This is a genomic window from Pseudoalteromonas sp. MSK9-3 (assembly GCF_003590335.1).
Taxonomy (GTDB): domain Bacteria; phylum Pseudomonadota; class Gammaproteobacteria; order Enterobacterales; family Alteromonadaceae; genus Pseudoalteromonas.
This window is the reverse complement of the sequence record NZ_MIET01000025.1, coordinates 1-57,671: the sequence shown is the minus strand read 5'-3', so window position 1 is coordinate 57,671 and position 57,671 is coordinate 1. Positions and strand designations below refer to the sequence as shown.

The following is a 57,671-nucleotide window of genomic DNA, read 5'->3' as shown; positions in this document are numbered from 1 at the left end:
CACTTTTATTAGCGTTTCAATATCAATTTTAGCTGGTCTTGTGTCTGTTGATTTAAACCATCTTACAGTTGAAGTATTAGCTAGTTTTTTACGGTATGAAGTGGCTCGATTTAACAAAAGTTTTGAAATTGCCGTTTTTCTATATTCTCTAACTCCGCAAAACTCTCGTGAATGCCATTCAATACTTGGTGCTATCAGCTCTGTATGAGTAAATATTACGAAAGGAAATATAGGAATATTACACAATGATGTATTTTTTGACTTTAGATATTCTGCCAAACTAAAAACTGCGTCATTTACCTGTTTAAAAGGGCCTTTTAAACAGCTTTGACTACTGCGACCTAAATACCACAAACCTTGTTCGAACCTAGCATATCTATGTGCTTTCACTTCTATAGCAAAAATACATACTTCAGGAATGATAACTAAAAAATCTATTTCACCTAGAACTTGAGTTTTATGATGGGCTATATTTAGTGAATGTAAAACTGTCCACTCTTTGGTATCAGGGTCTTGTCTAAGCCTTTCAAATAAGTGTTTCTCCCCATCACTGGGGTTATCTATATCGATAACTCTCGGTATCATATTTGACATATGCTTTTATCCTACGACCAAGATTGAAGCTTTAATTTTGCCAACGTTAAAACTTGAGGGTAGAGTGTCTTGGTGTTGCAGGCGCTTACGTAGCTCTTTAGCTATAATTTCTCTAGAAACCTCTGATTTTTTATGTCCAATTGAAATACAGTTGCTTAGAATATCTTTAGCTAAATTAAAGAACGCTGGAAATTCAACTTCAGGGATATCAGCAAACTTTAACAATGCTTTGAAATCATCATCATCTTTCGGCCGAATTGTATCTTTCTTCTTCCAATTATTTATATTGTAGTCTTTGGCATGTTTTGCCCCCAACGAAGTCAATAACCTCGGTAATTCATATGGTTGGTAATATTCCCTTAACGGAACCTTCCATGATTCCATTTGCCTCCTAAGCTCCATATTTACGTCATCGTCTGACATTTCGGAGTGATCAATTTCATTGACTATATATTTACAGTCATCTAGCTCATCATCCTCTAAAAATGGCCTTAGCTTCAATACACCATACTGATCTACAGTTAAATATTTTCGATTAACTTCAATAAGCGCAACTTGCCCCGTGACACTTTTTATTTCCCTTGTAAAGATACTAGGTTGCATACGGCTAAGCTCATTAACTAAGTCTGATAAGCTATTTTCTTTCTTCTCTTCTCTTTTGTAATTGGGAGGGGATGGCAATAGCAATCTACGGTTTTGGATGCTTGGGTTATGCTTTTTAGATGTCCATAAACTTTCCCCGCCGACACCATCAAAAATATCATGCTTTACAACTGAAGGTGGTAAATTCTCCGGTTGGACTACTAGTGTGCTAGCGGAACACGGGTAAGCCAATAATTCTTTGAACCAGTAACTAGGAGCAATTATTACTAACGTGCAAGTGATGTAATGGTTTCTTAATTGCCTTGGGAAAACAAAACCGACCCTACTCTTATTCGCATCACAAATAAGTGAGCCTAAAAAATCTTGGTCATCAGGCTTTTTGCAAAGTATAACAATATCCCCATTGATGCTGTTGAGTATCTCGTTGAGACAGTTTTGCAGAACGACTTTGACTTCAATGTAACTTTTAACTAGCTGATATAGCCTCTTTGCAGCAACATAAAACGCACCTTTATCTGAGCCAAAGTGCTTTCTTTTCTCAAGAATCGATTTTAGCTCTTCTTCTTGTGGCTCCCTACCTCCCAAATAATCATTCAGTATGTTTTTGTACTTGCTGCACGTATGTTTCTGTATATCTGTTTCTGAGCTTTGATAAAGATAATTCAAAAGCTCTATATATTCTGTTATTGGTTCGTAAGAATAATTTAAATTGACCAGTTCCGATGATGTAAAAGTTGCAAAATTAGCTACTTGGTTCATCTAACCCTCCAAATTGATAAAGGGTTTGTTCCCGCAGTGATTTCAACAATGCTTTTTAGGTTTTGAGGTAATTCCTCAAATTGAAGAACTTCAGCTGATTCTGTTCTGATAAAAAGGCTTTCTATTTCAGACTTAAACTCGACAAATCTGCTATGTGCTGCTGATAGAAGCACGATATTATTATTATCAATACGATCTGGGACTGTATTTATCCAAACTCGGTTTTTATCGTGTTCAAGATCAACCTTACTTTCAGATGTGAACCTTATTGCACTTTTTAAATCAACTAGGCTATCAATGCCTAACAAGCTTTTTAGCATTGAACCTTCGATTTCTTCATAAATCGCTTCTTCAAAATTTCTGAATTGAGAAATAATAGTGGGAAAAAATGTACCGGAATGCATTTGAATGTTATCGACGACTACATTATTTCGATCTATCCAATCGGTACCCTCTTGATCTCTTGCTAACTTTGCTTTTTTGTCAAAGTCATCTAATCGATTGAACTGTTCACAAATTGGGTTATTGCCCCGTCTTAATGCAAACTTGTACCAAATGTCGCCGCCAATCTCGGTAGTTTCTTGAATTTTAACTTTACTATATTTGTTAGTACCGTCGATTGGATAATATAAATTTGTTCCAGCAGGGTAAGGGCTTGAAAGTTTTGTTTTTGCAAACTCACAGCATAATAAAGAGATTAGCTTCGGGTTTTTACATACCAATATTGCACATGAGAATTGTTGATGTTTAAAAATTGATTGAACTAACTCTTTTACCAACCCCACTTGTGGATGCACTTCTAACTCCTTATGAAATGCTATTAACATTATGATTTTTATACCACTTATGCTATAGGTTGTCACTATTAATCAGCTCAATTGTTGAATCTAATCAATGTTAGTTTTCGTAAATTGTTCTTATGTGTTTATGAGGGCAGGTTTTATGAATAGAGAATGCTCACAACTACTTGGTTAAATGCCGTCACTCGTTCACCTAAAGAGCGGGATCATTGATTGGAAGCCCACATAGGAATTCCGACAGTTATTTTATTTCACACTTGTCGTGAATAGCTGTGTACAAGGCACAGAGCTAGGACCCCCCCCCTGTGTCAGGATAGTTGTCGCCTCAGTTTTTCATAAAATAAAACAGGGAGCGGTAAGTTAGTTGTGAGTGAAGCATTATCCAGAAGACCATAAGCAAGCAGTCATTAGAAAGCTGGTTGAAAGTGGCTTATCATTAGGTCAATTCGCAAAGCAAGAAAGTATCAACTTATCTACTTTGTATTCATGGCGAGATAAGTATTTAAAAGTAGGGTCTAGTTTGACAGAGAGTAATAGTTTAGATGGTTGGTCACCAGAGCAGAAGTTCTCAATTGTTTTAGAAACAGCAGCATTGAGCGAAATTGAGTTAAGTGAGTATTGCCGTGAAAAAGGGCTTTACCCTGAGCAAGTTAAAGAATGGAGGCAAAGCTGTATTGAAGGTAATCAGACGCAAGCCCAGCAGCGTAAGCAATTAACCCAAGAGCGAAAAGCTGATCATAAGCGGATCAAAGAGCTAGAAAAAGAGCTTAAACGTAAAGATGCAGCCCTTGCTGAAACCGCGGCATTATTGGTGCTAAGAAAGAAGTTAAATACCTACTGGGGGGAAGACGAGGACAGTTAACCTCACACTCAGATAGACAGTATTACGCATCTTTGATTGATGATGCCGTGACCTCTGGCGCAAGAAAAGAGAGAGCCTGTGAAGAAATAGGTTTGTCTATACGGACGTTACAGCGTTGGCAAGAACAGGGTGAAATCATCCCTGATAAAAGGCCAACAGCGAAAAGACCAGAGCCGAAAAATAAGCTGACAGAGGAAGAGCAACAAGCAATATTAGATATCAGCAACCAAGAGGAATACGCCAATTTAGGGCCGAGCCAGATAGTGCCAATGCTGGCAGATAGCGGGCAGTATATCGCATCTGAATCAAGCTTTTATCGTGTGCTGAAAGCCAATGACCAATTGACTCATCGAGGTAAAGCAAAGCCTAAGAATAGCCGAGTTAAGCCTAGGGGGTATACGGCGACAGGGCCAAACCAAGTTTGGACTTGGGATATCAGCTACTGCCCTTCAACAGTAATTGGTCGCTTCTTCTACCTCTACATGATAATCGACATCTTCAGCCGTAAAATTGTGGGTTGGGAAGTTCATGATAGTGAGTCAGGAGAATATGCTGCGGAATTACTTGAACGTACACTCTGGGCTGAGAAATGCGTTAAACAAAATGTTGTATTGCACTCAGATAACGGTAGTCCGATGAAGTGCCTGACGATGCAGGCCAAGATGCTTGAAATGGGGATAATAGGCTCTCGTAGCCGTCCAGGTGTCAGCAATGATAATCCATATTCGGGATCTCTGTTTCGCACGATTAAATATAGCCACCGCTGGCCAAGTGAAGGTTTTAAGCACCTTGAAGATGCAAGAAGCTGGGTGAAAGGCTTCACGAATTGGTACAACAACACACACAGGCATAGTCGTATCAAGTTCGTGACACCCGGGCAACGTCATAGTGGGGAAGATAGAGCGATATTGGCAAAGCGCCGTGAGTTATATAAAAAAGCGCAAGAAAAGAATGCTAACCGCTGGTCAAAGCACACCAGAAATTGGGATGAAATCAGTGATGTGGAGTTGAATCCAGAGAACAAAAGAGAAGTAGCTTAACAGCTCAGGCGACAACTACCTTGAAAAACACCAACTTCGTCACACTGACGCTAGCCGTTTGCTAATGAATGGAGCGAGAACTACTTGGTTAGCTGAGCAAATGGGACATTCGGACACAGGTATGATCAACAAAGTTTATGGTAAATGGATTAAAGGCGATGAAGCCGATTACATGGACAACTTGGGAGCCAGCCTTGGTCAAACTTATTAAACTAGTAAGTCACTCCAAAAACTAAAAAGCTCAGACCTAAAAATCTGAGCTTTTTTATTATCTGCCTTATGACCCGAATATGTCCCGAAGAATTACCGAACCTCTGCAAACCTTATAAAGTAAGGACTTTCAACTTAAAACGGCATCTTCATACCAGGTGGTAGTTGCATACCGCCGGTTACGTCTGCCATTTTTTTCTCTGACGCTTCACCTACACGGCGAACTGCGTCGTTGACTGCAGCGGCAAGTAAATCTTCAATCATGTCTTTGTCGTCTTCCATTAGACTTTCGTCAATTTCAACACGACGTACATTGTGGCTACCTAGCATAGTGACTTTCACTAAGCCTGCGCCCGCTTCACCTGTTACTTCTAAATTTTTAATTTCGTCTTGGGCTTTTTGCATGCGCTCTTGCATTTGCTGCGCTTGCTTCATCATGTTACCCATTCCACCTTTAAACATAAATATACTCTCTTACATCAAATCAAAACTGGCTAAAAGATAAGGGCGATTGTAACTGATTACAACGCCTGAATCGTATTTTCATCAATAACCGCCGCAAATTCTTGTACGAACTGCACAACATTCGCGTCTTGGTTAATGACATCCACAGCTTGTTGATAACGCTGTGCATCTATTTTCTGTTGGATCAAAAATGGCGAATCAATAACGCCTGGGGCAAAATTAATATCGACCTGTACTTCATAGCCATAAATATCACTTAATGAAGCAATCAGCTTTTGCCGCAATATCGCGCTATCTAAATGCTGTTGTGAAGCATCAACATCTAATTTAATACCATTGTGTTCTTTATTAAAAATCGAATGTAACGCAAATTGTCGCATTCTACCACCCAGACCCATACGCTTAATTAAGTGCGCCCATTCGTCTTGTTGATGGGCAAAGCGAATGTCACTGATTGGGCTGCTAAAATCATCCGGTATCGTAACTTGTTCAACAACCTGAGTTGCCGGTTCCGCTTTTTTTACAGGTGAGATTTGTTCTAATAACTCTGGTGCTAAATTCTCAGTTTTTGATTTATGCTTTTGCGCAAACGGCACTTTTTTCTCGGGCTTAGCAAAAGTCTGCGCTGGCTTTACTTCCGGTATTTGTGGCGCACTATGCGCCGTCGACTTTTTTGGCTCATCACCTTTAGGCTGTAATAGCTGCCCAGCCCCTGAAATATTGCGATTTTGCAATATTTTCGCTATCGCTGAATTCGCATTTGCTTGCTTATGTTCAAGCGAACTTTCATCAACATTAGGTTGCTGAGCTACCTCATTGCCTGATGTACCAGCACTTGGAGGCTCGTTAAACCCTTGTTCAACCGCTTGACTCATTAACTCATTATATTCACTTGCACTGTTGTGCTCTGCATATTCTGTCTCTGGTGCGTGTGATGATACTTGCTCAGCTGTTCCAACAAAAGTCGCGTTGGGTACCTCTGCATTTATATGCGCACTTTGCGCTGTTTGCGTTTGAGGCTGCTCAGTCGGTTTATTCTGAGCCTGGTGTTGTATCTCAGCTTGAGGTGCACTGTGACGTGCTGATTCATCACCTCGCTGCTCGGGTTCTGCTGACTTCGTCGCAAGTTGTGGTTGAGACACTGGCTGTAATTGAGGCGCAGGCTGTACTGGTTTATTAAATAAAGCCCGTAAGTCACCTACTTTTGACTTCGCTGGGGCAGTCTCTGTAGCTTGGCGTGCAACAGGGTGAGACATGTCACTTTGCTCAAATGCCAATAAGCGCAACATCACCATTTCAAAGCCCAGCTTTTGCTCTGGAGCCCACTTTAAGTCTTTTTTACCATTGAGCAGCAATTGGTAAAATAACTGGATCTGTTGTGCGTTCGTTTGCTGCATTACAGCAATCACATCGTCTTCTTCAAATTGGCTAAACTGAACAGCTTGAGGGACTAATTGCGCGAGTTGTATCACATGGCATAAAGCGATTAAATCGTCTAATACACTAACAAAATTACCATTTTTCAGTGCTATATTTGCCACTTCTTCTAATACTAAGACGCCGTCTTCGCAGAGCACTGCCGATAACAGCAATAAAGCATGTCGGCTATCCATCAAGCCTAACATTTGCTGTACAGCTGCAACGTTCAGATCACCGTTTGTTTGTGCTATGGCTTGATCAGTTAAACTCAAACCATCGCGCATACTGCCGTCGGCCGCTTTTGCCAATATTTGTAGTGACTGAGTGTCAAAGTTTACACTCTCTTGCGGTAAAATATTTTCTAGCTGAGCTGTTATCTCACTTTGCGACAAAGCATTTAAATTAAATTGTAAACACCGCGATAGAATCGTCACTGGTAATTTTTGAGGATCGGTCGTGGCTAATAAAAACTTTACATGCTCTGGTGGTTCTTCAAGCGTTTTAAGCAACGCGTTAAAGCTGTGTTTAGACAACATATGCACTTCATCTATTAAATAGACTTTGTATCGACCTCTGGTGGGTGAATACTGTACGTTATCTAAAATTTCTCGGGTATCTTCTACTTTGGTGCGCGAAGCTGCATCAATTTCAATTAAATCGATAAACTTGCCAACCTCTATGTCTTGGCAACTGCTGCACTGCCCACAAGGCGTAGAAGTGATCCCTTGCTCGCAGTTTAAGCTTTTTGCAAAAATACGGGCGATGGTAGTTTTGCCAACGCCCCGAGTCCCAGTGAATAAATAAGCGTGGTGCAACCTTTGCTCATTTAATGCATTGACCAAAGCTTGCTTAACATGCTCTTGACCAACTAATTGATGAAAGGTTTGCGGACGCCATTTTCGAGCTAGGACCTGATAACTCATATTATTCGCCTTCGAACTCAACCAAGGTGAACACGTTAATGCCTAAACCTTTAACACGCTCTTCACCACCAAGGCCTGGTAATGAAATAACAAATGCACCATCAGTCGCTTTACCGCCTAAACGTTCAACTAGTTTTGCTGTGGCTTCAATCGTACCACCCGTTGCTAGCAAGTCATCAACGAGTAATACTTTATCACCTTCAACAATAGCATCAGTATGAAGCTCTAGTGTGTCTTCACCATATTCAAGTTGATAAGATTGGCTGATCACTTCTCGTGGTAATTTTCCTGGCTTACGCACCGGAATAAACGGAATACCCAATGCGTATGACAAAGGCGCACCAAAAATAAAACCACGAGACTCCGTCCCGATTATTTTTGTGAACCCTTGGTCTTTGTATTTTTCGATAAAGCAATCAATGGTTGCTTTAAGTGCTTCAGGGTTTGCGAGTAACGTTGTTACATCGCGGAACATAATACCTGGTTTAGGGTAATCAGGGATCGTTGCGATACTGTCTGCAATTAAAGACAAATTAGCTTTAGTCATAATTAGGAACTTTGTTAAATAAATTATCAAAGAAGTGATTATAACAAGAATGACCAAACATGAAATGCCAGTCGCTATGTTTATCAAAAACAAACCAAATAACTGGTCAAACAAGCAACAAAAAAGGTTGCAAATATGCAACCTTTTTCACAAGGGTGTCATTTACTTATGCGCTTAAGCTGATCCAACCTAAAATCGCATTTAAACAACCAACCACAGCAAACACCGCTAGAAATGCAAAAAAGTATGTTGCATTGAACGGATCTTTGAAATCACCTTCAGACATAGTAATTACCTTAATTATTAGCACGACAAAACGGGGCACATCATAATCTATCTGATATAGTCAATAAAGGTGTAAATGTCAGTTTTTTGAAGCAATAATTTTTAATTCAGCCATTGCATTCAAAGTTTGCTGTGCGCCAGCACTTAATTGCTCATAACTAAATTGAGGTAATTGTATCGCAACCTCTTCAACCAAGGTTGCCAATGTAATGCCTGGGTTTTGCTCTAACTGGTTAAGTAACAATGCCGTCATTGGATTAGATGAAATAAATGCCACTTCCTCATCAGTATCTCGGTATACGACAAAGTAATGCGGTTGTTCACTGGCATTAACAGGCATGAAATCCTGACTAATTTGATGCACCGGGAACATGTAACTTAAGTTTCGTGCGGTGTCGCGTAAATATAAAGGCTGTGATGCCCAGTCGGTAATGTCACAGTAATCATCTGTACTCTGATAAACTGCCACATCTAACTCGACCCATTCATAATGGGCCAACTCAAGCATAAACGCAGGGTCCTGCTCAGTTACATCATATGTATGCTGTAAAAAAGCTAAAAACTCTTTGCTAATATCTAAAAAGTAAGGGCTTTTGCAATCATGTAGGACAAAAAACTGCCTAACTATTGCTAACCAGCTGGCGTCTTCATAGAGACTTTTTAAAACTGGAAAGGCTGAGGCAACAAACCCTTCAATATTATTAAAAAATAACTCGTTATATATTTTAATTCTACGCTCAGACACATCGTCTGGCTTTGCATTGTGCTCTGGGTTACGAATATGCGCCATAAACGCCTGCTGTACTTCGATAAAAGACATTAAGCAACCCCTTTACTATTCAGTTGAGCAGCTTGTAGTGCATGAATATGGCTTAACTCTGCACTGAGTTCTGCAATATCAGGAATATTAAAATCCCTTTCTAGCAAAGTTGGAAAGACGCCATGATGCTGATATGTTTTGGCAAGCAGATCCCAAACAGGATCACAAACAGGTGCACCATGTGTATCAATTAATAAATCTTCAGCTTCGACAAAATGGCCTGCAACATGACCATATGCAATACGGTCGGTTGGCATTGCTTGCATAAATGCTAACGCGTCATAGTGATGGTTTATACTATTCACATAAATATTATTCACATCTAATAGTAAATCGCATTGTGCTTCTTCTAATACCGCCAAAGTAAATTCAAGCTCTGACATCTCTTGCCCTGGTGCGGCATAGTAAGACACATTCTCAACCGCAATCTTGCGCTCTAGAATATCTTGCACTCGTCGTATTCTATCAGCAACGTGACTAACCGCTTCTTCTGTGAATGGAATGGGCATCAGATCGTACATATAACCACTGCCAGAGCAGTAGCTCAAGTGCTCGCTGTACAATAAAATATTATGTTCATCGAAGAATTGTTTTAATTCTTTTACAAATGCCACATCAAGTGCATTTGGTGAGCCTAATGACAATGATAAGCCGTGGCAAATAAACTGATGCTGCCGGGTTAGCGCCTTAAACTGCTTGCCAAATTTCCCCCCCATTTTTAACCAATTTTCAGGGGCTACTTCAAAAAACTGAGAATGAGCTGGGGGCGACAATAAAAAATCGTCCAACATTTCTCGTCTTAACCCTAGGCCGACATTTCCTAATGGGGACTGCAACATCTCTTCTCCTCATTTGGGGTAGCCAGCGCTACCCCAACTCTCTGTGCTTAGTGTGAACCACCACACTTACCTTCTCCACATTTACCTTCTTTTTTACCTTTTGCGTCACCGCCGCATTTGCCTTCGCCGCACTTACCTTCTTTTTTGCCTTTTGCGTCACCGCCGCATTTGCCTTCGCCGCACTTACCTTCTTTTTTGCCTTTTGCGTCACCGCCGCACTTGCCTTCGCCGCACTTACCTTCTTTTTTACCTTTTGCGTCTCCGCCGCATTTGCCTTCGCCGCACTTACCTTCTTTTTTACCTTTTGCGTCGCCGCCACATTTGCCTTCGCCGCACTTACCTTCTTTTTTACCTTTAGCATCGCCACCACACTTACCTTCACCACACTTGCCTTCACCTGCATCTAACTGGTAGCCCGCAGTCATAGTTTCAAAGCCAAATGGATTAGCGCTCGCTTCAGGAGCAGCTAAGCCCGCAGTACCGACTACAACAGCGCCTAACGTTAATGCAATAGAATTTTTCTTAATAGTGTTCATGCTGGATTCTCTCTGTGAAATAAACGATTCATTGAATAGACCATATGCCCAAGTAAAATCTTTCACTAAAAAATCAAAAAAAGCAAATTTATGCTTAGAAAGTCTCGCATAGTCGTTTAAAATGGCGGCCCTTTTTGTTGTATGAAGTAACATGATGAAACTCGTTTTAGCCCCTATGGAAGGCGTTGTAGACTTTAAAATGCGCCAATTGTTGACCGATATTGGTGGCTTTGACTTATGTGTCACAGAGTTTATTCGCGTGGTCGATCTGACCTTTCCACGCCGTGTGTTTACACGCTATTGCCCTGAGCTATTAAACAAAGGTAAAACTCGTGCGGGTACACCCGTACGAATTCAGTTACTCGGTCAAGTGCCCCACGCTTTAGCAAGCAATGCTAGAAAAGCAATAATGTTAGGTTCTCACGGCATTGATTTAAACTTTGGCTGTCCAGCAAAAACCGTCAATAAAAGTAAAGGCGGTGCCGTTTTACTTAAAGAACCTGAATTAATGTATCAAATCATTAAAGCGGTGAGAGAAGCGGTACCGAGTGAGCATCAAGTAAGTGCTAAAATTCGTTTAGGCTTTGATGATGACAGTAATAGTACTGAAATTATTGATGCGGTTCAAAGTGCTGGCGCATCAAGCTTAGCCATTCATGCCCGAACTAAGCGAGATGGATATAAGCCACCCGCCTATTGGGAGAAGATCCCACCTCTATTGAAGCGATTAACCATACCCGTAGTGGCTAATGGAGAAATTTGGCAAGTTGAAGACGCTTTATTATGTCAGCAACGCAGTGGTTGTGAAGATCTTATGCTTGGACGTGGTGCGCTCGCAACGCCAGACTTAGCTGCAAAGATTAAAGCTAAGATTAACAACGAATGCTATGAGCCTCTACAATGGGAGCACGTCATTTACCATATTCTTCACTCATCTATGCACCAAGACCCAACCGCCAGCGAAAAGTATTTTTCGTCTCGTACTAAACAGTGGCTAGGGTACTTAAAACGTCAGTACCCACAAGCTCATGATCTTTTTGATGAAATTAAAACGTTCAAAGCCAAACAAGATGTAGTGAGTGTGTTGGAGAAATATGCAAAACAACCAAGTCTTGATTCAAATCATACAATAATTGCTTAAAGCTGATGATAATAGTCGTTCACAGGAGAACGACTATGAATACAAAACAGACTGGGAACTACCAACTTAAGTTAAAAAATGAACTCGAATGCGTGCGGGATCAGTTCTTATCTGAACTCAAGCAGTCAAAACACCCCTATACTGGTGAACTCGCACTCTTATTAGAAAAAAGCTCGCCCAATGAGTGGCTGGATCTAATTGCCAGTAAACTCTCTTCTGAGCAATTCCCTCGCTATCGACGTTTGGTACAATTAGAAGCTGCATTGTGCCAAATAGAGATAGGTCAATTTGGCTACTGCTGTGACTGTGAAGCCCCCCTATCAAAAGAAGAGCTACAACAAGATGCTGCTACGCAACGATGCCATCGTTGCCGGCCTAAGAACTAAACATAACAAATGGCGTAAGTGAAAAAATAGTGGCTGGGTACAACACTGTACCTTCTACAAGCCTATCTGCTTCAAAATCTGTCAGCCTTAATCTTGCTTGTAGGGTCACTCTTGCTTGTTGCTTTGACCATCCTTGGTAATGTAAACCGATATCAATTTCCATAAGTGATAAAAATAGCCGCGTGATATCAGAGTTGTGTGTCACGGCACAGTGTTTTGCAGTGGCTGGTAAATTGGTATAGGCATCAACCCAATTTAACCCTTGCACTAACTCACAATGCGATTGTAAATAACTCAGTGCGACATGATTTGCTTTCGTTATCGGCAACTCCAATAGAACCTTTTTACCACGATGCGCTAATTCTGTTTGAATCTTATTTAGCGTTTCATTCGGTGATTTGCTCATACCATAATAATAGTTTAACTTACTTTGGTACCATTCTTTACCATTCGGGTGCTGGTAAAGCCCTAAACGCGTTCGCGGTTTATATTGGGCTAAATATGCTTTTAGCTCATTCGCTTCATCAGAAGCCTCTTCAATATAGCCACTTAAAGTGTTCCTTTCATACCTTGAGAGCAGAATTTTGCTTTCTTTTGCATCTGAGAGCCGCTGTACAACAAATGTTGACCAATGCTCTACGCTAGCATTTTTTGTGGTTAAATTGCGCAATATATTAGTCTGTGCAGGCCAAGGTAAAAACCGCTCAGGGTATCGCTCTTGAATTTTTAGGTACGCTAACTCAGATTGCTGTGACACATCAAAACTTGTGATGTCTGCACGCTCGTAAAGAAAATGTCTTTGTTTTAAATAGGCTTCACTAAAAGGCAGAGTTAGTTTATCTGGCTCTATTACTGTTCCATCTAACACACTATTATTCACTTGCAGGCTACTACGGAGTTCATCAAATGAAATAGGTGTGTGGGAATCACAGCCAACAAGAAACAATAAGAGAAATAAAAAGTACTTCGGTGGGCATATCATGATTGAATTCACATAATAAAAATTAGGGCCAAAAAAAAGCCCCTTACGGGGCTTCTATACTAGATTTTCACGCCTTTGCGTTGTGCTTTGTCTTTAATAAACGTCGCCCAACCTTTTGCAAATTTACGAGTACTAGGATCTTCTTGTGCTTTAACAATTGCTTGATATGCTTTTTTATACTTTTCTTGGTATAAATAAGCTTCAGCTAAGTCGGTATATGTTGTCCCTTTCTTTTTAACACCTAATTCTAACGCTTTGTTTAATTTCTTAACCGCTGCGCTGAATTTTTGCTCTGTAAGTAAAAGGCTACCCGCTTTTCTATAAAGCTCAGCATCGTCGTCAAACTTTGCCGCTTCTTCATAAAACTTTGCTGCTGTTTTCAAGTTTTTTGCTTGATGATAATAACTAGCAGTTGCTAATACATTCTTTTTAACACGTTCGATTTTCCCGTCTTTGATTGCCTTTTCAAAAACAACCGCAGCTTTATATGGGATCTCGTTTAAAGAATAATAGCTACCCAAGATCTTATAGTGATTTTCTTTTTCAAAATAGCCTTTTTTATAGGCTACTTCCATGACAGTCTGACCTTTAGCATACTGTTCAGTCTGCATGTAAAAAGAACCCAAACGTACCCACATCTGTGGATCTTCAGGAAACAATCTAACTAGCGTTTCACCAACTGCTACCGCTTTGCTGTACTGCTTAAGCTCAAAATATGCCCCAATCTTTATCATATGATATTGTTTGTTAGGCTCTTTATCTAGCTCAATCGCTTTATTAGCAGGTGCTTCAACTTTACTATATTGTTTAAGCTCGTAATAACTTTGGGCAATACGTGCATAAACTTTGCCGTCTTCTTCTCCGGTAAAGTCCATCCAGTCATTATATGCCTTAATCGCACCTTTAAACTTACCAGTACCAACCAATAAGTCACCAAGTAACTTAAATTGTTCAGCTTGATCTTTAAAGTTAAGTGCATCTAGCGCAATTGCTGAGCGGATATATTTAATAGCCTCAGCGTAATTTTCTTTTTGCGCGTACATGCTACCTAAATAGCGATTAACCGTTGCTTTATCAAAATCATTTGATGGATCAAGCTCTTTTAATGAAGCTATAGCTTCATCAATTTTGTCTTCGTTGTACAAGTCAAAAGCTTTAACAACTTTCTTACCTGTACGCTCACCCATGATTTTGGTTTTGGCGTTTTTACGTTCTTCAATCTTAGCATAATCAGGAGCAGCAATAGCGGCTGTGCTATAGACAGTCCCTGATAAAGACATAAGTAAAGCAAGAGCTGTAGCTTTCTTTAAGTGCGTCATTTCTTGCCTCCTTAATCTTGGTTAAGTTTAAAGTCTAGTTGAACAGTAAGGCCAGGTTGTTTCTGAGGCTTGCCGTCAACAATTTTAGGTCGGTATTTCCATTTACGTAACGCTCTAACCGCTTCACGGTTAAAGATACGCTTAGGTTCAGCTGCGATAACTTTTACGTCATCAACGCCACCTAGCTCGTTAATTGTAAATGAAAGTTGTACCCAACCTTCTTTACCATCACGCGCAGCTTGTGTTGGGTACTTAGGCTCAATTCGAACAATAGGTGTAGCATCACCATCACGTCCAAAAGCGCCAGGACCACTAAGACCACCAGCTGTACCCCCTAAGTTGATGCTAGGCATATTAAAGCCAATCGCACCCGCTGCAGGGTTTGCATTTTCAGGTTGAGGCGGCTGCGGTTTAGGCGGCTGCTTCGGTGGAGGTGGCGGTGGAGGCGGAACACGTTTCCGCTCCTGCACCTCTGATTCAGGCGGATTCGTCAAAATTTCGACAACTATCTGCTCTTTTTGCTCATTTGATCTATCAGCACCGCCGGAGATCAAATAAGACATAAAAAAGAACAAGCCGAAAGTAACTGCCCCACCTGCAATCAGTGAAAACAGAAAACGAATCATTACTTAGCTCCAGCGATTGAAATCTTAAGACGGTCATCAGTCGCCTTAATCGCATCCATTACTTTCACAACTACACCGTGTTTAGCACCTTTATCCGCTTGGATAATGATGGTTTCAGTTGGTTGTTCAGCAATAATACTTTCAAGGTTTGCACTAACACGTTCAACATCTACTTGACGCTTGTCCATCCAAATCTCACCATTTTCACGGATAGCGATAAAGACGTTAGCATTCTTGGTCTGTTGAGCTTGAGCAGCCTTAGGCTTCTTAACTTCAATACCCGCTTCTTTCACGAAAGAAGTGGTAACGATGAAGAAGATCAGCATGATGAATACGATGTCTAGCATCGGTGTCATATCTACTGCAGCTTCTTCGTCTTCACGAAAACGTTGTTTACGTGCCATATTTATTTCTCTCTCTAGTGATGTGGCAGACTGTCCACAAGGCTTGCTTTAGCCACTTTCGCTCTTGCTTCAAGGCGAGTGCTAAAGAAAACACCTGACAGTGCCGCAACCATTCCAGCCATCGTTGGTACCGTTGCCATTGAAATACCTGATGCCATCAAACGTGCATTACCAGTACCTTGGGTAGCCATAGTTTCAAAAACTGTGATCATACCTGTTACGGTTCCTAGTAAGCCTATTAATGGACACATAGCTACCAATGTTTTGATAATCAACATACGCTCATCTAATTTCTCAGACGCTTCAGAAATCCATGCATCACGAATTCTGTGTGCGTACCAAGACGTTGTGTCTTGGCGGGCATCCCACTTAGCTACAATATCCGCTTTCATTTTCGGGTATTCAGCTAGTAGGAACCAATAGCGCTCTATCATTAAAACCCACATAAGAAAGAGTGCCATCGCGACCACGTATAATACTTGGCCGCCTGTGCCAACAAAATCCCTGATAGATTCCCAGGTCTCCATCAGGACTAGCATTAGGCTTTCTCCTTCTCCGCGTGCGCTGCAACGATGCCAGCACTTTGCTCGTCAAGGATATGTAGTACAGATTTACTACGGCCTGCAACGATAGCGTGTAATAGGATTAGAGGTAGAGCAGCAATCAGACCTAGAGCGGTAGTTACTAGCGCTAGAGAGATGTTACCTGCCATGATTTTCGGGTCACCAGTACCAAATAACGTGATTGATTCAAACGTCATGATCATACCTACAACCGTACCTAGTAGACCTAGTAAAGGTGCGATAGCTGCAAGGATCTTGATAATGTTGATACCAGCTTCTACACGTGGTGTTTCACGTAAAATAGCTTCATCAAGTTTAAGCTCAAGGTTTTCAACATCTTGGTTTTTGTTATCTTGGTAAACTTTCAAGATACGACCAAGTGGGTTGTTTGCGTTAGGAGAGTTAAGGTTTCTCAGCTGTGCTTTTATTTTTGAGCTTACTAAGAATAAATCAATAAATCTAATAAGCGCAATTAATGCACCAACAGCAAGTAATGCTGTGATGATATAACCAACTTCTTGACCTTGATGCCAGCGTTCTTCAACTGTCGCACGCTGCGTGTTCAAACGTAAAATTGAACCTCGAGTCGGGTCAACGTAAAACTTAGCGTAAGAACCAGCAGCAGCGCCTAAAAGTTCGTTTGCTTGGTCAAGTACATAACCGTCAGGCTGCTTACCTAAAGGTACGATAGCTTTGTTTGCTGCATCATAAAGTACATAGCCGTCTTTAGTAACAAGGTTGAAGTTACCAACACGCGTTACTTGCTTAACTTTTACTTCACCGCTTAACTCAGCTACCTGAGCTTCAAAAGTAGATACTTTTGCAGATTCAGTCATCTCAGTTTGGAAAGCAATCCAAAGCTCTTCTAACTCACGAGTAGTTGGAAGTTCTTTAGCAGCTGCCAGTGAACGAAGTACTTCAGCACGTCCCGGCTTTTCTGCACTTACTAGTGATGCTTCAATTGAACCAATTGCTTCTGATGCAGAACGACGAACAACACCGAACATTTCACCTAAAGTACCAGTGGCATTGTTTAGTTCAACTTCTTTTTCAGCAAGTGTAATTTCATTTTGCTTAAATTCTTTACCTAAACGCTCACCGCGTGCTTTTTCAGCCGCTAGCTCACGCTTAGCTTTATTGAATAAAGCTTGTTTATCCGCACGTGCAGACAAGAACTCTTGCTCGCGCTTTTTGTTGATGCTGCCTTCAGAAATACGCGTTTGCTTTACTTCTTGAAGGATTTTGTCTAGTGCTTCAGTATTTGCATGAGCATTAAGCGCGGCACCTGCAGAAACAGATAGTGCTGCAGCAACTGCAAAACCTTTAAATAGTTTCTTCATTTTTATATTACTCCGCGCCAAAGATTGGTAATGCAACAAGATCTGGGGCTGCCTGATTACGAGCGATACGGATCATATCTTTAATCGGCTTAAGGTATTCTTCACCTAATACATCCCACTGTTTTGCATCGTTGTTCCATACCCAAGCGTGTTTCATATCAAATGACTGCGCTACGTAAGCAATACGACCTAAACGTGCAAAATCAACGTTAATATTCTTACCGTCGATTTCTAGAGAACCTTGTGACGAAGCAATACCTGAACTGTAACCAGTTTCAACAGTATATGCTTCTAGCACTTGGCGGAATTTTTCTGAAGTAGTTACTTTAGAATTAGAAAGCAAACCACGAAGTTTTTCAACTCGACCCATACGAGTATCAGTATCAAACGGAACGTCCGCTTTGATGAATTGCTCAAGCGTATCGATCATGCGATACATCAAAGGCACAACGTCTTGTTTGGTCTTTTCGATTGTTCCGATCTGACGGTCGAAAGACTCGATACCTGCGCGCTGGTCCATAACCAAACGCTCAACGTGATCATTATAAACTTTAAGAAGTTCAGTTTCGTCTACAACACCACGATATTCGCCGATCAACTCTTGAGTTTGACCGAAGATGTTGTCGATTTTTTCTTGAGACTTTTGAGCAGCCTTTTGAGTTTGTTGACCTACTTTTTGCAAGTCGTTCAAAGGATCTGCAATCACATTGCTGCTTGCAAATGCTGTAGCACCTAAAAGTGCTGTAGCTACAAGACTCTTTCTGATTTTAACAGACATAGTTCCCAACCAATTAAGTAATGTTACTTTTATAATTTTATCACCCTTTACAGAGCAACCCTGATATCTTTTAACAGATATCAACTGTCCAATAATGCTAAATGCAAGTCCATGTGTCAACTTCACAGGCAAAACAATTTTTGTTGACAATAAAAAATAAACTCGATGTAAAACAAAAAATTAACAAGCATTTTTTACAGTAAAGCCTGTAGCCTTTGATTATAAAGCAGTTAAGCTATCTTATTTACAATTTATTACAACACAACAAAATATTGTAATGGATTTATATTATTCGTAAAAAACAAACCCACCCCATTGAATTAAAAGAAATTTATTATGATTCATAAAAAAATTTATTGTTATTTTTTCACTAACAAACAGCTAACGCCATAAATGACTAAAAAACAACCTTAGTTTTTAGTTAACTTAAGTATTTGATTCTCAATCTCAGTGATTAATTTAGCGACATGTACCCCATCCATAAGACCATGATGAACCTCTATATTTAACGGGATCGTACCAATTTCTTGATTGAACTTTCCAAATACAAACTTAGGGATACCACTGTCTTGTGAACGCGCGAAAACAGCATGGCTAAAGCTCGTAAAGCTAAACCATGGTAATATAGAAACATACACCTGATTTAAATCACGAGCTCTAGACAAAAATGCATCATTAAATAAGGGAAGTTGTAGGTGACTCTCTTTTGACAATTGCGCATTCCTTGCAAAAGAAAAAATATCTGAATGAGCCTCTAACGGTACAAAACGAAATGTCTCGTCCTCTTTTAAAAATACAGTACTGAGAGTGACTGTTTCTGTCACAACAACCTCGTCATCTGTAATTCGATACCTGATGGGCTCATATGTTTCAATTGCCTGAGATAAACAATACAAATAACAATGAGTGAATGACACTTTATGTCGCTTAGCAAACTCATGTAATCTGCCAATCTGTAAATCGACCGTCACATTAAAGTTGGGTTGCTCAAACTCTTTATAAAAAGCAAAGTGTGCAGAGCGGGGCCAACTTGCTTTATCAATCACCTTCATAATATATCCAATAAATAGCCACTCAACAAAAAAGGACATGCTAAGCATGTCCTTTTATCTGATCTAACAAGTAGTAATTAACCTGTTTATTATAGTCCGTTACTGATGATCTCTTGTGCCAATGCATCAGCAATAATGTGAGTTGATTTCTGCTCTGATTCAGACCGCGAAAAAATCTCTGCTAAAGTGTCAAAAATACCTTCAACGTGTTTAGTAGATAACGCTTCATTATAGCCTTCAGGCTTGGTTTCGTAATAAACATTGATAATACCGCCAGCGTTTATTACATAATCTGGTGCATAAAGTACGCCTTTTTCACGTAAAATCTCACCATGACGACATTCAGCCAATTGGTTATTTGCACAGCCTGCGATAATACTCGCTTTAATACGAGGAATTGTTTCATCGTTTATTGTTGCTCCTAAAGCACACGGAGCATATACGTCGACATCTAAGTCGTAAATTTCATCAATACCTACCGCTGTTGCGCCAAAGTCTGTTACAACTCTGTCAACTGACGCCAGATTAATGTCAGTAACAAACAACTCAGCACCCGCTTCATGCAAATATTTACACAAACCATATGCAACGGCACCAAGACCTTGCACTGACACTTTAACACCTGATAAGTCTTGGTGACCGTGCTTGTGTTGATAAGCAGCTTTAATCCCTAAGAACGTCCCTAAAGCAGTAAATGGTGATGGGTTACCACTTTTACCTTCGAGACCTAATACATAGTTTGTCTCTTGATTCATTACCATTACATCACCGGTGGTAATATTCACGTCTTCAGCCGAATAATAGCTGCCACCTAAACGCTCTAAATGCCTACCAAATGCTTTGAACAATGCATCCGATTTTATGGTCTTAGCATCACCGATAATAACCGACTTACCGCCACCAAATGGTAAGCGTGCAACAGCGTTTTTATACGTCATACCTTTAGATAGACGCAGTACATCATATACAGCGTCTTCATCTTTAGCGTAGTCCCACATACGACACCCACCAACGGCAGGTCCTAACTTCGTGTTATGTACAGCAATAATTGCTTTAAGGCCTGAAGCCTCGTCGGCACAAAATACAACTTGTTCATGATTATCAAATTCAACTTGGTTAAAAACAGCCACTTTATAGTTCTCCGAAATTTTTAGCCCCTAAGGGACGAGTAGCGCTGAAACTGGCAAAACTCTATCACTATCTGTTTTGCGTTACTAGGAAATGAGATGATCAACCTACAATTTGAAACATATTCAAATACCCAATGCTGAAAAATAAAAATAACAACATAGTTTAGCCAAAACATGATTGAAAAATGACTGAGGTAGTTAAAATATCTTTAATATGAGCAAGGTTGCTTTACGTTAACGTAAAGTGATTTAACCATGTACAGATATAATTACAAAAAACCGCATGAAAGTTGCCTCAAATGCGGTTTTTAGTCTTTATTTTTTACGAGCTTATTTTAGCTTGCTATCAAGCTCTTCGATCTTCGCTTTCCAAATAGCAGGTCCCTGCTCATGCGCATTCGCGCCGGTGCTGTCTACCGCGACTGTGACAGGCATATCTTCCACTTCAAACTCATAAATCGCTTCCATACCCAGGTCTTCAAAAGCAACAACTCGTGATTTTTTAATGGCCTTAGCCACTAAATATGCCGCACCACCTACTGCCATCAAATACACAGATTTATTCTGTTTAATTGACTCGACCGTTGCTGGGCCACGTTCAGCTTTACCTATCATGCCAACAATGCCGGTACTTTCTAGCATTAAATCAGTAAATTTATCCATACGTGTTGCTGTTGTCGGGCCTGCTGGACCAACCGCTTCATCGCCAACCGCATCAACAGGGCCAACGTAGTAGATAAACTTATTATTAAAGTCAACGTCTTTCGGTAAGCCTTCGCCCGAATTTATCATATCTTGTAAACGTTTGTGCGCCGCATCACGACCCGTTAAAATCTTGCCAGACAATAAGACTGTTTCGCCCATTTTCCAATCATGGGTGTCTTCTTTGGTTAACGTGTCTAAGTTAACACGGCGTGTATCTTCGCCCACTTCCCATGTCACTTCTGGCCAATCTTCTAGCTTTGGCGCTTTAAGATCAGCGGGACCAGAACCATCTAATGTAAAGTGTACATGTCGTGTAGCAGCACAGTTCGGGATCATGACAACTGGCTTTGACGCTGCATGTGTTGGTGCCGTTTTAATTTTGATATCAACGACAGTAGTTAATCCACCCAGCCCTTGAGCACCAATCCCTAATTTGTTCGCACGCTCAAAAATCTCAAGACGAAGCTTTTCTTCAGCCGTTTCTGCACCGCGCTCTTGAAGTTCGTGAATATCAACTGGGTCCATTAAAGACTCTTTCGCAAGTACCGCGGCTTTTTCAGCAGTACCACCAATACCTATACCTAACATGCCTGGTGGACACCAACCAGCCCCCATTGTTGGTAAGGTTTTTTCAACCCATGCAGCAACATCATCTGATGGATTAAGCATGACCATTTTGGTTTTGTTCTCTGAACCGCCGCCCTTTGCAGCAATCATCACCTCAACTTCTCCGCCTGCCACCATATCAATGTGGACAACAGAAGGCGTGTTATCTTTGGTGTTTTTACGGCTACCAGCTGGATCTGCTACGATAGACGCACGCAATGGATTGTCAGGGTTCAAATACGCACGGCGAGTACCTGCATCAACCATTTGCTGAACGGTTAAATCCGTTTGATCCCATTTAACATCCATACCAACTTTTACAAAACAGGTCACGATCCCAGTGTCTTGACACAATGGGCGTTTGCCTTCAGCAGACATTCGTGAGTTTATCAAAATTTGTGCTATCGCATCTTTAGCTGCTTTGCTTTCTTCTTTGTGGTACGCCTTTTCTAGCGCTTGAACAAAATCTAATGGATGATAAAAAGAGATATATTGTAAAGCATCTTCAATACTGTCGATGAAGTCTTGCTGACGGATCATACTCATGACGGTTCCTTAATTTGTGTTATTAACGCACTCAGTCAATAACAGAATACATCTAGACGATTGTGACGGTTAACAGTGACCATACGGTGACTGTAGAAAACTAGATAAGTATGATACCCTCCCCGCCCGTTTCGGGCTAGTTTTCAGGTTCAAGTAAATGATAAATGAGCAAATCAATTGTAAAAAATTAGACATATCGCTATCAACTGTGGCACTTTTTGAACAATTTGCCCACTTGCCACACGCAATATTACTCGATTCTAGTAATGCACAGCATGAAAACAGCCGCTATGACATCATCAGTATTAATCCTGTTCATGTACTAGAAGCGAGATCACAACACGTCTTTTTAGATGGTAATCCAACGCGTTTAACGTGGTGTGAAATGATTCACCACCATTTAACGCGACTATGCCAAACACCTGCGCCATTCGACTTGCCATTTAGCGGTGGCTGGCTTGGGTATTTCGGCTACGACCTAGGCCGCTACATTGAAAAGCTACCCAACTATGCACAACAAGATATTAAGTTACCAGATATGGTGGTGGGCTTATATCTTGATGCTTTAATTAAAGATAACCTGACCAACACATGGTACTACGTCTCACAGCCGACTGTTGATAACGAACAAAGTTACCTGTCATTGCTAAATAGTAATGACAAACAAACTAACATTACCCCATTTCGTTTAGAGAACGATTGGGTATCTAATCTTACGCAAGCACAATACTTTGAGAAATTCGAGCAGATCCAAGCATATTTAAAAAGCGGCGACTGTTATCAAATCAACCTAGCACAACGCTTTAGTGCAAGCTTTACTGGTACACCATGGGACGCCTATAAAAAGCTACAAACCCAGAACAAAGCCCCTTTTTCTGCTTTTATGAATTTGCCTAACGGTACCATTCTATCAGTATCGCCGGAGCGTTTTTTATTGGTTAACGGTAAGCAAGTTGAGTCTAAGCCTATAAAAGGCACCTTGCCAAGGCTAGAGGACAGTGATGCAGATCATCAACAAAGCATCAAATTGCAACATAGTCCCAAAGACCGCGCAGAAAACGTGATGATTGTAGATTTGCTCCGAAATGATTTAGGTAAAGTGGCAAAGCCTGGGTCTGTATGTGTCCCCAAACTATTTCACATAGAAAGCTTTCCTGCGGTGCATCACTTAGTTAGTACAGTAACAAGTGAACTCGCTGACGGTAAAACAGCAATCGATCAATTACACGCAGCATTCCCTGGTGGGTCAATTACTGGCGCACCTAAAATTCGAGCTATGGAAATTATTGAAGAGCTTGAACCACATAGACGCAGCGTTTATTGTGGCTCTATTGGTTACCTTAGTGCATGTGGTCGGATGGACACCTCTATCACAATTCGAACTCTAGTATGCGACGAACAGCACATTTATTGCTGGGCTGGCGGCGGTATTGTGGCGGATTCAGATGCAAACAGTGAATACCAAGAAACTTTCCATAAAGTACAAAAAATATTGCCTATACTTAGAACCAGTGAATAAATGTAGGAGCGAATGTGACACTAACAGATGTTGTAGCCCGGTTTCACATTCATGCTGAAATAAGCAAATGCCCGTTGCCAAAGGGTAAAGTGCGTGACAGCGCAATTTTGTTACCTCTTGTCGAGAAAAACGGTGAAGCGGCTTTGCTCTTTTGTAAACGACCAGCTTACTTGCACCACCACCCAAGCCAAATTTGCTTTCCTGGTGGTAAAGTAGAGCCGCACGATATGTCTAAAACCGATACAGCTATCCGCGAAACACGCGAAGAGTTAGGTATTAACCCAAAAAACATTACACCTCTTGGGCAACTCAAAGAGTATCACACCTTAACGGGTTTCAGTATTATGCCTGTTGTAGCGACTCTCAGTAATGACACGACTTGGCACACAAACAGTGATGAAGTGGAGCATGCCTTCACCATTAATATATCTGCGCTGCTAAACAATCGTAACTGGCAAAGTATTCACGTTGAACACGCGGGAGTCAGTCGCAAAATGGATGGGTTTTTAACCCCCCATGGCCTACTTTGGGGTGCGACTGCCAGTGTGGTAAAAAACTTTATCAAACTCGTTAAATAAGCATAATAAATTCATAATTGAACTGGTTACAATTATCTTTTTTAAAGTTATGATGTGCGCCCGTTCAAAAGGCAATGTTGAGTAAAGAATATGATTAGTGCATTTGATATGTTTAGTATCGGTATTGGGCCTTCGTCGTCACATACCGTTGGTCCAATGCGCGCGTCTCGCTTATTCGTATCAGATTTACAATCTCAAGGAATTATCGAAGACGTTACAGCGGTAAAAGTAGAGCTATATGGTTCATTAGGACAAACAGGTATTGGGCACGGTTCAGGTAAAGCCGTTATTCTTGGGCTTGCAGGTTACGACCCAGAAACCATTGATGCTGATGCTGTCCCTTCAATTTTAGATAAAATAGAACAAGAACAAATTATTTATCTGGATCAGACAAAACAAGCCGCTTTCCCAAAGCAAGGTGCCATTGTTTTTCATCGAAGAAAAACCCTACCTAAACATTCAAACGCAATGGAGATCATTGCATTTAACGGCGAAGAACGAATTCACAGTCAAGTTTATTACTCTATTGGTGGCGGCTTTATTGTTACCGATGAGCAATTCGACAGTGAAAAACAAGCCGCACTAGATGTGAGAGCACAAAACCCGGCACCGTATTTATTTGAAAACGCTGCGGAACTCCTTACCCTATGCAAAGATTCGGGTTTAAGTGTGTCGTCTTTAATGATGGCCAATGAAAAAACCCTCCGTTCAGAAGTTGATATCAAAGCCGAGTTGTTTAATATTTGGCAAGTTATGAAAGCTTGTATTGAACGAGGTATGAAAACCGAAGGTATCCTACCTGGTGGTTTAAAAGTTCGTCGCCGTGCACCCAGCTTATATCTAAAGTTGAACGTAGAAGACAGTAACGACCCACTGCGCGCTATGGATTGGGTTGATTTGTTTGCATTAGCCGTCAATGAAGAAAATGCAGCTGGCGGGCGCGTTGTTACCGCCCCCACAAATGGTGCGGCTGGGATTTTACCCTCGGTGTTGATGTACTACCACACGTTCATTCGTGAAGTAGACGAAGAAATCGCGACACGTTACTTATTAACTGCGGCCGCTATTGGTATTTTATATAAAAAGAATGCCTCTATCTCTGGTGCTGAAGTAGGCTGTCAAGGTGAAGTCGGCGTAGCGTGCTCAATGGCGGCAGGCGCATTAACCGAAATAATGGGGGGGAATGTGGTTCATGTTGAAAATGCAGCTGAAATCGGCATGGAACATAATTTAGGCCTCACCTGTGATCCAGTAGGTGGGTTAGTGCAGGTACCGTGTATTGAGCGTAATGCCATGGGGGCAGTTAAAGCCATTAACGCATCGCGCCTTGCTATTCGCGGAACCGGTGAGCAAAAAGTATCACTCGATAAAGTGATCAAAACTATGCTCGATACTGGTAACGATATGAAAACTAAATATAAAGAAACGGCACGAGGCGGTTTAGCCGTTAACATTATCGAGTGTTAACGTATTAATTAAGTTACTCTATAAAAAGCCCAAGCCAAAATAGCTTGGGTTTTTTTCTCTGTTAATCCGACCCACTTTTAATAGACTGCCCATATTCAGCTAACTCTAATACGAGCGCAGACCAATCATCCCCAGACTGTAATAAATCATTTTGCTCGTTTATATCAACATTCATATCAAAAAGTGCCTGTTGCTGCGAGTCGATGGACAACAATTTATAGTCTTGATTGCGTACAGCCCAGCCAGCCACGCCATTACGCTGAAAATCAGCATAATTATATTGACGAACAGAGGGGTTTGGGACGACGTCAAACAGTGTGTCGTAAAAACTATGGCTATTGTAAACCTGAGTAATATCTCCACCCGCTATTTGTACAATGGTTGCATATAAATCCGTGCTATTAACTAAGCGACTTTCTCTGGTATTTTGCTTGTTAAGCAGGTTGCCTGAAACCAGAAGAGGCACTCTGATCCCACCTTCATATAAACTATTTTTACTATGCTGTCGCGCATACACGCTAGTATCAATGACAGGTGCGGGTGTACCATTATCACCAATAAAAATAACGAGGGTATTCTCTCTTTCATCAGTGGGTAATGACGCCAATAAACGCCCAATTTCAGTATCCATTGCCTCTATCGCTGCTAAATAATAAGGCCGTGGGTTTTGCGCTATGTCCTCCGCAGAGCCACTTAACTCAGAGCGTGTATGTAACTCATTAGGTGGTAAATGAAAAGGTGAATGAGGGGCAACATACGCAAGCCATACAAACCACGGACTGGTTTGCTGTGTGATCCAATCCATCGCCAAATCGGTTACTTTACTTGTATGGTACTGGGTCACTTGCGTTTGGCTACCATTATCAGTGAGCGTCCAATCACTGTAGTCATCTAACGTGCCTGTAATGTTCCCGACGTAGTGCCCTACCCCTGCGCTATTTGGATGAGACAAGTCGGGATCCCCGCCTCCTAAATGCCATTTACCAAATACCGCCATTGAATATGCTTTGCTAGCGTCATTTTCAGCTAAAAATCGAGGTAATGTTGTTAAACTTGTATCCATCACTGCGGGGACGAAGCTAACGCCACTATTTACGCCATGCATACCCGTCATAATAGTCCCTCGCGTTGTTGTACAAGCAGGCGTTGCCCACGCATTATCAAAGACCACACCTGAGGTTGCTAACGAATCTAATATCGGTGTTTTAGGTAAGTCAGTAGAGTAACTATATTGATTCGACGCATCTACCCCTTGGTCATCTGATATAATGAGAATAATATTCGGTTTACTCACAGGAGGCTCGCCTACCCCAATTGCAGACACCGGCTCTGTTGCTTGACTCATTATCGACTCGTTATACCCATCACCATCAACATAACTTACCTGAACAGAAATCGTAAAATCTATTTCATTACTGGATAAAGTGATGCTATTTTGCGTACTGCCTTCTATCTCAGTATTCCCCTTGAACCACTGATAAGTAAAAGCACCCAAACCATTGCTGTCTTCTAATGTATTGGTAATATTGATAATTTGCCCTTCAATCAACTCGCCACTTATCACGACAGATCCTGTTGGCGCGACATTGTCGGGGGTCGATGGTGTGGTAGGTGGCGTTACAACTGGAGATTCGCTCACGGGATCGGTAATTGGTGTTATAACCGGCTCTGATGCAGCACTTTCTCCAGCACCTCCTCCACAGCCGAACACGTTTACAATTAACACCATTAGCACAATATACTTCATATTTTTCTCCGCAAAATGTCTATGACAAGACTAGGACAAAAATACCAATACAGACACCTGCTAATTAAACAAGTCATTCGCTTGTGATAGTGAATGACTGTTTATCACAAAGATATTTTGTGGGTGTTGTAGGTGAATTGTCGCGTTAAACACCGTTTTACCTTGCATTAGCAAACCCATAATGATTTATTATAACATCACAAAACACCAATAAAAGGAACTTGATGTGCGTTTACCTTATCTTATGTTTTATAGCATCATGGCTTCACTTCTCATCAGTTTTACATCTTTTGCCATGGTTGATGAGATTGATTTTACATGGCATAAAAAAATCGAACTAAGAGATGGAAAATATGCTTCCGCAACAATATATAAACCCCTTGATTCGAATAATGCGCTACCAAGTATTGTGTTTATTACCCCCTATAACCGTGACGAAGCAAATAAGTACGGCACATACTTTGCTCGCCATGGTTATGCTTTTATTGCTGTTGATAGCCGAGGACGCGGCGATTCAGACGGTGAATTTATTCCATTTGAAAAAGACGGTCAGGATGGCTTTGATGTGATTGAATGGGTTGCAGCACAGCCTTGGAGCAATCAAAAAGTGGCAATGATGGGTGGTTCATACCGAGGGTTTACACAATGGGCAACGCTCAAAGAAGCGCCGCCTAGTTTAAAAACCATAGTGCCTACCGCCAGTGTTTACCCCGCTATCGACTTCCCATATAAAAACGATATCCCTACCTATTATGTCATGTCATGGTTGCATTTTATTTCGGGTAAAACCAACAACAGCGCACGCTTCAATCAAGCGCATGTTGCGCCAATTTACGCTAAGTTACGTCGAGATGGTGCCAGCTTTAGAGAGCTAGATCAGCGATTGGGCAACCCATCGTCCATTTTTCAAAAATGGTTAGATCACCCTGAATATGATGATTACTGGGAAAACATGGTGCCACAAGCACAGCACTATCGCGCATTTACAGGCCCTGTGCTGTCAATTACAGGGCAATATGATGGAGATCATTTAGGCACCTTGAATTATTACAAAAATCTCATGGCCGCTACTCAAAATAAAAAAGATCACTATTTAATACTGGGCCCATGGGATCACGCAGGTACCCGTTCGCCAAAAAGTAATATCGATGGCGTCTTAGTTGGCAACAACAGTCTACTCGATTTTAAGAAACTGCATTTGGAATGGTTTAATTGGACACTTAAAGGGGCTAAAAAACCCGGCTTCTTAAAAGGTAATATTGCAACGTTTAATATTGGCAGCAACCGCTGGCATTATTATCCTGATTTAAACACGTTCAGCCTGCCCACAAAACGCTTTAACCTCGTATCACAACATAAGAAACACACTGTTTTTTCATCTGGCTTGATGACCTCATCTACCAAACACTCTACCGCCCCCTACACTGAATATCACTATCATCCACTGAACAGCAGTAATATGCCCAAATCAACCGAGCACACATTAACGAGCCAAAATACCGCCATGGCCATAGATAATAACGGAGTAATTTTTCATTCTCATACACTAGAACAAGATATGTACTTGCAAGGACAAATAAGCCTGTCTCTGTGGTTATCCTCTAACATTGCCAACACTGATATATTTGCCATGTTATACATCAAAGATAAACATGGGAGTAGTGAGCTCATTTCACAGGACAGAGTACGAATACAGCAAGGTATTAATAGTCAACACAACCCAAATGAACTCTATCAAATTCAACTCAATAGCTTTGCCCTCGTTTCTCGCAAGCTACTTAAGCAGAGTCGACTTAGATTAGTGCTCACCTCAGAGCATAGCCGTTATCAAAAACATTATAATGGAGATAGACCCGTAGCAGACCAAACTTTTAAAGATGCGATGCCTATAACAATACAAATTCATCATCATGGCATACACCAAAGCACTCTTGATTTACCCTTAAGTAAAATACTATAGAGTATTTAAATCAGAGTGAATTGATCATGCACCAAAGGCTTTACAGTCGTCCCTAAGTAAAACTTGGCAGTTTTATGATATCAATTTCAGGCATTTCATAGCCAGTAAATAACAGCCATTGTTTATTTTTAACATATGCTAGACCTTGAGAGCGACTATACCCACGCTCTCTCACCCGAATAACATCTTTACGCGTACCTGTATACATATCATAAAAGCTGATGCGGTAATCACTGTTACTCACATTGAAGTAGTAAACACCACCGTTCGCCACGGTCCAACCTGTAGCACTCGCAATTTCTTCACCAGCTATCAGATTTTTAGGTGCTCTATCATCATTTAGTTGTACTTCCCACAAACCCAGCGCTTTGCCTTTGGATACAATCAGCTTTCTCTCGTCCAGCTGTTTTGCATATAAGCCTTTCGATACAAATGTACCGCCAGTATCAAAACCTTCTATTAAACTGCGTAAATTGTATCTATAAAGAGAATCGCCATTTGATACATAAAAATGGGCGCTATCCAATGACCAACTCGCTTTATAATGATAAGACAGTCCCGTATTGAGCTTACGCGTGAACCCTGTAGACACATTATATGAATACAATGTGTGCTCTGTTTCAGAGCTTGCTGAAAAAATAATATGCCTACCATCAGGCGACCAAGTTGGATTTGACGCTTGTAATTTTAAATTAGTTAGCTTTTCTCGGTACACACCGTCAATAGATGATGACCACAACTCATCGTAACCTGACTTATTGGTTACATATACAACTTTTTCATGTACATCAGAATGATCTGCATATCTAAAGTTAAACGCTGACTGTAATAACGGAAAAGGAGAACTTGCCACTTCCGTAGCCAGTTCCAATTTCATAATTGACGTGTTTATTTGCCAATTGTGGTAATATAAATTACCTTGAGAATCAAAAGTTGGATAACTCAGTCCTTCAACTGCAATGGGGTCTTTCGAACCAGTTAGTAAGCCTATTTGATAAGCCACACGATTTCCATATTCAACTGAAGAAATCAATATTGACTTACCGTCTGGATACCATGCAAACCCTCGTAAATCATTATGCCCTTTCGTAATACGTTTATAACTCATCGTATTAAGATCATGTATATAAACATTCTCATGCCCATTTTCGTCATTTCGACTAATCGCAAGCCATTGACTATCAGGCGAAAAAGAAATTGATTCCGCGGGAAATTCATCGCAAATATCACATGCTATCACTATATTATTTGTTTTGGGTATATTGGAAAGAGCGAGCAATGTCACGCTTGTCGATGCTTTATCGCTATTTATACTTTGGAATGCTAACCACTTTCCATTAGATGAAACGGCAAGGTTACTTGCCTTATTTGCTGTGCACTGCCCAAGTTGTTTACGCTCACTTGTTAATAAGTTATAACTCACCACGTCGCATCGACCATTATTTTTTCGGATATAAAAGAGGGTTTTTTGATCTGCACTCCAAGCGGAGTGAGACTCCTTAAACTCGCTATTTGTAAGATTTTTATGAATTCCGCTTGGGTCATGTAAATCTCTAATATACAAATCTGTTTGTCCAGCCATATTACGCCAGGAATACGTTAAGTAGCGTCCATCTTGAGAAATGTTTGGGAATAACTCACGACCAGGGTAATCTGTCAGCGCTTCTGGCGCATGTAATCTCAGGTTTAATTCATGCTGGTAAACAAAAATATAGAAGTAAGTAAACCCAACTAAAGCTAACATAAACAATAAATATCCCGGCTTTACTGACGTTTTTTGAGCACAGTCAAGATCAGCCTGAATAATTGGCGCATAGCAAAGTCGATACCCTGATTGGCGGCGTGTTTCTATACAGTCAATACCATAACCTAACTCTTTAAACGCTTTACGAATATGCCATACTGCATTTGTAAGTGCTTTGTCACCCACAAAATAATTGCCACCCCAAACTTGTTCTATTATCTGGGCTCTGCTGACAATATTTGGATACTCCCGGGCCAGTAGGCATAGTACTGCGATGAATTTTGGTTGAAGCGCCACACTTTTTTGTTCGCTTGATATGCAGCACTCATTCACGTTTATCCTTACATCGAGTATTGTAAAATCAAAAATATCAGATTTACTCATTAGCCTGACCTTCTCGTTACCTGAGATTGCAACAGAGAATACCTAAAATGAGACCACAAAAGCAAAGGTTTTTACATAATTGAAACACTATAACATTCAAAATCATTAAACATAACTTAATGAAAAAATTAGTTTTTTATTAAAAGATAATGAATAGATATAGAAAAGACATAAAAAGAGCCTACTTAAATTGCATTAGAGCATCAAAGCCTATAAACAAACATCGTTAATAACAATGTGTTCACGATTAGTGTACTAAATAACACAGTCTCTTTGCCCCTATTTAGCAAAGTAGGGCTTATCACAACATAATAATAAACAAAGGAAATAATGTGGCTTTCAATACCAACCGATGTATCTTGGCAATTGCAGTCTCTCTCGCTTGCTCAGGTCAATCACTTGCAACCATACCGCAAACTATTGATGTAAATAACACTTCAACACAACCTAATGCATCAGACGAAGAAAAGACAGAAAAAATTGTTGTAACCGGTTCGCGAATTAAGCGAGATAGCTTTTCAGTCGCCACCCCAATCGCGACAATGGACAGTGATGCATTAGTTGACTCTGGTTTTGGCTCGTTAGCTGAAGTGCTCGCTGAGAGCTTACCGCAATTTGGCGAAGGTAATAACAATGCTAACTCTCAAAGTAGTGTACAAAATTCAGGTCTATCAACTATAGACTTACGTGAACTTGGCAATAATAGAACACTCACCTTAATTGATGGCCGAAGGGTCGTATCCAATAGTTACTCAGGCAACTATGTGAGTTTGAGTACGATCCCTAAAGGTATGGTTGAACGGGTAGAGATCATAACTGGTGGTGCTTCGGCAGCATATGGGTCAGATGCAATCGCGGGCGTCGTGAACATTATTACTCAGCAAGATCAAGAAGGCTTTACGATTAGTTCTCGTGTCGGTGAAAGTACTGAAGGCGGTGGCAAAGAAACAACCGTCAATTTCGATTATGGTACAACTTTTAATGATGATAGAGGCTATGCGTTTTTTAGCACAACCTATAATAAACAAGATATTTTGGGTTACTGGGACAGAGACCGAGCGCAACAGCAAGATGCATGGGCTTATGATGATAAACGCATGTGTAATACGATGCAGACGGCGACTTATGACCCTCTAACAAAAACTAACCGTCATTGTATCCGGGATATTAACCCATCACAGTGGACCAACTTGAGTGATTCAATCCCCGGCGGCGTATTTGATGAAAAAAGTAGCACCAAGCCAAACGCAGGATATTGGTATGATGGCACAACATTACGAAATGACTGGAATGAAGAGCTGCATGGCATTCACTTTAACCAATTCAGACCATTAAAATTACCAGATAGCCAAATATCGAGTGCCTTTAAAGCGGAGTATGAATTTAATTCTGGTATTGAGTCGTATTTCCAAGTGCAATATAGCCAAACCAAATCTAAAAATCAGCGCTCACCTGAAAGTGAAGATGAATGTGATGCGATTGTAACGTACAACCCTTCTGAAGATACCTTTGGGTCAAACTGTATTGGTCGTATCCCTTACGATAACCCCTACATGCCTCAAGAGATTAGAGATCAAGCAAGTTCAAAAGGTGTAAAGTGGGATCGCCTATTTAGTGAGGTTGGTGATATTACGACACGCAATGACCGCAGCACAATTCGTACATGGGCAGGCTTACGCGGCTATGTGTGGAGTGACTGGGAATGGGACGTATCAGTAAGCTATGGTAGATTTAAGCAAGAGCAAACTCGCAGTAATGAGCTTTTCGTTGCCAACGTTACACATGCTTTAAATGCCGAAGAGCTAGCTGATGGCACAGTGCAGTGTAAGGATGAAGCTGCACGTGCCAATGGCTGTGTACCAATTAATTTATTTGGCGCAGGCTCTATAAGCAGTCAAGCCGCTGACTACATCCGAGCAAATCCTTCAATTTCTACGCAAGTTAAGCAAACTATCGCCACAGGCTTTATCACGGGTGATATTTATGAACTACCTGCGGGGCCAGTTTCAACAGCATTTGGATTCGAGTACAGAAAAGACCAGCAAAGTGTTTCGACCAATGTGCCTGAAGGTGGCATTACGTTTAACTTTGTGCCCAATTTCTCAGGTGATGTTTCTGTCTATGAGGGGTTTGCCGAAGCATCTATTCCGCTTTTAAAAGATGCACCTATGGCTAAGAGTCTGACCGCCGAGGTTTCTGCACGTTTTGCCGATTACAGTTGGTCGACAACGGGGCTGATCCAAAGCTATAAAGCTGGATTTGTCTATGAACCAAGTAATGGCTATTTAGTGAGAGCAAACTGGGCTCGAGCTATGCGTGCTCCCACGATTACAGAGCTCATGTCCCCCCCTCGTGGTGATTATGACTCTTTTAGTGATCTATGTGACGGGACAACCGCTACGTCAACAGGGCCTGGACACGATAATTGCCGAAGAGAAGCAGGGATAATCAATACCATCACACAGGATGGCGAATTTAGTGATGATAACAACCAGTATTCTCCCAATGCAGGTAACGCCGATCTGTTTGAAGAAACCGCGGATACGTATACGCTGGGCATCTCCCTTACACCTGACTATATACCCGGCTTTAGAGTGGCACTAGACTTTTATGATATTCGTGTAAAAGACGCGATCACCGCATTATCAAACGACGATATTATCGGCTTTTGTTATAACTCTACAATGGCATATGGCTCAGGCAATGAATTTTGTAACGACCTGCGCCGAGATGAGGATGGGCAATTAGTCGAGGTCAAGCAAAGGCTTATCAATACCGATGAGATCCGTACCAAGGGCTATGATATTGCGCTCGAATATTCATACGACTTACCTGAATATGGTAACTTGAAGCTCAAACTTGATTGGTCTCATGTCATTGAGTATTCAATAACAAGTACGGGCCCAGATGGCGCGTTTGATACTTTCTATGAGGGCTATTTAACTGACAATATCTTTGAGGACAAAGGCAGTGCGTCACTGACTTGGCGCTATGATGACTTGCGGATAAGATGGAGCACTCGCTATAAAGGTGAAATACGACGCAGTTTAAACACCACTAAAGCATGGGAGCAAGATATGGCAAACAATGCCACAAATTGTGCGCAAGGCGCCGATACCTGTATTAGTGATCCAGAGCCATTATGGGGGAACGACTTACCCTCTCATATTACACACAACATCAGCCTATCATATCTCATAGATATCAATGCTCAAAGTGAGCTACAAGTTTATGGTGGAGTTAATAATCTAACCGATGAACATGGACCATTTGTGATCGGTGGCACAGGTAACTTCGATAGCATGTACGGTGGAGGCTTAGGCCGCTTCGCATTCATTGGTGCAAAGTATACTTTCTAATAATTAAACACTCTGGGTGCAACACCGCTTGCACCTTTTTCTCAAGCAATGCATTTATTTCTATTTTTCTATGTTATATCGTAGTAAATCTGTTTATTCATATAGCGCACCCTATGCTCAAAATACTTTTTATTATTATGCTTAGCACCGCTTTTTTGAGCTCAGCTAAGCCCAGTCAATTTCTTGTATATGGTGATATGCCATATTCTCACATAGACGCTGATATGCTTCGTAAGCCCTCAGGGTTGCTATACCAAGCCGTACAAAAAACACCGCATGACTTTATTGCACATGTTGGAGATATAAAATCTGGAGCGGCGCCTTGTACTAACGCTATTTTAGAAGAAAACTATGCACTCATTAGTAAAATAAGCCACCAGCCATTTATTTACACGCCTGGAGACAATGACTGGACGGACTGTGATAGAAAAAGCCTCACCCCCCGCTACGATGAACTAGAGCGGTTGAAGTTCATTCGCTCTGAATTCGCTCGCTCTGCAGTCAAGCTTAGTCATTATGAACGACAAACAGCGCAACCTGAAAACCAAACGTGGTTACATAACAATATTCGCTTTATTACTTTACACGTAGTTGGCACCAATAATGGTCGTAGACAAATTCTTCTCTCGGATAAAAAACAAGCCCGAGCACAGATCAATATACGGGATGATCACAATGTTACATGGCTAACACGCAACTTGAACCCTAATTTATCAGCCGCCGTTATTTTCATGCAGGCTGATATTTTTGTAAATCCGCAATACAACAAGTCATGTACACAAAGTAGGCAAAAAAAGTGTGATGGATTTAAAGAGTATAAAGCGTTGCTGAACGATATTGCTCAAAAGTATGACTTTCCTATCCTTATAAGTCATGGGGATACAAAAGCGTTTTGTTTATCAAAAAGACCTTCTGGGTTATGGCAACTTAATGGACCCGGCGACTTTCAATATTTAGATGTTGCGCAAGTCAGCATAGACATCGAAAATAAAGTAACTCCTTTTTCGGTCAGAGCCTTACTCGCAGATAAGGTAATATCAGATTGCCAGTAATTCTGGCAATCTGATGAATGATTATGCTTCTACATAACTAAAACGTTAATAACTGTATGAGCTACCTACTCGTTCAAGACTTAATTCAATACAGCTTCAAACGTAAAGAAAATCTGACCACCCATCTCATCTGCTAATGCGTCATTTGTAAGTGATTTTTTAAATTCAGCCACTAACAAATAACGTCCCGCATCAGCGAGAGTAAACGAGATCTCTCCATTATTATCAGAAACAACTTTCAACGCATTGAGATCATTCCTATATCGAGCACCATCTTTAATAATTTCAACCTCAACACCTTGCTGTGGTTGACCATTAAATAATAACTGTAACTGGGCTTTTTCATTTTGCGCAATATCAGAGGGGTGAGTGATCGGCTTAAGCTCTAACCCGTTATTAGTTAAACTATAGTTATCATTTGGCGCATTTAATGTCACAAATGTCATTACTTGAGCCTGAGAGGCCAGCGTCGTGACATTCTTTGCTCCCTTAGGAAGTTTGTCGGCTCGGTTTGCCTTACTGGTATTACGCAACCATTGTGTGCCCTCTTTTCCTGATACCTCGTAGCTGGTCCAATAACTCACATCACTGTCCAAATACAATTTATAAGTGCCTTCTTCAGTCAAATGAATATCAACCACGCTCTTGCGATGACCACGATAACTTGAACTAGGGCGAGAGCGTTCACCGTTTGGTTTTATGATGGTAAATCTATCTGAACCCATAGGTTTATCAACGTTAAACGTTTCATTCGATGCCGTAACATCCGCCATGATCCATACTTTGTCTTCTGCTGACACGCTAAAATGTGTCGGTAAAATCCAGCGATCATGCGCCTGTGCCGAGGTAGCCATCGTGAATGCGAACATAGCGAATAATTTTAATTTAGACATGGTTTTTATTCCTTAATCGAAAATTTTGTAGGGTTTGTTTCTAAAGTGCCTTGAAGGTCATAAGACTGCGCTTGTCCATTTAAGCGAAATTTTTGCTTTATTATTGCGCGACCACCATTTTCTCTCACAACCTCAAATTTTAGCGTGTAGTTACCCTGTGCTAAAGGCTCACCATTGTCATCATTGGCTGAAAAGTTAAGACGGTAATCACCTGCAGGACGTGTCGCTGATGTTACAGAGTCAACCAGCTCAGGAGCGCGCCGCCCTACTTTTCTCCACCAGGTGCGGATATCTTTAAGCCACTTTGCCCCTTCACGCCAAAGTACTAAAGTACGTACACTTTTACCTGCATCATCCTCAATCCAAACAGCAACATACGGGTTGTGGTACTCTCCTGTTTGTTTCGCTAAGTTAATCGAGAGCTCGATTTCTGCCCCCCTTGCTTGAACGGTAAAAATTAACGTAAGTACTAAAAATGCCCATGTTTTTATCACTTTCTCTCCTCGAAAAATTCAGCCGTGCTACACATAAAGTACGTAGCAAAAAAATACCGCTAGAGTTGTTACTAAACTCAGCGCTAAGGTTTTATTTACACGTCTTTGTGCCAGCGCTAACACCAAACCTGTCATACTGAATAAAATCATCAATATGGCACTTATATCGATAATAAATCGCCATAATGCGCCGCTATTACGGCCTTTATGTAAATCATTTAGCTTTGCCCACACGCCATAATTGGTTTTTTCTACGAACACCTCAGCACTTTCTAAATCAATCGTGATTGCCAAATGTGTGCCAGGCCCTTTGTCACTAATAAAAAGCTCATAATCATCTCGCTCTAAGGTAAACCGTTTACCAGTAAACCACCGCTGTTGGTGTAAATACGTTATCAGTTCTCCCTGATGCTCTGCGCCTAGCAAAGAACGAGGCAATTGAAACTCCAATTCATCAACATGCGCTTTGTTATCTGCAAACCATTCGGGGTGATTTAACGTTACCCCTGTCACGGAAAAAAACACCATCAAGGTTAATAACGCCATAGACACGTAAACATGGATCAGACGAGAATAGTTAAGGAAAGACTTATTAACTCGCACTACTGACTTCCTAAATTTTTGATTAATTGCCACAAGACACGTCGGCTCACTGCTTTAACCGTAATACAGCACACCACCGCTCGGCTGCACACGCTGCCTTTAAAAGACATAACTTCTATTACTACAGAGAGAACTAAGATGGTTTACCGCTTATCACAGTGTGAAGACCAGACGATTGTATTTACCAAAAATAAAGAGTAAAACCCAAATAAATTCAGATCACAGAGGAAGAAATTAAATACTTACATATATGCAACACTATAGAAACCAAAACAATAAAAAACAGCTCGCCAGCCATATATATGAAAAGAAAAGCCAGCTGAATTCAAGCTGGCTTTATGGTAAAGAATACGAGGGAAATTATGTTATTCGCTTTTTTCTACAATATACCTATCAATAATTTTTTCTAATATAGTTAAAGGCACAGCCCCATTTTTCAACACCGCATCATGGAATTCAGCCAATTCAAACTTATCACCCAAGGCTGTTTTAGCCTTTTCTCTTAACGCTAGTATTTTTATCATACCGACTTTATATGAACAGGCTTGGGCTGGATTCACAATATAACGTTCAATTTCAGCCACGACATCCGAATATGCCTTTCCCGTATTTTCGAGCATGTAAGTAATTGCTTGCTCGCGAGTCCATTGTTTGGCATGGATCCCCGTATCTACCACCAATCGAACTGCTCTAAAAATTTCAGCTTGTAACCGGCCCAAATTATCAAGCGGCTCATCTTGAAAACCGAGTTCCCACGCCAATTGCTCCGTATATAAAGCCCATCCTTCTGAGTATGAAGAAAAAGGCGACATGCGCCTAATCATTGGCATTCCTTCCAATTCTTGTGCAATTGACAGCTGAAAGTGATGACCCGGGATCCCTTCATGATATGCTAATGTACGCATACCATATTTAGGCGTTGCTTTTATATCATACAAATTGACTGAAAAGCGCCCTGGGCGGCTGCCATCCATAGGTGCTTGTTGATAATAAGCACTGGGCGATGTCTGCTCTTTAAATTCAGGGATCCTAACAACTTCGATAGGCACATCAGTTCTAACATTAAATACTTTGGATAACCCTGCGTCTATTTCATCAACAATATCTTTATAATCAGCCAATATTTGAGCTCGCCCTGCATCGCTATCTTCATAGTAATGTTTAGGGTCTGCTTTGAGCGCCTCCATAGCCTTAGAAAAGCCAGCGGAGGTATCGTACCCCTGCGATTGCAAAATACTCAGCATTTGCGCTTTTATTCTGGTCACTTCACTGAGCCCCAAACTGTGTATTTCATCTGGTTCCATATCTGTGGTCGTATAAATCTCTAATGCTCTTTTATACGCTTTATCACCATCGGGTAAACTCCAAAAACCAACAGTGTCAGTGGCCTTGATATTTAACGCAACAAAATAATCAATAAGTACTGTGTAAGCAGGGTAAACACTCTGTGTAATTTTATTTTTAGCATCATTAAGAAGCCGTGCTTTACGCTCAGCTGAAATATCCTCTAACGCCATTACCCGCCGCTCTAGCGAAGTGTATAAAATATTTTCATGGGCTGGAGTTTCAACAAACCCACGCATTTCATCCAGTACGCGCTTTATCACAAATTTAGGAGGGATAATGCCCTTGTTTTCACGAAATTCTAACCCTTCTAAAAGCTGGTTAAATTTCAGTTCTACCGCCTCTAAACGCGCTATGTAATAAAGCGCTCCTTGCTCATCTTTTACTTGATGCCGGGTTTCCATAAACGTTGGAAAGTTATTTTGGACGCCAAATAATTGATTTACAGGATAATCATGATAGTGTAGTTCTGGATCCGCTATCATTTGAGATAGCCAGTATTGTGCAACCTCTTTAGTTAACTGTTCTTGTTCATCTAAGTTACTATTATCATAACTGTTTAGTACCTGAACAACCTGACCAATATAGTGATTTTTTTCTTTATCATGTGTCAAAGACAAGTCATCTAACTGTCCATTATGTGCTGTGATCCCCACCGAGTCTAAAATACCTAATGAGGTGAGCATTTCAGGCGTCTCTAACGAAAATTTTATAAGAGTCCGGTCTAGAAAGATCCTAAATGATAACGGCTTTTCTGCATGCCATTCGTGCAAACCAAAACTCCCCAGTAAAACCACTATACTAAAAAAAATAATGCTGAGCCATTTAATGAATATCTTCACTACATTTCCTTTTTATTAAAATTTTCTAGTGGAAAAATATCATAACCTTCGGAGTTACGCCTTTATTTGGCAGCCAAATTTGTAACCAAATAATACCAACATTAATGAAAAACTCACTTAAGAAATAGACTCTACGCTCTAATAAATTATATAAAGCAGCACGTTAAAAACTTTTTCACAGATTGTTAATTTATTTGAATATCAAAGGGAGGAAGAGGTTGACTTATCCACATAATTTATAAAGAATATTTATTTTTATTTGATTATATTTCGTTAAGTATAAGAAACCCTACAAGCATTAGTATAGAAGAAATTTTTTAGCTGATGATTATATTAATCAGCTCCAAGAGCGTATTAATCAATAAAATTAACTATAAGTATAGAACCAGTAATAATTTATTTTACTTTTCTTATTAGTTATGAAAAAGTGAGTGTGAAATTTTTTAAGTAATAATTTTTAAAATTTGGTGATTTTGATATTCAATTAATAAAAGTGTAAGTTCCGTAATAATCAGCTGTTAGCTTGCGGTAACTGAGGAGGTTGTGTTTCAAACCCATATCAAGATGCATATAGATAATTGATGCGCTGAACTGCTCATAACAGAAAAATAACGAAAGGGCATTGACTATACTCAAGTATTGCATACAAAAAAGCCGAGCTTAGCTCGGCTTTTTTAATGAATAAATTTAATACTTAAATATATTCAACTTCGATGATTTCAAACTCAACAGCACCATTAGGTGTTTGAATATTTGCTGTGTCATCTAATTCTTTACCAATTAAGCCACGCGCTATAGGTGAATTAACTGAAATTAGATTACTTTTTATATCAGCTTCATCATCACCAACAATGCGATATTTTACTTCTTCGTCAGTATCTACATTCACGATTGTTACTGTAGTACCAAATATCACCTTACCATTATTTGCCACTTTAGTGACATCAATAATCTGTGATGTTGAAAGCTTCGCTTCAATCTCTTGAATACGGCCTTCACAAAAGCCTTGCTGCTCACGCGCGGCATGATATTCAGCATTTTCTTTTAAGTCACCGTGTTCACGCGCATCAGCGATATCGGCAACTATTTTAGGGCGAACAACCGATTTTAAATGGTTTAGTTCTTCACGAAGTAATTGCTCACCTCGTACTGTCATCGGAATTGATTGCATAAGTATCTCACTTATCGCCAAGGCCACGAGGCCTTGGCTTTGTCCTTAGTTCAATCGTTGGTGTAGTTCTTGTACAGAGTTCACTACGTTTCTGTCATCTGCAGCATGCGCAGTACAGTTAGCAAACGCTGCATTAAGCGTTGTGGTGTAGTTTGTTTTATGTCGTAACGCACCACGACGTAACACCTTCGAGTCTTCAATTGCTTGGCGACCTTCAGTGGTATTTACAATGTAGCTATACTCACCATTTTTGATACGGTCAAGAATGTGTGGGCGGCCTTCAAATACCTTGTTCACGCGGCGAACTTCAATGCCAGCTTCTTCAAGGGCTTTTGCTGTGCCGTTTGTTGCGTCTAACTCAAAACCAATTTCTCTCATGGTTTTAGCTAATTCAACAATACGTGACTTGTCGCTGTTACGCACAGATAGTAGCGCGCGGCCACCGCGTGGTAAAGCATTACCCGCACCTAATTGTGCTTTTGCAAACGCATCGGCGAAATTATCACCAACACCCATCACTTCACCCGTTGAACGCATCTCTGGGCCACGTAATGGATCGACACCTTGGAACTTAGCAAACGGCAGTACCACTTCTTTAACACTGTAGTACGGTGGAATGATCTCTTCCGTCACACCTTGACTTGCTAAGGTTTGACCCGCCATACAACGCGCTGCCACTTTAGCCAATGCCACACCCGTTGCTTTTGAAACAAACGGTACTGTTCGAGCAGCACGAGGGTTTACTTCAATTAAATACACTTTGCCATCTTTAACAGCAAATTGCGTATTCATTAAGCCTACCACTCCAAGCTCCAATGCCATACCTGTTACTTGCTTGCGCATAACGTCTTGTATGTCTTGCGGTAACGAATGTGCTGGCAATGAACATGCTGAGTCACCTGAGTGAACACCCGCTTGCTCAATGTGCTCCATGATGCCGCCAATAATAACTTGCTCACCATCACAAATTGCATCCACATCAACTTCAATCGCATCATCTAAGAAACGGTCAAGCAATACAGGTGCTTCATTTGACGCTTGTACAGCTTCAGTCATATAACGGCGTAAATCATCTTCGTCATATACAATTTCCATCGCACGACCACCTAATACATAAGATGGACGAACAACTAATGGGAAGCCTATTTCTTGAGACTTAGCAATCGCTTCTTCCGTTGACGTTACCGTTGCATTTTCAGGCTGTAAAAGGTCTAAACGATCAACCAATTGTTGGAAGCGCTCACGGTCTTCAGCACGGTCAATTGCATCTGGCGAAGTACCAATAATTGGAACCCCATTTGCTTCAAGCTCTCGTGCTAGTTTCAGTGGTGTTTGACCACCGTACTGAACAATAACACCCACAGGCTTTTCAACACGGACTATTTCAAGAACATCTTCAAGCGTAATTGGCTCGAAGAATAAACGGTCAGATGTATCGTAGTCTGTTGAAACCGTTTCAGGGTTACAGTTAACCATGATCGTTTCGTAACCATCTTCGCGTAGCGCAAGTGCAGCATGTACACAGCAGTAATCGAATTCAATACCTTGGCCGATACGGTTTGGACCACCACCGATAACCATGATCTTATCTTTATCAGACGGATTGGCTTCACACTCTTCATCATAAGAAGAATACATGTAAGCGGTATCTGAACTAAACTCTGCCGCACACGTATCTACGCGCTTATATACTGGCAAAATTTCTAGTTGGTGACGTTTTTTACGAATTTCTTTTTCTGATACACCGGCAATCTCAGCAATACGTGCATCAGCAAACCCTTTACGCTTAAGACGGCGTAAGAAATCTTTGTTAAGACCCGCTAAGCCGACATCCGCAATGGTTGCTTCATCTTTGATGATGTCTTCGATTTGCACTAAGTACCAACGGTCAACTTTAGTCAGCTCAAATACATCTTCAACGCTCATACCGTGACGTAGTGCATCTGCAATGTACCAAATACGCTCCGCACCAGGCTCACGTAGTTCACGAATGATTTTCTCTTTCGCTTTAGGGTCATCAAGTGCCACAATTGGATTAAATCCGTTTGCACCCACTTCTAGTCCGCGAAGCGCTTTGTGCAATGACTCTTGCTGGTTACGACCAATCGCCATCACTTCACCCACAGACTTCATCTGTGTAGTTAGACGGTCATTTGCACCGGCAAATTTTTCAAAGTTAAAACGTGGGATCTTAGTGACAACATAGTCAATTGACGGTTCAAATGATGCTGGTGTTGCGCCACCTGTAATGTCATTTTGAAGTTCATCAAGGGTATAGCCAATCGCAAGCTTTGCAGCAATTTTCGCAATTGGAAAACCTGTCGCTTTAGAGGCAAGCGCAGATGAACGAGATACACGTGGGTTCATCTCAATGATAACCATACGGCCATCATCAGGGTTAACACCAAACTGTACGTTTGAACCACCTGTTTCAACACCAATTTCACGCAGAACTGCCATTGAAGCGTTACGCATCAATTGGTATTCTTTGTCAGTCAATGTTTGTGCTGGCGCAACCGTGATTGAATCACCTGTGTGTACACCCATTGGATCGAAGTTTTCAATAGCACAGACAATGATGCAGTTGTCGTTTTTGTCACGAACAACTTCCATTTCGTACTCTTTCCACCCAATTAAGCTTTCATCGATTAATAGTTCGCTGGTTGGTGAAAGGTCAAGACCACGAGTACAAATTTCATCGAACTCTTCTTGGTTATATGCAACACCGCCACCGGTTCCACCCATAGTAAATGAAGGGCGAATAATACATGGGAAACCGATACGCGTTAGTACATCATGTGCTTCATCAATTGTATGGGCAATTTCTGCGCGAGGACATTCTAAGCCGATATTTTTCATCGCAACGTCAAAACGTTCACGGTTTTCAGCTTTGTCGATAGCATCTGCCGTTGCGCCAATCAGTTCTACGCCATGCTTAGCTAGCACACCATATTTATCTAAATCTAGCGCACAGTTCAATGCCGTTTGACCACCCATAGTCGGTAGTACAGCATCTGGCTTTTCTTTCTCGATAATTTTTTCAACAACTTCCCAATGAATTGGCTCGATGTACGTCGCATCAGCCATTTCAGGGTCTGTCATAATAGTCGCAGGGTTTGAGTTAACAAGAATAACTCGATAGCCTTCTTCTCTTAGTGCTTTACACGCTTGAGCACCTGAGTAGTCAAATTCACAGGCTTGGCCGATAACAATCGGGCCTGCGCCTAAGATAAGAATGCTTTTTAAATCAGTACGTTTTGGCATTATTACTCCGGTCTCAATTAAGCTTTACGAGCTAGCATTAGTTCAATGAAATGGTCAAACAAAGGCGCTGCATCATGTGGGCCTGGGCTTGCTTCAGGGTGACCTTGGAAGCTAAATGCAGGCTTATCTGTACGGTGAATACCCTGCAAAGTTCCATCAAATAATGATTTATGCGTTGCACGTAGCGTATCAGGTAGACTTGCTTCATCTGCTGCAAAACCATGGTTTTGCGCTGTGATCATCACCACGTTACGGTCTAGGTCTTTCACTGGGTGGTTACCACCATGATGGCCAAACTTCATTTTAACTGTTTGTGCACCTGAGGCTAATGCCAATAATTGATGACCTAAACAAATACCAAAGATTGGTGTATCTGTTTCTAGGAAAATTTTAATCGCGTCAATGGCATAGGTACATGGTTCAGGATCACCAGGTCCATTTGATAAGAAGATACCATCTGGGTTTAATGCCAACACGTCTGCAGCGGAGGTTTCTGCAGGTACCACTGTTAGCTTACAACCACGATCCACCAGCATACGTAAAATATTTTTCTTCACGCCAAAGTCATATGCAACTACATGAAATTTCTCTTCTTCTGCCGCAAGCGTTCGGTAGCCTTCACCTAAAGTCCAGCTTGAATCAGCCCAAGTATACTGCTCTTTCGTACAGACTACTTTTGCTAAATCCATCCCTTTAAGACCTGGGAATGCTTTCGCTGCTTCTAATGCTTGCTGCTCATCGAGTGAGTCACCAGCAATAATACACCCATTTTGCGCGCCTTTATCACGTAAAATACGCGTCAATTTACGTGTATCAATATCCGCTATCCCTAAGATATTACGTTCTTTTAGGTAATCACTTAACGATTGTTCGTTACGGAAATTACTAGCAAGTAAAGGCAAATCACGGATCACTAGGCCTTTTGCCCAGATCTGGTCCGCTTCTTCGTCTTCACTGTTAGTTCCGGTATTACCGATATGTGGGTAAGTCAGCGTTACAATTTGTTCCGCGTACGACGGGTCTGTCAAAATTTCTTGATAACCAGTCATAGACGTATTGAATACTACTTCACCGACTGACAAGCCGTCAGCGCCGATCGCAGTACCGCGAAACACTGTGCCGTCTTCAAGGACTAACAGAGCGGATTTAGTCAAGATAACCTCCTAAATGGTAAAAAACGGGAGCTAGCCATTACGCTTTCATCCCGTTCACAAAGCGCTTGGTAACACGCAGTAATAATTTTTGGCAAATTCGTTGTAGTTTACAGCACTTTGTCAGGTTCGTCTAATAAAACCATTAAAAACACGATAAATAGCAGTTAAAGCCAAAAAAAGCCGTTAAGAGGTTAAAAACACATATTATCTATCGTAAATCAAGCACATCCTGCATAGTATAAAGTCCATTTGGTTTACCCTTAACCCATGCCGCAGCCCTTACTGCACCTTTTGCAAAGGTCATTCTTGAACTTGCTTTATGCGTAAGTTCAAGCCTTTCACCCTCAGCAGCGAAGTAAGCCGTATGTTCACCAACTATATCTCCGCCTCTCATCACAGAATAACCAATCTCTTGTTGAGACTTCTCTATATCATCATGGCTTCGGTCGAACTTGGCAACATCAGCATGCTCCCAGCCTTTTGCTTTCGCAATTGCCTCGCCAATCATCAGCGCTGTGCCTGATGGCGCGTCTATTTTATGGCGGTGATGAGCTTCAAATATCTCGATATCAATATCATCTGACAAGGTTTTTGCTGCAACCTGAACTAAATTTTCTAATAGATTAATGCCCACGGAATAGTTTCTTGAAAATACGATAGGAATATGTTGAGCAGCTTCTTCTAATATTTGCATTTCATCTGAGCTTAACCCTGTAGTACCAATTACCATCGGTACTTTTTGTTGCACGGCACGCGCCAAGTGTACTTTTATTCCTTCAGGTAAGGTAAAGTCAATTGCAACATCAACTTCGCAGCTCAGCAAATTCTCATCCGTAAATATAAGCTCAGTATCTCGGTGCCCCAAAAAGATACCGACTTGTTGTCCTATTAATGCGTTAGACTTTCGGACTAACGCAGCCGATAATTGTGCATAATCTGCTGATAGGCTTGCTTCACATAGCACTTTACCCATTCTTCCATTAGCACCAAAAACAGCTACTTTTATCATATTAAGCTCCTATAAAGTTACGCATCGTTATACCGAGTTCGTAGCCAGAAATCATCTGTTATTTTCTTATATCTATTAACCAATCGGTTTAATTTAAGCAAACTAAATCACCGTGGTTACTCTGTTAAAACTTAAATTTTTCTCTAGCAAAAAACAATATAGAATAAAAATCATTTCGATTCGTGTAAAATAGCGGCAAACAAATCGCTCAAGAGCAAAAGTACTGGCAATAGAAGAGCCCAATATGGGAACATTTGATTTTAAACTGTATTTTTAAAGTTAATGTTATTCCAACAGCCTAATGCTATGAGCGCATTTTAAGTCACTCTCTCACAATGCCCAGCTGTCCATTTGTACTTTACAGCTGTCTAATTGTGAGGATCGTATTAAGGAACCACATATTGATGTCGTCTATACCCGATTCACACACCAACATGCTCAACCATCGTTTACATTTAAAATCTAACCAGCTTGGCACCGTCGTTTTTCATAATTGCTTAATCTTGCAAAAGCAGCCAGACATATTAGAAATGCAAGACCTTATTCTCTTTCTTGATGAAATATTTCATAATCACCAACACATTACCCATATACAGTTAAGCAAATCGTCATGGCCTGACTGTGAAGCATCACAAGCACTATCCAAGCATATTAATATTCGTAGTTTCTCAAAATATGAATTTTATAACTGCCCTCTATTTTTATCCGCTGACGCACAAAAAAAGCATGCCATTTTGGACCAAAGCACGGTCATAAAAAGTCAAATAAACTTATCAGGTAAGCTTTACAACCGCAAAGATCTTGATATTGATCAAGTCATTAGCTTTAAAGTCATTGATCCAAAGAAAGATCTTGCGCTATTTCATCAATGGATGAACAACCCTAGAGTTGCTGAGTTTTGGGATCAAGCTTGGTCAGAAGAGGCACTGCATAACTACCTTAAAGAGAAACTAGATTCCCCTTATGAGATTCCGCTTATTGGTTGTATTAACGATATCCCATTTGGTTACTTTGAAGTGTATTGGGCTTCGCAAGACAGGATCGCACCTTATTATCCATGGCAATCCTTTGATAGAGGGTTGCATTTATTAGTTGGCAACGAGTCATTCCGAGGGAGCCGCTATTTTAAAGCTTGGTGCAAAGCAATCTCTCATTTTATTTTTCTTGATGACATGCGGACACAAAAAATTGTATTGGAGCCAAGGCACGATAATCATCGCTTATTTACTCAAATACAAAAATTAGGATTTAAGAAAGAATTTGAGTTTGATTTCCCGCATAAACGCGCCGCATTAACTTCAATTCAAAGAGCTGAATTTTTTAACACGAATTTTTCTTGCTAGCGCTGCACCTCGCCTGCAATACATAACATAATGACCTCAAAGCATAATGCTGAACGCTAAAGTCAGCATTCATTAATAAGCCACATCTTAGTGGCTTATGTTTATCATCGATTATGATTGACAAACCATCTAGCCATCTATACATTCGCACATCCATTTTAACTATTACTTGAATTATGCGCTTTAATGTGAAAACAATGGCTGCATAACAATAAATAATAATCTTGATATGAGGCCTCAATGCAGGAGCCAATGAATAAACTAGCTGCAAAGTTATCTTTGTTACCTTTACTGACTTTTGTCGCGTTATTTTTAGGCGTTGGGCTGTATTTACAGTCTCAGGGCGTTGACTATGCATTTTATCAACTCCCTGCACCCGTCGCGATTTTACCTGCCATTGTGATTGCCTTTTTAGTCAATAAAGCATCTATCAATCAAAGTGTAGAAACCTTCATCAAGGGTGCAGGTCATAGCAACATCATTACCATGTGCCTTATATACTTATTAGCAGGCGCTTTCTCTGCTGTTGCCAGTGCAACAGGGGGAGTTGATGCTGTAGTAAATGCCGGCTTATCGCTTATCCCACCCGCATTTTTACTCCCTGGTCTTTTCCTCATAGCCGCGGTTGTATCTACTGCTATGGGTACTTCAATGGGGACAATTGGCGCCATTGGGCCCATTGCTTTAGCTGTGTCTGTTAAAACGGGTATAGACCCTGCTGTAATGGCAGGTACCATTGTGTCAGGTGCCATGTTTGGTGATAATTTATCGATAATTTCAGATACAACCATTGCAGCCACCCGCACACAAGGGTGCGAAATGAAGGACAAGTTCAGAGAGAACCTGAAAATTGCGTTACCAGCGGCTATCTTAACCGTTTGCTTATTAGTGTTTTTAACACCAGAGCCCCAACCGGTTGAAACTAAAGAGTTTGATTGGCTGTTGGTATTGCCTTATGCCTTTATTTTATTCTTGGCCGTCGCGGGTATGAACGTATTCGTAGTGCTATTCAGTGGTATTCTCTTTGCCGCTGCAATGGGCTTTACGGGCGATTATGAAGTCGCAAGTTTTGCTAAAGACGTATATGACGGTTTTAGCAGTATGCAGGAAATATTCTTACTCTCTATGTTTATTGGCGGCTTATCTGAATTTATTCGTATCAATGGCGGTTTAGATTACTTAGCTAAAAAAATACAATGGCTTACCTCTATTATTGCTAAGTGGCACAGAAAAGTTGCTGATCAGTTAGGGATTGCAGCTTTGGTGCTCACCAGTAATTTATGTATCGCCAACAATACTGTGAGTATTATTGTTGCTGGCCCTGTTGCCAAAAAGCTGGCAGATGACGGTAATATCCCCGCTAAGCGTTCAGCTAGCTTACTCGATATTTTTGCCTGTGTTATGCAAGGTTCATTGCCATACGGCGCACAAGCTTTGTTATTAGGTGCCACATTTAAGATCAGCCCTTGGGATGTTTCAACATCTTCGTATTACTGTTTTATTTTGGCATTTACAGCGGTCGCAGTCATATGCTTAAGACGAAATAAAGCGTAATAATATAAACGTTTCTAGGCACCCTCTGTGGTGCCTTTGCTATACTCTTCATTGTTGCTCACGTACCTACGGAAAGTGCCTACACAATGAATAAACCTCTCATACTCATATCTACCTATTTAATTACTTGCTCCACGTCGTCGCTTGCAGCTAATTGGAGTAAAACCCAGCTTCATGTTAATCGTGGAGAATTTACCAACCCCTTTACTTTAGATGAAGCGAAAACCAGTGTTTTTTCGCTTCAACATGCATCTGGCTATGACTACGGGGATAATTTTTTCTTTGTTGATTATATCGATGACGACATAGAAGATAACTATCAAGACCGTGATTTTTATATGGAGTGGTACTCAACTGTAAGCTTAAGCGCAGTCAGTGACTACTCCTTTAAAAAAGGGTTTCTTAAAGATGTTGGTTTAGTCATGGGGGTCAACATTGCAGGCGACCCAAAAGTGGTAAAATACTTACCTGGCGTCAAACTTAGCTGGGATATTCCAGGTTTCAATTATGTGTCTACTACCATCACTGGTTATTTTGATGACAGCGCAGGAGTCGCAAAACAAGGGGTACCATCGCAAAGTAACGCTTGGATGTTTGATCTTGCTTGGGGCTACCCTTTCACCTTGGGCAACCAAAAGTTTTTATTTACCGGCCATGCTGAATATATAGGTTCCCGGCAAAATGAATTTGGCGCCTATGTGAATGACTGGTTACTTGCCCAACCTATTTTACAATGGGATCTAGGGCATGCACTAGGTAACCAAAGTGACACACTGATGCTCGGTATAGAGTGGCAAATATGGCGTAATAAGTTAGGAGGAACGGTTAATGAATCTGCGCCACAACTTCATGTAGCATGGACATTTTGAGTCAGCCATATAAAAGGCACGCTATCGCGTGCCTTTGGTCGGTCTTATTGAGTGAAACTGAGGTTAAGTGTTATATGTAAAACTAAAATGCTACATTAACACCTGCGAAGAAATAGCGACCTAACGTGTCGTACGTATACGGATCCGTATTTGAGTCATTATTGCCGGTATAATAAGGGGGTTGTTCATCAAATAGGTTATTAATGCCAGCCGATACTTTTACACTTTCATTTATAAAATAACTCCCAGACAAGTCATGATACATAACTGACGGCGTACTTGGCGCATAACACGAAGTAGGCTCACTTAGACACGCATAACTGTCCATACCCGAAATATAGCGTATTTTATAATTGGCACTCCAATCATCAGACTTAACAGCCAAAGTTAGATTTGACTTAATATCGGCATAGCCGCCGGTGCCCGAGGTGATAAGCCCAGTATAATCAATGCTCTCACCCGCATTGGTTACAATACGTTCATGTAAAAATGACGTATCTAACCCCGCTGACCAGTTATAGCCCATAGCATCAAACTTATAGAGTAAGTTTAAATCAACCCCACGCGTTATTTCTTCGCCAATATTTTGCAGTTGATTATTAAACGTCGCCTTCCCATTCGACACCTGTACGTTCGCTGATTGACATACTGCTGAATCTTGGTTTTTTAGCTGCCCACTGCTGTCGATACAGCTATCAACAATAAACTGATTGTCGACACTGCCAATGGCGTTACTAATTGCAATATCATAATAGTCAAGCGTCATCGATAAACCTTGTAGCCATTGTGGCTCATAGACAAGCCCTGCGGTCAGCGTGTCAGCTTCTTCAGGTGTTAACTGATCATTACCACCTACAGTAACCTCTGCTTGACTATCTAATAACGCGTGATTAATTTGCTCAAACGACGGGGAGTTACCACCATAAAGCTCATCGACTGTTGGCGCTCTAAACGCGGTTGAGCGCACGCCACGAAACATAAATTCATCATTCACTTTCCACGTAAACCCTAACTTCCAAGTAGAGTCACTACCAAAGCTAGAGTAATCAAATGCCCTAACAGCAGCACTTAAATCCACTTGCTGCGCAAACGGTAAGTCTGTCAATACAGGTACTGCCAGCTCTAAAAATGCTTCATTCACATCATAAGAACCGCTGGTTGGCTCAACTTTAGGATCATTGGCAAGCCCTTGTGAAGTCAGTGAATCAGGCGTGTACCACGCCTTTTCAGTACGACTTTCAATTCCTGTTGCAAACCCCATATAACCGGCTGGTAACTCAAATAGCTCTCCTGACAATGAAGCACTTAAGTTCAGCATTTGACTGCCACCGGTATTTTGCTCAGTATAAATATAATCAGACATGTTTTCAGCAGACCAAGACGCTTGATCTAATGGGTTAAACGCACCATTTTCTATATCTTCTGTTAAGCTGCCAACATTATGTAAGTTAGATAGCTTATCGACTGAATCATTTCTGCCAAAATTTAATGCAACATCCCAATTGTAATCATTTTCTAATACCCCCTCTAACCCGACGACCGTACGCAGAGTATCAACGACTTGAGAAAAGTCCCGCGTACCTGTATCGCTCATACGACGACGATAATGCACAGTATCACCATACTCTGCACCATGCTCTAGTAAGTCATCTCCCATTTCCTCCGTGTAAGTAAAATCGAACCACACAGGCTGAGGTGCCATTTGTTGCTCTGACCAACGTTTTGTATACATCGCCTCGGTGAATAGTGTGGTGTCATCAGACAGTTCATAGTTAACAACTCCTGTTAGATTCAAGCTTTGCATTGGAGTATAAAGGTAACTATCTTCAGAGTAATTGTACGGATCTGACTCAGGGTTGTATTCGCTGTAAGAGCCATCAGGACTGCCTTGTAACTCTTTGCCATTTTCTAAATAAAGATGACCGTTGGGCGTAATTGAAGAACCCCCACACAGTAACTCGGTACCATCGGCACTTTCAGTAATTGGGCATTTTGAAAAATCTCGATCTGCTTGGCTCGCCTCTCCTCTATCCATATATTGCAGACCAAATACCATATTGCCTTTGTCGAAACTGTTACCAAATGTCAGATCAATACTATTTCTTTGCGCATCGCCTTCACCGCTTAAACCTGTTTGTACATTCAGTTCAGCACCCTCAAAGTCATCTTTTAGGATAATATTCACCACACCAGCAACCGCATCCGTGCCGTACACGGCTGATGCGCCATCTTTAAGCACTTCAACGTATTTAATCATCGATACTGGAATGGTATTTAAATCAACGGTTGATGCAGCCCCTGTACCTGAATTGATCATACGACGACCATTCACCAACACTAACGTTCTTTGTGCCCCCATACCTCGTAAATTAATACTCGCGTTACCACCTGAGCCATTATTTACCCCTGGGTTGGTCATCGCTCCGCCAGCAGCCGTCATATCTTGTAATATATCGTCAACGGTAACTGCGCCAGAGGCTTTAATATCTTCAGCACCAATAATAGTCACAGGGCTGGCTGTTTCCATATCTGAGCGTTTAATTTTAGACCCAGTCACTTCAATTTTTTCAATAGGTTTAACGGCGTCTTGTGCTTGTACACTATTTGAAAACATAGGAACAGACGCAGCGATAGACAACGCAATAACTGATTTTTTCATACTCACCTTCTACACTTAGATATGGCCAAACCGCCGCCATACACGTTTATTAAATTTGTGTAGCTGCAAATTAGAGCGATGAAGATGAACGATAAATGACTAAGCGTTCAGATCCCAACCACCACAGAAACAGGGTGATAACAGAAGGCTACCAAACTGTAAATAAATACAAATTAATACATTTATATTAATTAAAAACAATAAGTTACCAACATTGCAATGAAAAGAAAAAGGAGGTAAAGCTGAGTTTCAAGCTGTTAAATAATGTAAATTAGTAATTCTTACATCGCACAGCTCTAACTACTAGCGTAAAATTCCCATATTTAGCTACAAGTAACGAATATTAATTTGACTATATACTCCCTTTATGAAAAAGTTGCGAATTATGGATACAGTGGCTTAGCTCGGCAATGGAACTGATATTAAAAAACCGTGAATTTTTGTATGTACAAGATAACCTTAAGTTATCACCATCGTGGAGTGATCAGTACTCTCCACAATATATCGACGCATCAATCAAAGAGTTTTACGGTGAGGCACCCAAAGACTGCTGTGCACAGCAAGTTAATCTATTCCTACAACACCCACTTCACTTAAGTTTACAGTGGGGTGTAATGCATAATACTCCCACAAACAGCAAACCTTCACATCAAAGCTTCATTGATAGCACCAGTAAGTATGCTGAAGAATTAGGTTATAAGCCAAACTCGAAGCCACATAGAGGAACTCTAGTCGTACTAGGCTTAAGCGCCGGGTTTCATATTGACCTATTACTTAATGCAATCCATTACAGCGACGTAATTATAATTGAACCGAACAAGTTACACTTGGCAATGGCTTGTTCAAAATGCGATTTAAACGAACTAAGAAAAATTTGCCAATCACGCGGTGGTTCGCTCACTATATCTCTTGCCAATAGTTATGAGCATTTCCTAAACTTCATGACCAATACTCTAAATTCACAAGGGCACCATTTACTTGCTGATATTAGTTTGTATAGACACCGCTCAGAAGATGTCATCGATGAAATATACAATAACTTTCGACACTGGAGAAACCGGTTTGCCTCAATGTGGGGGTTCGTTGAAGATGAACTCATAGGCTTAAAGCAAACTCTAGAAAATGCACAAAAAGTAACATTCCAGAACTATCAGAATTTACTGGTCAACAATAATAAAGCTTCCGTTATTATTGTTGGAAATGGACCATCATTAGACAATGACATAGATTACCTAAATGAGATACAAAATGACGTTGTGATAGTCTCCTGTGGAACCGCATTAAGTACTCTATTGAGAAAAGGCATTACACCAGATATCCATGTAGAAATGGAGCGCACATCAGCAAGCTACTATTTAAAAGAAAGCGACTTACAAAGCCCTTACCTTAAAGAAACTATTTTTCTTGGTCTGAATACCATCTATCCAAAGTTCATAGATATATTTAACTACACAGTACTATTCCCAAAAGGAAATGACGTTGGCGGTGAAGTTTTATGCGATAATGTACACCAGCTAAAACCACTTTACCACTGTAACCCAACAGTATCTAATATGGCCGTCGCAGCACTTGCTCATATGGGGGTCAAAAAATTTACGCTGTTAGGTTGCGACTTTGGATACATAAACCCTGAGCACCATCACAGTAAGTCTTCCATTTACTACGAAAAAAATAATGTACTATCCTCTTTAGCATTTAAACCTGAACTTCAAGTAACTGGAAATTTTAGGAAGTCTATCTTTACCACACGTATTTTTAATGAATCGCGTCAAGCTCTTGAGGAACAAATAAAATCATCACCTTCAATACAATTAATCAATTGCAGTGATGGGGCCTTAATATTAGGGAGTGAACCAATGAAGTTCAAAAATATTGCGCTCAGCAACTCACCAAAAGAACTGATGTTAAGCCATATTAAAACTGTAATGAAAGCACCTATTTTAGGTAAAGTAGACTCAAGAAAAGCGCTTTCGTCAGGAAAGGTTGCGCTAGAAAGGTTACGGCATGACATACAGGGTGTGCAATGTAATATCGAATTACTGAAACTATTAAAGGCTTTTAACAAAGAGCTTAAAGTATCTCAAGACCACAAAACCTATACTTTGCTTAGTGGCTCAATCAAGTATATAGCGCTCGCCATAGCAAGCCATATCAACCATATCCCCCCATCTAAATGGGCTCAATATAAAAAGTTTACTCAAATAAAACTTGAAGAGCTCATTTTAGAATTATTAGAAAAACTTAGTAAACAACCTAAATTATATTAAGGAAGATCAATGAAATTTAATACACTGTGTGTACTGCCTGCGGCTATCATAGCCAGCAGCGCAATTGCTTATACTGCAGAAACAACTTCTATTGAAAATGATAATACTATCAAGATGCACCAAGATAGCAGTCTAAATGAAGGCTTTTCTGATATCGAAGTGTTTGGTGCAAATGACTCAGCAGGGGCCGGAGACTCAACAGGCTCAAGGCCAGATGACTTTACACCGTTTCCAACGACAGAGCCAAGCGACTTAACTGGCGGTGGTAATATCCACTATGGCGTTCTTTACGTAGATAAGGCCGTATCTGAAGGGTCTAATAATTACGAACCTTATCGACGTATTTGTGTGAAATCTAACAAACGTATGATTATTGGGGCTCATTCACCTTATGATCAAGCGACGCACGGAGAGCGGTATTTGGTAAAAGGGACTTATAAAGCATCATATCCAAAAGCTGGTGATTTCACTAAAATATCTCTAAAACTGAAAAAAGATAAAACTTCAGTTGCCGAATTCATATACTTGCAGAAGCTAGGTACTGCTAAATATGAATTCATTGGAGAGTCGAGGTTAGGGAAGGTAATCAATGGTCACGTGAAAGCATACTATAAAAACGTAATGCTGTACGACTATGAATTATGCGAAGTTACGCTAGGTGCCTATTATTAATAATAAAAACGCATAAATTGGATATGATTTTAAAAGAGTGGCTTAACAGGCCACTCTCTTCAAGCTTCAATTAACTAACTTATCACCGCTCCTTTATTCGAAAACTCATAAACGATTGTTCCTAAAAGGCCACACGCGAATAACTTTAATTATGTTAATATTCAATTGTATAAATCATAAGAAGTAAATTTACATGGCTAATTTCTCCACTCATTTCAAAGCATCTATCATTACAAGTGCAGCGCTGTCCACTGCCATATTAGCTGTCGACTTGATCCCACTAATACAAGTCTGTGGCCTTTTTATAATTGGTTCTCTTGCTGGGTTGGTGCCTGATCTCGACTCCGATCGCTCAAAGTCGTTAAACACGCTTTTTTCAATATTTTCTCTCGCGGTCAGTGCAATCTTTATACTCTCTTTCGACTTTAACTCACTACTAGAAATTTGGGCCTCTTTGCTTTTGATATATGGCTTTATCAACTTTGCCATAAAGCCTATTTTTGAACATTTCACGGTACACAGGGGTTCATTTCATTCAATTTCCGCCGTTGTGCTGGTCGTATTGACGACGTTAAATTTAGCTATGTGGCTTAATTTTTCAATTACTTTGGCCGTTTTATCTGCGATATATGTATTAGTTGGATGTCTGACACACCTTATTCTTGACGAATGTTACAGCGTCGATATTAATAATAAGGAAATCAAGGCATCTTTTGGCAGTGCCTTAAAACTATTCGACACACGATATATTACAGCCACACTGTTTCAATTTACCTTTATAGGTTTAAACATTTATTGGATCTGGCACAGCTATGATGAAATATTTAATACATTCTTGAATATAAAAAATACCCTAGTACAAATGCAGTTTTTACCTGACTTTAGTAAATACCAGCTTTGAATCATGCATTCGATATCAGCTTAAGTATTTGCATAAAATTGTGGCTGCATAAAATATTTAATTCAGGTCTTTACACTTTTTCAGCCAATAAAAATCGCAGTTTTAACAAACTGACATTAAGATCATTCTACTGTTTATGGCATAATCAGGTGTAAAAAATATTGGCAAATCTTATTATGTAAATTTGCTTAGTCGCAATGTACACAGGGCAGACTAAAAAGCACTCGAACCCTGCTATAGATTATACGTATGTACATTAATTACCTGTTGCCATTACATTGTAAATACGCCTAGTCTTATTCACTTTAAACTTAGGCTTCCTATGCAAAAGTTTTGTTTAAAGTCAGCATTGTTGTGGTCAACTAATTCCGGACAGTGAATTAAGTTTTTCTTCTGCTACTGCAGGGGCTTTCATATCATTATGACTATGCGGCCTGCTCCAGTTGTAATAGTTCATCAAATAAAAGCTAATATCTTGCTCTGCTTCCTTAAATGAGTTGTAGCCCGTACTTGGAACCCATTCTGTTTTGAGGCTTCTGAAT

45 protein-coding genes and 2 pseudogenes (1 of these 47 running past the window's edge) are annotated in these 57,671 nt (G+C 40.7%); 16 read left to right on the top strand and 31 right to left on the bottom strand.

Features of this window, described 5'->3' with window-relative positions; all coding sequences use genetic code 11:
- The 3 genes in view from BGP78_RS10275 to BGP78_RS10265 are tightly spaced (at most 6 nt apart) and all read right to left on the bottom strand, a layout consistent with a single transcriptional unit that may run on beyond the window.
- A protein-coding gene (locus BGP78_RS10275; RefSeq protein ID WP_119861316.1) for an NERD domain-containing protein crosses the window boundary here: on the bottom strand, positions 1-594 show its beginning. Its footprint begins 1,119 nt before the window's first position; the window shows 594 of its 1,713 coding nt (coding positions 1-594); the start codon lies at positions 592-594; the stop codon falls past the left edge of the window.
- Between the two features lie 6 nt (positions 595-600).
- On the bottom strand, positions 601-1,956 hold the full coding sequence (locus BGP78_RS10270; RefSeq protein WP_119861315.1) for a hypothetical protein: 1,356 nt from the start codon (positions 1,954-1,956) through the stop codon (positions 601-603).
- A complete protein-coding gene (locus BGP78_RS10265) occupies positions 1,953-2,753 on the bottom strand; it encodes a hypothetical protein (RefSeq protein ID WP_119861314.1) in 801 nt (266 codons plus the stop codon). The genes BGP78_RS10270 and BGP78_RS10265 overlap by 4 nt, the downstream gene beginning before the upstream one ends.
- A gap of 373 nt (positions 2,754-3,126) precedes the next feature.
- On the opposite strand from BGP78_RS10265, the gene BGP78_RS10260 reads away from it, so the two are divergent.
- Positions 3,127-4,658 (top strand): IS3 family transposase gene (locus BGP78_RS10260; protein ID WP_259386273.1). Its coding sequence is split into 2 segments (ribosomal slippage): positions 3,127-3,583 and positions 3,583-4,658, totalling 1,533 coding nucleotides; the frame shifts between segments, so codons are not numbered across the junction.
- Positions 4,659-4,677: 19 nt separating this feature from the next.
- Positions 4,678-4,869: pseudogene (locus tag BGP78_RS10255) on the top strand (integrase); the annotation flags it as partial.
- Positions 4,870-5,003: 134 nt separating this feature from the next.
- Here BGP78_RS10255 and BGP78_RS10250 read toward each other — a convergent pair.
- The 6 genes from BGP78_RS10250 to BGP78_RS10225 all read right to left on the bottom strand — a co-directional run bounded on the left by BGP78_RS10250 (position 5,004) and on the right by BGP78_RS10225 (position 10,702).
- On the bottom strand, positions 5,004-5,330 hold the full coding sequence (locus BGP78_RS10250) for a YbaB/EbfC family nucleoid-associated protein (protein WP_010365021.1): 327 nt from the start codon (positions 5,328-5,330) through the stop codon (positions 5,004-5,006).
- Positions 5,331-5,389: 59 nt separating this feature from the next.
- Positions 5,390-7,675, bottom strand: a complete 2,286-nt coding sequence (dnaX, locus tag BGP78_RS10245; RefSeq protein ID WP_119861312.1) for a DNA polymerase III subunit gamma/tau — start codon at positions 7,673-7,675, stop codon at positions 5,390-5,392.
- 1 nt (position 7,676) lies between these two features.
- Entirely contained in the window at positions 7,677-8,222 is a 546-nt protein-coding gene (gene apt, locus BGP78_RS10240) for an adenine phosphoribosyltransferase (RefSeq protein WP_010365019.1), read from the bottom strand.
- Positions 8,223-8,586: 364 nt separating this feature from the next.
- Positions 8,587-9,327 carry a DUF2063 domain-containing protein gene (locus tag BGP78_RS10235; RefSeq protein WP_119861311.1) on the bottom strand — a complete coding sequence of 247 codons (741 nt, stop codon included), beginning with the start codon at positions 9,325-9,327 and terminating at the stop codon, positions 8,587-8,589.
- On the bottom strand, positions 9,327-10,166 hold the full coding sequence (locus tag BGP78_RS10230; protein WP_182912264.1) for a DUF692 domain-containing protein: 840 nt from the start codon (positions 10,164-10,166) through the stop codon (positions 9,327-9,329). Before BGP78_RS10230 ends, BGP78_RS10235 begins: the two co-directional genes overlap by 1 nt.
- Before the next feature lie 47 nt (positions 10,167-10,213).
- Positions 10,214-10,702, bottom strand: a complete 489-nt coding sequence (locus BGP78_RS10225) for a hypothetical protein (protein WP_040697910.1) — start codon at positions 10,700-10,702, stop codon at positions 10,214-10,216.
- Between the two features lie 154 nt (positions 10,703-10,856).
- On the opposite strand from BGP78_RS10225, the gene BGP78_RS10220 reads away from it, so the two are divergent.
- On the top strand, positions 10,857-11,843 hold the full coding sequence (locus BGP78_RS10220) for a tRNA-dihydrouridine synthase (protein WP_119861359.1): 987 nt from the start codon (positions 10,857-10,859) through the stop codon (positions 11,841-11,843).
- Between the two features lie 35 nt (positions 11,844-11,878).
- Complete coding sequence (locus tag BGP78_RS10215) at positions 11,879-12,229, top strand: conjugal transfer protein TraR (RefSeq protein ID WP_119861310.1); 351 nt, start codon at positions 11,879-11,881, stop codon at positions 12,227-12,229.
- Here BGP78_RS10215 and BGP78_RS10210 read toward each other — a convergent pair.
- From BGP78_RS10210 to BGP78_RS10165, 10 genes are all read right to left on the bottom strand, one after another.
- Complete coding sequence (locus tag BGP78_RS10210) at positions 12,219-13,211, bottom strand: hypothetical protein (RefSeq protein ID WP_119861309.1); 993 nt, start codon at positions 13,209-13,211, stop codon at positions 12,219-12,221. The genes BGP78_RS10215 and BGP78_RS10210 overlap by 11 nt on opposite strands.
- 59 nt (positions 13,212-13,270) lie before the next feature.
- Positions 13,271-14,530 carry a tetratricopeptide repeat protein gene (locus tag BGP78_RS10205; protein WP_119861308.1) on the bottom strand — a complete coding sequence of 420 codons (1,260 nt, stop codon included), beginning with the start codon at positions 14,528-14,530 and terminating at the stop codon, positions 13,271-13,273.
- A gap of 11 nt (positions 14,531-14,541) precedes the next feature.
- Complete coding sequence (locus BGP78_RS10200; RefSeq protein ID WP_010365005.1) at positions 14,542-15,156, bottom strand: energy transducer TonB; 615 nt, start codon at positions 15,154-15,156, stop codon at positions 14,542-14,544.
- Positions 15,156-15,560: a biopolymer transporter ExbD gene (locus BGP78_RS10195; protein WP_010365003.1), complete on the bottom strand. Its 405-nt coding sequence runs from the start codon at positions 15,558-15,560 to the stop codon at positions 15,156-15,158. The genes BGP78_RS10200 and BGP78_RS10195 overlap by 1 nt, the downstream gene beginning before the upstream one ends.
- A gap of 14 nt (positions 15,561-15,574) precedes the next feature.
- Positions 15,575-16,099 carry a MotA/TolQ/ExbB proton channel family protein gene (locus BGP78_RS10190; protein ID WP_010365001.1) on the bottom strand — a complete coding sequence of 175 codons (525 nt, stop codon included), beginning with the start codon at positions 16,097-16,099 and terminating at the stop codon, positions 15,575-15,577.
- Positions 16,099-17,463 (bottom strand): MotA/TolQ/ExbB proton channel family protein, encoded by a 1,365-nt coding sequence (locus BGP78_RS10185; RefSeq protein ID WP_119861307.1) that lies wholly within the window; start codon positions 17,461-17,463, stop codon positions 16,099-16,101. The genes BGP78_RS10190 and BGP78_RS10185 overlap by 1 nt, the downstream gene beginning before the upstream one ends.
- A gap of 7 nt (positions 17,464-17,470) precedes the next feature.
- On the bottom strand, positions 17,471-18,241 hold the full coding sequence (locus tag BGP78_RS10180) for a DUF3450 domain-containing protein (protein ID WP_119861306.1): 771 nt from the start codon (positions 18,239-18,241) through the stop codon (positions 17,471-17,473).
- Positions 18,242-18,651: 410 nt separating this feature from the next.
- Positions 18,652-19,332: a CatA-like O-acetyltransferase gene (locus tag BGP78_RS10175; RefSeq protein WP_259386269.1), complete on the bottom strand. Its 681-nt coding sequence runs from the start codon at positions 19,330-19,332 to the stop codon at positions 18,652-18,654.
- A 50-nt stretch (positions 19,333-19,382) separates the two neighbouring features.
- Positions 19,383-20,423, bottom strand: coding sequence for a Glu/Leu/Phe/Val dehydrogenase dimerization domain-containing protein (locus tag BGP78_RS10170; RefSeq protein WP_119861305.1), 1,041 nt, complete (start codon positions 20,421-20,423; stop codon positions 19,383-19,385).
- Positions 20,424-20,753: 330 nt separating this feature from the next.
- Positions 20,754-22,280 (bottom strand): fumarate hydratase, encoded by a 1,527-nt coding sequence (locus BGP78_RS10165; protein WP_119861304.1) that lies wholly within the window; start codon positions 22,278-22,280, stop codon positions 20,754-20,756.
- Between the two features lie 157 nt (positions 22,281-22,437).
- On the opposite strand from BGP78_RS10165, the gene pabB reads away from it, so the two are divergent.
- The 3 genes from pabB (at position 22,438) to BGP78_RS10150 (ending at position 25,844) form a co-directional block, all read left to right on the top strand.
- Positions 22,438-23,799: an aminodeoxychorismate synthase component I gene (gene pabB / locus BGP78_RS10160; RefSeq protein ID WP_119861303.1), complete on the top strand. Its 1,362-nt coding sequence runs from the start codon at positions 22,438-22,440 to the stop codon at positions 23,797-23,799.
- Between the two features lie 14 nt (positions 23,800-23,813).
- On the top strand, positions 23,814-24,377 hold the full coding sequence (locus tag BGP78_RS10155) for a CoA pyrophosphatase (protein ID WP_119861302.1): 564 nt from the start codon (positions 23,814-23,816) through the stop codon (positions 24,375-24,377).
- Between the two features lie 90 nt (positions 24,378-24,467).
- Positions 24,468-25,844, top strand: a complete 1,377-nt coding sequence (locus BGP78_RS10150; protein WP_119861301.1) for an L-serine ammonia-lyase — start codon at positions 24,468-24,470, stop codon at positions 25,842-25,844.
- 61 nt (positions 25,845-25,905) lie between these two features.
- Here the strand turns inward: BGP78_RS10150 and BGP78_RS10145 are convergent, their stop codons facing one another.
- Complete coding sequence (locus BGP78_RS10145) at positions 25,906-27,591, bottom strand: sulfatase-like hydrolase/transferase (RefSeq protein WP_119861300.1); 1,686 nt, start codon at positions 27,589-27,591, stop codon at positions 25,906-25,908.
- Positions 27,592-27,817: 226 nt separating this feature from the next.
- Here BGP78_RS10145 and BGP78_RS10140 point away from each other — a divergent pair, with 226 nt between their 5' ends.
- On the top strand, positions 27,818-29,551 hold the full coding sequence (locus BGP78_RS10140) for a CocE/NonD family hydrolase (RefSeq protein WP_147386073.1): 1,734 nt from the start codon (positions 27,818-27,820) through the stop codon (positions 29,549-29,551).
- A gap of 52 nt (positions 29,552-29,603) precedes the next feature.
- On the opposite strand, the gene BGP78_RS10135 is transcribed toward BGP78_RS10140, so the two are convergent.
- Positions 29,604-31,679 (bottom strand): winged helix-turn-helix domain-containing protein, encoded by a 2,076-nt coding sequence (locus tag BGP78_RS10135; RefSeq protein ID WP_119861298.1) that lies wholly within the window; start codon positions 31,677-31,679, stop codon positions 29,604-29,606.
- Between the two features lie 332 nt (positions 31,680-32,011).
- Here BGP78_RS10135 and BGP78_RS10130 point away from each other — a divergent pair, with 332 nt between their 5' ends.
- Positions 32,012-35,038: a TonB-dependent siderophore receptor gene (locus BGP78_RS10130; protein ID WP_119861297.1), complete on the top strand. Its 3,027-nt coding sequence runs from the start codon at positions 32,012-32,014 to the stop codon at positions 35,036-35,038.
- A gap of 113 nt (positions 35,039-35,151) precedes the next feature.
- Positions 35,152-36,090 carry a hypothetical protein gene (locus BGP78_RS10125; RefSeq protein WP_119861296.1) on the top strand — a complete coding sequence of 313 codons (939 nt, stop codon included), beginning with the start codon at positions 35,152-35,154 and terminating at the stop codon, positions 36,088-36,090.
- An 80-nt stretch (positions 36,091-36,170) separates the two neighbouring features.
- On the opposite strand, the gene BGP78_RS10120 is transcribed toward BGP78_RS10125, so the two are convergent.
- The 8 genes from BGP78_RS10120 to dapB all read right to left on the bottom strand — a co-directional run bounded on the left by BGP78_RS10120 (position 36,171) and on the right by dapB (position 46,864).
- Entirely contained in the window at positions 36,171-36,983 is an 813-nt protein-coding gene (locus tag BGP78_RS10120) for a DUF4198 domain-containing protein (RefSeq protein WP_119861295.1), read from the bottom strand.
- 5 nt (positions 36,984-36,988) lie between these two features.
- Entirely contained in the window at positions 36,989-37,477 is a 489-nt protein-coding gene (locus BGP78_RS10115; RefSeq protein ID WP_119861294.1) for a DUF2271 domain-containing protein, read from the bottom strand.
- Positions 37,478-37,504: 27 nt separating this feature from the next.
- Complete coding sequence (locus BGP78_RS10110; RefSeq protein ID WP_119861293.1) at positions 37,505-38,080, bottom strand: PepSY-associated TM helix domain-containing protein; 576 nt, start codon at positions 38,078-38,080, stop codon at positions 37,505-37,507.
- A 365-nt stretch (positions 38,081-38,445) separates the two neighbouring features.
- On the bottom strand, positions 38,446-40,266 hold the full coding sequence (locus tag BGP78_RS10105; protein ID WP_119861292.1) for a DUF885 family protein: 1,821 nt from the start codon (positions 40,264-40,266) through the stop codon (positions 38,446-38,448).
- Between the two features lie 694 nt (positions 40,267-40,960).
- Positions 40,961-41,437, bottom strand: a complete 477-nt coding sequence (gene greA / locus BGP78_RS10100; protein ID WP_119861291.1) for a transcription elongation factor GreA — start codon at positions 41,435-41,437, stop codon at positions 40,961-40,963.
- Between the two features lie 45 nt (positions 41,438-41,482).
- Positions 41,483-44,701 carry a carbamoyl-phosphate synthase large subunit gene (gene carB, locus BGP78_RS10095; RefSeq protein WP_119861290.1) on the bottom strand — a complete coding sequence of 1,073 codons (3,219 nt, stop codon included), beginning with the start codon at positions 44,699-44,701 and terminating at the stop codon, positions 41,483-41,485.
- A gap of 17 nt (positions 44,702-44,718) precedes the next feature.
- The gene (carA, locus tag BGP78_RS10090) at positions 44,719-45,855 is read right to left on the bottom strand and encodes a glutamine-hydrolyzing carbamoyl-phosphate synthase small subunit (RefSeq protein WP_119861289.1); all 1,137 of its coding nucleotides are present in this window, start codon (positions 45,853-45,855) and stop codon (positions 44,719-44,721) included.
- Positions 45,856-46,063: 208 nt separating this feature from the next.
- Positions 46,064-46,864 (bottom strand): 4-hydroxy-tetrahydrodipicolinate reductase, encoded by an 801-nt coding sequence (gene dapB, locus BGP78_RS10085; RefSeq protein ID WP_119861288.1) that lies wholly within the window; start codon positions 46,862-46,864, stop codon positions 46,064-46,066.
- Between the two features lie 404 nt (positions 46,865-47,268).
- Between dapB and BGP78_RS10080 the strand changes: the two genes are divergently transcribed.
- The 3 genes from BGP78_RS10080 (at position 47,269) to BGP78_RS10070 (ending at position 50,630) form a co-directional block, all read left to right on the top strand.
- Positions 47,269-48,207, top strand: coding sequence for a GNAT family N-acetyltransferase (locus BGP78_RS10080; protein ID WP_182912263.1), 939 nt, complete (start codon positions 47,269-47,271; stop codon positions 48,205-48,207).
- 240 nt (positions 48,208-48,447) lie between these two features.
- A complete protein-coding gene (locus BGP78_RS10075; RefSeq protein ID WP_119861286.1) occupies positions 48,448-49,761 on the top strand; it encodes a Na+/H+ antiporter NhaC family protein in 1,314 nt (437 codons plus the stop codon).
- A gap of 86 nt (positions 49,762-49,847) precedes the next feature.
- Positions 49,848-50,630, top strand: coding sequence for a nucleoside-binding protein (locus BGP78_RS10070; protein ID WP_119861285.1), 783 nt, complete (start codon positions 49,848-49,850; stop codon positions 50,628-50,630).
- Positions 50,631-50,712: 82 nt separating this feature from the next.
- Here the strand turns inward: BGP78_RS10070 and BGP78_RS10065 are convergent, their stop codons facing one another.
- Complete coding sequence (locus BGP78_RS10065) at positions 50,713-53,289, bottom strand: TonB-dependent receptor (protein ID WP_119861284.1); 2,577 nt, start codon at positions 53,287-53,289, stop codon at positions 50,713-50,715.
- Positions 53,290-53,699: 410 nt separating this feature from the next.
- On the opposite strand from BGP78_RS10065, the gene BGP78_RS10060 reads away from it, so the two are divergent.
- From BGP78_RS10060 to BGP78_RS10050, 3 genes are all read left to right on the top strand, one after another.
- Positions 53,700-55,556: a motility associated factor glycosyltransferase family protein gene (locus tag BGP78_RS10060; protein ID WP_119861283.1), complete on the top strand. Its 1,857-nt coding sequence runs from the start codon at positions 53,700-53,702 to the stop codon at positions 55,554-55,556.
- A 9-nt stretch (positions 55,557-55,565) separates the two neighbouring features.
- Positions 55,566-56,228 carry a hypothetical protein gene (locus BGP78_RS10055; RefSeq protein WP_119861282.1) on the top strand — a complete coding sequence of 221 codons (663 nt, stop codon included), beginning with the start codon at positions 55,566-55,568 and terminating at the stop codon, positions 56,226-56,228.
- Positions 56,229-56,421: 193 nt separating this feature from the next.
- Positions 56,422-57,129: a metal-dependent hydrolase gene (locus BGP78_RS10050; protein WP_119861281.1), complete on the top strand. Its 708-nt coding sequence runs from the start codon at positions 56,422-56,424 to the stop codon at positions 57,127-57,129.
- Between the two features lie 358 nt (positions 57,130-57,487).
- On the opposite strand, the pseudogene BGP78_RS22755 reads toward BGP78_RS10050, so the two are convergent.
- Positions 57,488-57,671: pseudogene (locus BGP78_RS22755) on the bottom strand (IS3 family transposase); the annotation flags it as partial.

What these genes read in the sequence shown, in the direction of transcription:
- BGP78_RS10270 (WP_119861315.1), bottom strand. Translation starts at nt 1,956, where the DNA reads ATGAACCAAGTAGCTAATTTTGCAACTTTTACATCATCGGAACTGGTC.
- BGP78_RS10250 (WP_010365021.1), bottom strand. Translation starts at nt 5,330, where the DNA reads ATGTTTAAAGGTGGAATGGGTAACATGATGAAGCAAGCGCAGCAAATG.
- dnaX (WP_119861312.1), bottom strand. Translation starts at nt 7,675, where the DNA reads ATGAGTTATCAGGTCCTAGCTCGAAAATGGCGTCCGCAAACCTTTCAT.
- apt (WP_010365019.1), bottom strand. Translation starts at nt 8,222, where the DNA reads ATGACTAAAGCTAATTTGTCTTTAATTGCAGACAGTATCGCAACGATC.
- BGP78_RS10235 (WP_119861311.1), bottom strand. Translation starts at nt 9,327, where the DNA reads ATGTCTTTTATCGAAGTACAGCAGGCGTTTATGGCGCATATTCGTAAC.
- BGP78_RS10230 (WP_182912264.1), bottom strand. Translation starts at nt 10,166, where the DNA reads ATGTTGCAGTCCCCATTAGGAAATGTCGGCCTAGGGTTAAGACGAGAA.
- BGP78_RS10225 (WP_040697910.1), bottom strand. Translation starts at nt 10,702, where the DNA reads ATGAACACTATTAAGAAAAATTCTATTGCATTAACGTTAGGCGCTGTT.
- BGP78_RS10220 (WP_119861359.1), top strand. Translation starts at nt 10,857, where the DNA reads ATGAAACTCGTTTTAGCCCCTATGGAAGGCGTTGTAGACTTTAAAATG.
- BGP78_RS10215 (WP_119861310.1), top strand. Translation starts at nt 11,879, where the DNA reads ATGAATACAAAACAGACTGGGAACTACCAACTTAAGTTAAAAAATGAA.
- BGP78_RS10210 (WP_119861309.1), bottom strand. Translation starts at nt 13,211, where the DNA reads ATGATATGCCCACCGAAGTACTTTTTATTTCTCTTATTGTTTCTTGTT.
- BGP78_RS10205 (WP_119861308.1), bottom strand. Translation starts at nt 14,530, where the DNA reads ATGACGCACTTAAAGAAAGCTACAGCTCTTGCTTTACTTATGTCTTTA.
- BGP78_RS10200 (WP_010365005.1), bottom strand. Translation starts at nt 15,156, where the DNA reads ATGATTCGTTTTCTGTTTTCACTGATTGCAGGTGGGGCAGTTACTTTC.
- BGP78_RS10195 (WP_010365003.1), bottom strand. Translation starts at nt 15,560, where the DNA reads ATGGCACGTAAACAACGTTTTCGTGAAGACGAAGAAGCTGCAGTAGAT.
- BGP78_RS10190 (WP_010365001.1), bottom strand. Translation starts at nt 16,099, where the DNA reads ATGCTAGTCCTGATGGAGACCTGGGAATCTATCAGGGATTTTGTTGGC.
- BGP78_RS10185 (WP_119861307.1), bottom strand. Translation starts at nt 17,463, where the DNA reads ATGAAGAAACTATTTAAAGGTTTTGCAGTTGCTGCAGCACTATCTGTT.
- BGP78_RS10180 (WP_119861306.1), bottom strand. Translation starts at nt 18,241, where the DNA reads ATGTCTGTTAAAATCAGAAAGAGTCTTGTAGCTACAGCACTTTTAGGT.
- BGP78_RS10175 (WP_259386269.1), bottom strand. Translation starts at nt 19,332, where the DNA reads ATGTCCTTTTTTGTTGAGTGGCTATTTATTGGATATATTATGAAGGTG.
- BGP78_RS10165 (WP_119861304.1), bottom strand. Translation starts at nt 22,280, where the DNA reads ATGAGTATGATCCGTCAGCAAGACTTCATCGACAGTATTGAAGATGCT.
- pabB (WP_119861303.1), top strand. Translation starts at nt 22,438, where the DNA reads ATGATAAATGAGCAAATCAATTGTAAAAAATTAGACATATCGCTATCA.
- BGP78_RS10150 (WP_119861301.1), top strand. Translation starts at nt 24,468, where the DNA reads ATGATTAGTGCATTTGATATGTTTAGTATCGGTATTGGGCCTTCGTCG.
- BGP78_RS10145 (WP_119861300.1), bottom strand. Translation starts at nt 27,591, where the DNA reads ATGAAGTATATTGTGCTAATGGTGTTAATTGTAAACGTGTTCGGCTGT.
- BGP78_RS10135 (WP_119861298.1), bottom strand. Translation starts at nt 31,679, where the DNA reads ATGAGTAAATCTGATATTTTTGATTTTACAATACTCGATGTAAGGATA.
- BGP78_RS10125 (WP_119861296.1), top strand. Translation starts at nt 35,152, where the DNA reads ATGCTCAAAATACTTTTTATTATTATGCTTAGCACCGCTTTTTTGAGC.
- BGP78_RS10120 (WP_119861295.1), bottom strand. Translation starts at nt 36,983, where the DNA reads ATGTCTAAATTAAAATTATTCGCTATGTTCGCATTCACGATGGCTACC.
- greA (WP_119861291.1), bottom strand. Translation starts at nt 41,437, where the DNA reads ATGCAATCAATTCCGATGACAGTACGAGGTGAGCAATTACTTCGTGAA.
- carB (WP_119861290.1), bottom strand. Translation starts at nt 44,701, where the DNA reads ATGCCAAAACGTACTGATTTAAAAAGCATTCTTATCTTAGGCGCAGGC.
- dapB (WP_119861288.1), bottom strand. Translation starts at nt 46,864, where the DNA reads ATGATAAAAGTAGCTGTTTTTGGTGCTAATGGAAGAATGGGTAAAGTG.
- BGP78_RS10080 (WP_182912263.1), top strand. Translation starts at nt 47,269, where the DNA reads ATGTCGTCTATACCCGATTCACACACCAACATGCTCAACCATCGTTTA.
- BGP78_RS10075 (WP_119861286.1), top strand. Translation starts at nt 48,448, where the DNA reads ATGCAGGAGCCAATGAATAAACTAGCTGCAAAGTTATCTTTGTTACCT.
- BGP78_RS10070 (WP_119861285.1), top strand. Translation starts at nt 49,848, where the DNA reads ATGAATAAACCTCTCATACTCATATCTACCTATTTAATTACTTGCTCC.
- BGP78_RS10065 (WP_119861284.1), bottom strand. Translation starts at nt 53,289, where the DNA reads ATGAAAAAATCAGTTATTGCGTTGTCTATCGCTGCGTCTGTTCCTATG.
- BGP78_RS10060 (WP_119861283.1), top strand. Translation starts at nt 53,700, where the DNA reads ATGGAACTGATATTAAAAAACCGTGAATTTTTGTATGTACAAGATAAC.
- BGP78_RS10055 (WP_119861282.1), top strand. Translation starts at nt 55,566, where the DNA reads ATGAAATTTAATACACTGTGTGTACTGCCTGCGGCTATCATAGCCAGC.
- BGP78_RS10050 (WP_119861281.1), top strand. Translation starts at nt 56,422, where the DNA reads ATGGCTAATTTCTCCACTCATTTCAAAGCATCTATCATTACAAGTGCA.